Source organism: Adonisia turfae CCMR0081, assembly GCF_011009555.1.
Taxonomy (GTDB): domain Bacteria; phylum Cyanobacteriota; class Cyanobacteriia; order Phormidesmidales; family Phormidesmidaceae; genus Leptothoe; species Leptothoe turfae.
In genome coordinates, this window is sequence record NZ_QXHD01000004.1 from 1,335,581 (window position 1) to 1,393,251 (window position 57,671).

Annotated in this window: 45 protein-coding genes (2 of these 45 running past the window's edge); 15 read left to right on the forward strand and 30 right to left on the reverse strand. The window is 47.4% G+C overall.

The window, feature by feature from the left end:
* Positions 1-460, reverse strand: the 5' end (the start) of a protein-coding gene (locus DXZ20_RS09850) for an NB-ARC domain-containing protein (protein WP_163697876.1). The gene continues 851 nt to the left of window position 1, outside the view; the window shows 460 of its 1,311 coding nt (coding positions 1-460); its start codon is at positions 458-460; its stop codon lies off the left edge, out of view.
* A 216-nt stretch (positions 461-676) separates the two neighbouring features.
* Here DXZ20_RS09850 and DXZ20_RS38195 point away from each other — a divergent pair, with 216 nt between their 5' ends.
* Together DXZ20_RS38195 and DXZ20_RS09860 are read left to right on the forward strand one after the other, a co-directional pair.
* Positions 677-1,723 carry a DUF2207 domain-containing protein gene (locus DXZ20_RS38195; RefSeq protein WP_163697878.1) on the forward strand — a complete coding sequence of 349 codons (1,047 nt, stop codon included), beginning with the start codon at positions 677-679 and terminating at the stop codon, positions 1,721-1,723.
* On the forward strand, positions 1,723-2,322 hold the full coding sequence (locus DXZ20_RS09860) for a glycine-rich domain-containing protein (RefSeq protein WP_163697879.1): 600 nt from the start codon (positions 1,723-1,725) through the stop codon (positions 2,320-2,322). The genes DXZ20_RS38195 and DXZ20_RS09860 overlap by 1 nt, the downstream gene beginning before the upstream one ends.
* A gap of 227 nt (positions 2,323-2,549) precedes the next feature.
* Here DXZ20_RS09860 and DXZ20_RS09865 read toward each other — a convergent pair whose 3' ends face one another.
* Positions 2,550-4,112, reverse strand: a complete 1,563-nt coding sequence (locus DXZ20_RS09865) for a sensor histidine kinase (protein ID WP_163697881.1) — start codon at positions 4,110-4,112, stop codon at positions 2,550-2,552.
* Between the two features lie 208 nt (positions 4,113-4,320).
* On the opposite strand from DXZ20_RS09865, the gene DXZ20_RS09870 reads away from it, so the two are divergent.
* Complete coding sequence (locus tag DXZ20_RS09870) at positions 4,321-4,998, forward strand: response regulator transcription factor (RefSeq protein WP_163697884.1); 678 nt, start codon at positions 4,321-4,323, stop codon at positions 4,996-4,998.
* 109 nt (positions 4,999-5,107) lie between these two features.
* A complete protein-coding gene (locus DXZ20_RS09875) occupies positions 5,108-5,752 on the forward strand; it encodes a hypothetical protein (RefSeq protein WP_163697885.1) in 645 nt (214 codons plus the stop codon).
* A gap of 299 nt (positions 5,753-6,051) precedes the next feature.
* Here DXZ20_RS09875 and DXZ20_RS09880 read toward each other — a convergent pair whose 3' ends face one another.
* The 11 genes from DXZ20_RS09880 to DXZ20_RS09935 form a co-directional block, all read right to left on the reverse strand.
* Positions 6,052-7,551 carry a glycosyltransferase family 39 protein gene (locus tag DXZ20_RS09880; RefSeq protein WP_163697887.1) on the reverse strand — a complete coding sequence of 500 codons (1,500 nt, stop codon included), beginning with the start codon at positions 7,549-7,551 and terminating at the stop codon, positions 6,052-6,054.
* A gap of 133 nt (positions 7,552-7,684) precedes the next feature.
* Positions 7,685-8,707, reverse strand: coding sequence for a glycosyltransferase family 2 protein (locus DXZ20_RS09885; protein WP_163697889.1), 1,023 nt, complete (start codon positions 8,705-8,707; stop codon positions 7,685-7,687).
* Positions 8,708-9,142: 435 nt separating this feature from the next.
* Entirely contained in the window at positions 9,143-10,654 is a 1,512-nt protein-coding gene (locus DXZ20_RS09890; RefSeq protein WP_163697891.1) for an oligosaccharide flippase family protein, read from the reverse strand.
* A 45-nt stretch (positions 10,655-10,699) separates the two neighbouring features.
* Complete coding sequence (locus DXZ20_RS09895; RefSeq protein ID WP_163697893.1) at positions 10,700-11,740, reverse strand: sulfotransferase family protein; 1,041 nt, start codon at positions 11,738-11,740, stop codon at positions 10,700-10,702.
* Positions 11,741-11,790: 50 nt separating this feature from the next.
* Positions 11,791-12,561, reverse strand: a complete 771-nt coding sequence (locus DXZ20_RS09900) for an acyltransferase (RefSeq protein ID WP_163697895.1) — start codon at positions 12,559-12,561, stop codon at positions 11,791-11,793.
* Between the two features lie 45 nt (positions 12,562-12,606).
* On the reverse strand, positions 12,607-13,650 hold the full coding sequence (locus DXZ20_RS09905; RefSeq protein WP_163697896.1) for an NAD-dependent epimerase/dehydratase family protein: 1,044 nt from the start codon (positions 13,648-13,650) through the stop codon (positions 12,607-12,609).
* 49 nt (positions 13,651-13,699) lie between these two features.
* The gene (locus tag DXZ20_RS37365) at positions 13,700-15,340 is read right to left on the reverse strand and encodes a class I SAM-dependent methyltransferase (RefSeq protein WP_250565703.1); all 1,641 of its coding nucleotides are present in this window, start codon (positions 15,338-15,340) and stop codon (positions 13,700-13,702) included.
* Positions 15,341-15,399: 59 nt separating this feature from the next.
* Entirely contained in the window at positions 15,400-15,942 is a 543-nt protein-coding gene (locus DXZ20_RS09920) for a metal-dependent hydrolase (protein WP_163697899.1), read from the reverse strand.
* Between the two features lie 52 nt (positions 15,943-15,994).
* Positions 15,995-17,656, reverse strand: coding sequence for a glycerol-3-phosphate dehydrogenase/oxidase (locus DXZ20_RS09925; protein ID WP_163697900.1), 1,662 nt, complete (start codon positions 17,654-17,656; stop codon positions 15,995-15,997).
* A gap of 112 nt (positions 17,657-17,768) precedes the next feature.
* Positions 17,769-18,395 (reverse strand): glycosyltransferase family 4 protein, encoded by a 627-nt coding sequence (locus DXZ20_RS09930; protein ID WP_163697902.1) that lies wholly within the window; start codon positions 18,393-18,395, stop codon positions 17,769-17,771.
* 66 nt (positions 18,396-18,461) lie between these two features.
* Entirely contained in the window at positions 18,462-19,034 is a 573-nt protein-coding gene (locus tag DXZ20_RS09935; protein ID WP_163663721.1) for a glycosyltransferase, read from the reverse strand.
* A gap of 517 nt (positions 19,035-19,551) precedes the next feature.
* Between DXZ20_RS09935 and dnaG the strand changes: the two genes are divergently transcribed.
* Positions 19,552-21,501, forward strand: a complete 1,950-nt coding sequence (gene dnaG, locus DXZ20_RS09940; RefSeq protein ID WP_163663719.1) for a DNA primase — start codon at positions 19,552-19,554, stop codon at positions 21,499-21,501.
* 33 nt (positions 21,502-21,534) lie between these two features.
* On the opposite strand, the gene DXZ20_RS09945 is transcribed toward dnaG, so the two are convergent.
* Positions 21,535-22,719: a C39 family peptidase gene (locus DXZ20_RS09945; protein WP_163697904.1), complete on the reverse strand. Its 1,185-nt coding sequence runs from the start codon at positions 22,717-22,719 to the stop codon at positions 21,535-21,537.
* A gap of 74 nt (positions 22,720-22,793) precedes the next feature.
* On the opposite strand from DXZ20_RS09945, the gene DXZ20_RS09950 reads away from it, so the two are divergent.
* Positions 22,794-23,240 carry a YraN family protein gene (locus tag DXZ20_RS09950; protein WP_163663715.1) on the forward strand — a complete coding sequence of 149 codons (447 nt, stop codon included), beginning with the start codon at positions 22,794-22,796 and terminating at the stop codon, positions 23,238-23,240.
* A gap of 24 nt (positions 23,241-23,264) precedes the next feature.
* Here DXZ20_RS09950 and DXZ20_RS09955 read toward each other — a convergent pair whose 3' ends face one another.
* Entirely contained in the window at positions 23,265-23,654 is a 390-nt protein-coding gene (locus DXZ20_RS09955) for a hypothetical protein (RefSeq protein WP_006517587.1), read from the reverse strand.
* Positions 23,655-23,897: 243 nt separating this feature from the next.
* On the opposite strand from DXZ20_RS09955, the gene queA reads away from it, so the two are divergent.
* Both queA and DXZ20_RS09965 read left to right on the forward strand, forming a co-directional pair.
* On the forward strand, positions 23,898-24,953 hold the full coding sequence (gene queA, locus DXZ20_RS09960) for a tRNA preQ1(34) S-adenosylmethionine ribosyltransferase-isomerase QueA (RefSeq protein WP_163703454.1): 1,056 nt from the start codon (positions 23,898-23,900) through the stop codon (positions 24,951-24,953).
* Between the two features lie 238 nt (positions 24,954-25,191).
* Complete coding sequence (locus tag DXZ20_RS09965) at positions 25,192-26,889, forward strand: ATP-binding protein (protein ID WP_163697906.1); 1,698 nt, start codon at positions 25,192-25,194, stop codon at positions 26,887-26,889.
* A 363-nt stretch (positions 26,890-27,252) separates the two neighbouring features.
* On the opposite strand, the gene DXZ20_RS09975 is transcribed toward DXZ20_RS09965, so the two are convergent.
* From DXZ20_RS09975 to DXZ20_RS09985, 3 genes are read right to left on the reverse strand one after another with little or no spacing between them, the layout of a single operon-like run.
* Positions 27,253-29,061, reverse strand: a complete 1,809-nt coding sequence (locus tag DXZ20_RS09975; protein WP_163697909.1) for a PAS domain S-box protein — start codon at positions 29,059-29,061, stop codon at positions 27,253-27,255.
* Between the two features lie 7 nt (positions 29,062-29,068).
* A complete protein-coding gene (gene glsA / locus DXZ20_RS09980; protein WP_163663709.1) occupies positions 29,069-30,097 on the reverse strand; it encodes a glutaminase A in 1,029 nt (342 codons plus the stop codon).
* 5 nt (positions 30,098-30,102) lie between these two features.
* A complete protein-coding gene (locus DXZ20_RS09985) occupies positions 30,103-30,861 on the reverse strand; it encodes a MinD/ParA family ATP-binding protein (protein ID WP_163663707.1) in 759 nt (252 codons plus the stop codon).
* 210 nt (positions 30,862-31,071) lie between these two features.
* Here DXZ20_RS09985 and DXZ20_RS09990 point away from each other — a divergent pair, with 210 nt between their 5' ends.
* Positions 31,072-31,542, forward strand: a complete 471-nt coding sequence (locus DXZ20_RS09990) for a PAS domain-containing protein (RefSeq protein WP_348918554.1) — start codon at positions 31,072-31,074, stop codon at positions 31,540-31,542.
* A 32-nt stretch (positions 31,543-31,574) separates the two neighbouring features.
* Here DXZ20_RS09990 and DXZ20_RS09995 read toward each other — a convergent pair whose 3' ends face one another.
* From DXZ20_RS09995 to DXZ20_RS10050, 12 genes are all read right to left on the reverse strand, one after another.
* Positions 31,575-33,173, reverse strand: a complete 1,599-nt coding sequence (locus DXZ20_RS09995; protein ID WP_163697911.1) for a flavin monoamine oxidase family protein — start codon at positions 33,171-33,173, stop codon at positions 31,575-31,577.
* 392 nt (positions 33,174-33,565) lie between these two features.
* Positions 33,566-34,924 (reverse strand): AAA-like domain-containing protein, encoded by a 1,359-nt coding sequence (locus tag DXZ20_RS10000; protein WP_163697913.1) that lies wholly within the window; start codon positions 34,922-34,924, stop codon positions 33,566-33,568.
* A gap of 298 nt (positions 34,925-35,222) precedes the next feature.
* Positions 35,223-37,598 (reverse strand): S8 family peptidase, encoded by a 2,376-nt coding sequence (locus DXZ20_RS10005; RefSeq protein ID WP_163697915.1) that lies wholly within the window; start codon positions 37,596-37,598, stop codon positions 35,223-35,225.
* Between the two features lie 53 nt (positions 37,599-37,651).
* Positions 37,652-39,064 carry a SagB family peptide dehydrogenase gene (locus tag DXZ20_RS10010; RefSeq protein WP_163697917.1) on the reverse strand — a complete coding sequence of 471 codons (1,413 nt, stop codon included), beginning with the start codon at positions 39,062-39,064 and terminating at the stop codon, positions 37,652-37,654.
* Between the two features lies 1 nt (position 39,065).
* The gene (locus tag DXZ20_RS10015) at positions 39,066-41,396 is read right to left on the reverse strand and encodes a TOMM precursor leader peptide-binding protein (protein WP_163697918.1); all 2,331 of its coding nucleotides are present in this window, start codon (positions 41,394-41,396) and stop codon (positions 39,066-39,068) included.
* Positions 41,397-41,452: 56 nt separating this feature from the next.
* The gene (locus tag DXZ20_RS10020; protein ID WP_163697920.1) at positions 41,453-44,896 is read right to left on the reverse strand and encodes a LamG-like jellyroll fold domain-containing protein; all 3,444 of its coding nucleotides are present in this window, start codon (positions 44,894-44,896) and stop codon (positions 41,453-41,455) included.
* A 132-nt stretch (positions 44,897-45,028) separates the two neighbouring features.
* A complete protein-coding gene (locus DXZ20_RS10025) occupies positions 45,029-45,235 on the reverse strand; it encodes a cyanobactin biosynthesis system PatB/AcyB/McaB family protein (protein WP_163697922.1) in 207 nt (68 codons plus the stop codon).
* Between the two features lie 129 nt (positions 45,236-45,364).
* Entirely contained in the window at positions 45,365-45,628 is a 264-nt protein-coding gene (locus tag DXZ20_RS10030) for a DUF5837 family cyanobactin class RiPP (RefSeq protein ID WP_163697924.1), read from the reverse strand.
* Positions 45,629-45,762: 134 nt separating this feature from the next.
* On the reverse strand, positions 45,763-46,014 hold the full coding sequence (locus DXZ20_RS10035; protein ID WP_163697926.1) for a DUF5837 family cyanobactin class RiPP: 252 nt from the start codon (positions 46,012-46,014) through the stop codon (positions 45,763-45,765).
* Between the two features lie 248 nt (positions 46,015-46,262).
* Positions 46,263-46,517 carry a DUF5837 family cyanobactin class RiPP gene (locus tag DXZ20_RS10040; protein ID WP_163697929.1) on the reverse strand — a complete coding sequence of 85 codons (255 nt, stop codon included), beginning with the start codon at positions 46,515-46,517 and terminating at the stop codon, positions 46,263-46,265.
* Between the two features lie 156 nt (positions 46,518-46,673).
* A complete protein-coding gene (locus DXZ20_RS10045; RefSeq protein WP_163697931.1) occupies positions 46,674-48,710 on the reverse strand; it encodes a S8 family peptidase in 2,037 nt (678 codons plus the stop codon).
* Between the two features lie 1,478 nt (positions 48,711-50,188).
* Entirely contained in the window at positions 50,189-51,946 is a 1,758-nt protein-coding gene (locus DXZ20_RS10050) for an HAL/PAL/TAL family ammonia-lyase (protein ID WP_163697933.1), read from the reverse strand.
* Positions 51,947-52,328: 382 nt separating this feature from the next.
* On the opposite strand from DXZ20_RS10050, the gene DXZ20_RS10055 reads away from it, so the two are divergent.
* The 6 genes from DXZ20_RS10055 to DXZ20_RS10080 all read left to right on the forward strand — a co-directional run.
* On the forward strand, positions 52,329-54,071 hold the full coding sequence (locus tag DXZ20_RS10055; RefSeq protein WP_163697935.1) for a choice-of-anchor K domain-containing protein: 1,743 nt from the start codon (positions 52,329-52,331) through the stop codon (positions 54,069-54,071).
* A gap of 29 nt (positions 54,072-54,100) precedes the next feature.
* Positions 54,101-54,907, forward strand: a complete 807-nt coding sequence (locus tag DXZ20_RS10060) for an acetylornithine aminotransferase (protein ID WP_163697937.1) — start codon at positions 54,101-54,103, stop codon at positions 54,905-54,907.
* A 393-nt stretch (positions 54,908-55,300) separates the two neighbouring features.
* Positions 55,301-55,852 (forward strand): choice-of-anchor K domain-containing protein, encoded by a 552-nt coding sequence (locus DXZ20_RS10065; protein ID WP_163697939.1) that lies wholly within the window; start codon positions 55,301-55,303, stop codon positions 55,850-55,852.
* A gap of 146 nt (positions 55,853-55,998) precedes the next feature.
* Positions 55,999-56,472: a hypothetical protein gene (locus DXZ20_RS10070; protein ID WP_163695745.1), complete on the forward strand. Its 474-nt coding sequence runs from the start codon at positions 55,999-56,001 to the stop codon at positions 56,470-56,472.
* Positions 56,472-57,266 carry a hypothetical protein gene (locus DXZ20_RS10075; RefSeq protein ID WP_163695747.1) on the forward strand — a complete coding sequence of 265 codons (795 nt, stop codon included), beginning with the start codon at positions 56,472-56,474 and terminating at the stop codon, positions 57,264-57,266. Before DXZ20_RS10070 ends, DXZ20_RS10075 begins: the two co-directional genes overlap by 1 nt.
* 266 nt (positions 57,267-57,532) lie before the next feature.
* Positions 57,533-57,671, forward strand: partial view of a DUF8692 domain-containing protein gene (locus DXZ20_RS10080; protein WP_163697941.1) — the 5' portion only. 584 nt of this gene lie beyond the right edge of the window; only the first 139 of its 723 coding nucleotides appear in the window; the start codon lies at positions 57,533-57,535; its stop codon lies off the right edge, out of view.

Below are 57,671 nucleotides of genomic sequence, written 5' to 3' on the forward strand. Positions count from 1 at the left end.
CGGGACCAATAATGGATACAAATCGGCAGGCTGATGTGCCTAACATCCATTGTTGGAGCTGATCTAGCTCTACCTGACGACCATAGAGGACCGGAACATCTGGCATTTGGTCCCAGTTAATGGCCACTTGGGTAGTGCGGTAACCTGCTGCTTCGAGCCAATGGGCGACGTCACGCCAGCTTTCTAGGGCATTGCGATCGCGACCCGTCAGTTGCTCCACATAACGATACAACCCCTGGCTTAAGGCAACTTCCACCGTACGCGCTTCAATCCCCTCATGGTCAGAGATTGCCGCTGGGCTATACCTCAGCAGTAGGCCCCGCAGTCGCGTTTTCTCTAAATCCGTCAGCCCGTAGCGCTTATGGGGCATTAGTTCTGACTTAGCTTTTGCCAAATCCCCATAAAGCTGATCTAGATTCCACTGTGCCGCCGCTTGGGCAAAAAGCTGTTCTGTAGCCATCGATAGGACAACGAACTATGAATGATATTACCCGATCGTCTTCAGCGATATGCATCTATACACCATCAGTCCCAACATTCAGGTTGAAACCCCTTTGACAGTCTCAGGGCAAGACCTACTCCCCAACACTTCATAACCTAATCCATAACCAGCAATAGCCTCTAACCAACAATCAACGCTCCTAATCTGAGGTCATGCACCAAGAGGAATGAGCTTATGATTGCCGTTAAACGAAGAGCGGGTTGGCGATTATGCGCCGCCATCTTTACCTGTGTTCTCTGTTTTAGTATCAGCCTGGCCCAGGCAGCCACACCGTTTTTTTGGGATTCCATTGATGTGGATATGGCCCTGGAAGCGGATGGTGACCTATTAGTAACAGAAACTCAAAAGTATGTATTTACCCAACCCCACAGCAACGAACGCTATCGCTATATTCCCTTAGAAGGGATTGATAGCATCACAGATGTGGCGGTTTATGAAAACAATGAACCGTTAACGGTTCAAACGGGTCGCCGCAATAATGATTATTGGATTCGTTGGCAACATTCCTTGAATGCTCCTGCTGCCCATACTTTTGTACTTCAATATCGTGTTGTGGGGGGTATTCAGGTCAAAGGAAACCGTAGCCAGCTTTATTGGAATGCTCTCTTTCCTGAGCGGAGTGCTCCGATTAATCGCGGTAACGTAACGCTGCATGTGCCAGAGGTGTTAGCCGATCAAGTGAATAGTTTTCAGGGTGAAGGGGTGGCGAGTCGCGATCGTAAACTCAATCTCACCACCTATGAGTTTGTGACCAGTGGCCCTCTGGCACCACAACAGTTTTTGAATATTCGGCTCGAATTCCCCACCAGCGCGTTAAATATCCCACAGGCCCAGACAGATTATTGGAGCGTCAAGCAGTCATCTTGGGCTCCATTATTTAGTTGGGCAGTGCCAGGCATCTTTGTGATCGGTGTTTTTGGCAGCATTGTAGCGATTAGAAAACGTTGTCCTAATTGTGGCCAGATGACTCTGAAACGAACTAATCGAGTTGTGCAGAAATCAACCCGATCTAGGCGAGGGACAAGAGAAATTAGACACGTCTGCCAAACTTGCAACTACGATCGCAGGTTTAATCAAACCATTCCTCGTAAGTCGGCTTCGAGGTCCCATACTACTGTGTGGGGTGGCTACTATGGTGGCGATGGCAGTGGTGGCAGCGGTGGCAGTAGTGGTTGCGGCGGCGGTGGTTGCGGCGGCGGCGGCTGTGGAGGAGGTGGTTAATGCATACAACTCAACAGCTACGGATGAATTCTCAACAAGCAGAGCTTTATAACCGGCTTCAGATCTATGCTCTAGATCAACCAGGTGCACAGTTTTCGTTTAGTCAGCGTCTCGCCCAGGAAAATTGTTGGTCATTTAAGTACACGTGCAGAGTAATTGAAGAGTATAAGAGATTTGCGTTTTTGGCGGTCGTTGCTGGACATCCGGTAACACCGTCTGACCAGGTGGATCAGGTGTGGCATTTACATCTCACCTACACGCGCTCATATTGGGAGGATTTTTGTCCCAAGATTTTGCAAACGTCGTTGCACCATAAGCCGACGCAGGGAGGAGGTATGGAGCATGAGAAGTTTGTGGATTGGTATTCGCGTACGTTGGCTAGCTATAGGCAATTGTTTGGTGAGGAGCCGCCTAGGGATATTTGGCCTGAACCGGGGGAGCGATTTGGACAAGAGTTGGAGTTTGTAAGGGTGAATTTGCAGAGGAATTGGCTGTTGCCTAAGTTAGGCATTATTAAGACTTTAAAGTGCTGCTTACAGTGGGTTAGACAACGATGTTGGAGAGTATCGCGTCGTTCTATCAAATTCTTTGCTTCATAGTGATTTTCGTTTGAGCCATCTTGTCAAAATACTGATAAATGGGGTGATGGGGCTGCTCAGGGCTTTCCTCCCTGAAACCCTCCTGTTCGTGGGGGCCTAAACTCCCCCACACCCCCCGACAGGGTAGTCGTTTATGGCAACTATTTTGGGTTGGGAGACGGTTACGGCTAAGTCGATTATTAAGGTTCAGTATCCGTCACTAGATTGGCTTTAAGTATAGACGTCTTTTAACTGTTATACTCTGGCGATGATGGGGCCATGTCAGATAGCTGTTCGCTATCTTCTACCCAGGGCATATCTACAGAAAAGGTTGTGCCAACGCCCACCTGACTTTCTACTTCAATTTTGCCGCCGTGGAGTTCTAAACATTTTTTGACAACGGCTAGTCCTAAGCCACTGCCAGACAATGATTTTACGTTTTGACCACGATGGAAGGAGTCAAATAAGTGTTGCTGGTCGGCGGCTGGAACGCCAATACCTTGGTCGCTGACTTGAAACCGAGTTCGACTGTGTTCACCCCAAATATTAAGTTGAATTTCACTTTCTGGGGGTGAATATTTGATGGCATTAGTCAATAGGCTCATCAACATAGCGCGTAATAATCTCTCATCTAGAAAGGCTTCGTCATAGGTCCCTTTTTGCTGTACTAAAATATGGTGCTGCGACTGGGTATTAAATTTGACTTCCTCGACCAGGTGTTCGCAAAAAGATTGTAAATCAATCGTTTGAGGGTTAAATTCTAGCTTGCCTGCTTCAGCTCGGGTCAGTAGCAAAATATCGGACAACAGCTGTGCCATAGTCTTCGCGGCAGACTGAATGCGTCTAAGATTACGGGAACGTTTCTCTTCAGACCAGGCTACATTGCGGTTATCTAACAATTGTGCAGAGACTAAAATGGCGCTCAAGGGAGTTCTTAGCTCATGGGAGGCCAGGGAGAAGAAATTAAGTTTTAGATCGGTTAATTCCTTGGCTTGTTCAATCTCTTTATAGGTGGTTTCGATTTCCTGGCGACGGTTAAGCTCAGTGGTTAAAATCTCTTCTGTATTTTGTAAGGCATTTGTTTTAGCTTGAAGCTTATGGGTGAGCGCCTCTGTTTCTCGTTGCTGTGTTAACAGGGTTTGCTGGTGCTGCTTTAGGGTTTGCATCAGCCAGCCGTACAAAATGCTCAGGAGAATCACACCAAAGCCAGCTACCAACCCTGTCAACCAAAGATCATTATTGATGCTGACGCTGGTGTCTGCCATTTCCCACTGTAGTGCGGCGCTGCCCTCGTCTAACAATGCCTGCATCGCCAGATGGGCATCAACGCGAACTTCACTGCTTTGCTGGGCAATGTCTAGTTGCGCGGTTAGGTCCAGTTGTCCATTGTCGTATTGTTCAATGCCATCTTCTAAAATTTGAATGTGGGTTTCAGTGGCAACCCGTAACCGTTCTAAGGCTTCTCGATACACTAAATCTTCTTCAAAGGCGGCCTCTGTGTCTTCTAAATTTTCATGCTCTGCATCTAGCTCTTCAACATAACTATTAATCAGTTCAAGCTTGCTCTGATAGCGTTCTAACGCTTCTTCCTCACCTGTATTAAGATAAGAACGATGACTGGCTTCCGCTTCTGCGATCGCAACTAACAAGCCATTCAAATAGGCATATTCATTCCCCTCCACCTCCACCCAGTCAGATGGATTAACTCGACCGACAATTGCATTACGCGCCAGCAAGGCAGTCCCTAGTAGCGTTGCGATCGCAACACCAAACCCTACTGTTAGCCATTGCTGAGTGCGAGAACGATTCATCGGACAGAAGGGGGCAGACCCCTACCTTGAAACTTAAGCTTGCAGGATCCACCATAATCTAGACAGCGCGATTTAACCGTCGTTATAGTCAGAGTAAGGGTCGTTGTTGATTGGGGACATCCCGTCGGAGCTGTGATGACTCTGAACCTCACAGCTTATTCGTACCGAGGATCAGCAACGCTGAGTAATTCACTGGCAACATTTTCCCATGCGCATTCTCTTAGTCGAAGATGACCTACAGCTAGGTGAGGGATTGAATGAAGCACTCACCGATGAAGGGTACGTAGTGGACTGGGTAACGGACGGAGAAATGGGTTGGATTCAGGCAACTGACTTAACCTATGACTTGATGGTACTGGATGTCATGCTACCCAAAATCAACGGCATCCACTTATGTCGACGGCTACGAGAAACGGGCAGACGTTTGCCAATCCTGATGTTGACCGCTCGCGATACCAACACTGATAAAGTTGCTGGCTTAGATGCCGGGGCAGATGACTATGTGGTTAAACCCTTTGACTTACTGGAGTTGCTGGCCCGATTACGGGCGTTATTGCGGCGTGGCACTTTGAATGACACTGGCACAATGCTGGTGTGGGGACAGGCCCAGCTCGACTCAGTCACCCATGAAGTATTCTACGATGGTGCTCCTCTGCAACTAACGCCCAAAGAATTCAGCCTCCTGGAACTCTTTCTACGCAGTGGCCGACGAGTATTAAGTCGATCCGTCTTGATTGATCAGTGCTGGGCAACCAATGCACTGCCTGACGAAGAAACCGTCAAATCCCACCTGAAAAGCCTACGCCAAAAGTTGAAAAAGGCCGGTGCTCCCGCAGATTTCATTGAAACCGTGCATGGAGTGGGCTATCGATTAAAGCAATCATAGGGGTTACAGCCACTAACCGATTTCTACCCGAATTATTCCCTAGATTCTTCCAAACTGTTTTTTAGAGTGGGTGACGTAGCCTCAAGGAAATCTTAATTTCCAAAAGATTATGAAACTTAAAACTTTGTCTGTTTTACTAGGCGCACTCTCACTTGTGGCAATGCCTTTAGTTCGTCAAGTGCAAGCTGAGGAATTGGTCTGTCCAGACGAGTTCGAGGGGATTGAACTGAGCGAGGACCAACAGGTGCAATTGCTAGCATTAGAAGAGCAGTTGGACGATAGAATTGAGTCCATTATGCCTGCCACGCCTGAGTCAGAGGCGCAATTGGAACAACTGGAACAAACTTTCGAACAGCAAGTCTCATCAATGTTGTCACCTGAACAGGAACAGCAAGTGGGTCAGCTCAATGCCTGGGTTGACGAAAGCGTTGCTAGCGTCGCTCCTGAGCTAGAAATAGAAGAGGATCCTGCCCTCTCAGCAGATCAGGAGGCAGCATTAGACATGATCGCAGAAGAATACGATCGCAACTTTCAGAGCATTTTGACACCTGAGCAACAGCAGCAGGTTGAAGTGCTTGAAGAACAGCTAGACGCCGAAGTAGAGGCTACCATGCCAGAGCCCAACGCTGAGCAAGCAGCCAGTATTGAAGCCGCAGAAGCAGAATATGAACAGGCTGTGCTTCAGGTTCTTACCCCAGAACAGCTACAGCAAATCGAAACCAATTTGGCCGCCTGTGCCGTAAACGAGTTCTAAATCACTCGGACACCGATCTTCTAGGCAATCCTGACTGATAGTGCTCGGTATCGCAGGGCATGGCTTCGACGGTGAGCTCAGCCGAACCGCACAAGGGAGTGCCCCTACAGGGTTGTCCATTTTAATTGGGTTTAATGGATTCGGATTTGATATGACAGGACATTCAGGGTGCTTCCTTTAGGATGCTTCCTTGACAAAAGGCGGTAGAGATTATTGGCTTGGATCTCTACCGTTTTTTATGGAAAAATATGTTGTACTTTTTTCTCTTGCCTTTTCAACAGGGCAAGCTCCAAAGTAAGCTAGCGTTGGGTCAGTAATAATACTTTAGAGCCTTGTTCATATGCGAAAGTCTCTTCTACATTGTATTGTGCTTTAATTTGCTGCTCAAAGTTGGGATAGTCTTGCTCCTTCACCTTTAAAACCAGCCATAGTCGAGTCGGCGCATCTGGAAAATTATCCAACCACTGGCCGATTTCAGCCTCACTTTTGACGCCACGACTCTTATTTGAATAGATCTCTAAAGACCCTTGGTAGTAATGGTTCAAGACGAGCTTTCGAGCAAAGAGAGACCACACAACCACATCTTCAGGTTGCTCATATTGTTCAATGGTTTCAACAATAAACTTATAATCAGGTCGATCTTGCACAGTGTAATAGCGCACCAATCCGCCGCTTACGGCGATTAGATAAGCCAGGCTGACAACTATGGCTGCAAGCCGCCACTGTCGCCATAGTCGGCTCAACCCAGCCGCTAACAGGAGAAATAGGTAAGGACTAACAAAAACAAGATAGCGATTGACCCAAATCGGGATCGATATATAAGAAAAGGCTAAAATCGGCAGCAATGGCAAGGCAAACCAGGCAGCTGCCCACAAAACCTGGGGGGACTTATGCTTTTGGAAAAGGGCTAGACCAATCAATCCTGCTAATAGAAAGGTGAAGAACCTATAAAACGAAGATGCGATCGCATCACTCTGCACTGAAAATGGCCACACCGTCCAGAACTTCAGGGTGCGTACCACATTGCTTAACCCTGGAGGATTGCGCCCAGGATGGTGTGATGCATAGGTAGAGTCTGGAGCAATGGCTTGAAAAACAGATAAAACAAAGGGCGACCACAAGACAAGTATCAAGACTAGCCAGCCTGCAAAGCGGATCAATGCAGCCCGCTGCTGGCGGAAGCGCAAACCATAGATGACAACATCGGGCAACAATAGCACCACATTGAGTGGCACAGCCAAAATTGCCAACCAACGAAATATACACCAGGCAGCCAGGGATACATGGCTGGGAGCCCCTGTTTTATCTGTGGGTTCTTCCATCAGGGCTTTAGCCAAATACCATGTGCCCGCTATCCCCAAACAAGCAGATAGCACATACATTCTGACTTCTTGGACGTGGTTAATAAATAAGGGAGAAAAGGCTAAAAAAGCCGCTGCCACCACCCCTTCCACTTTTCCTAGAAGCCGATAACCTAATCGGTAGATTAAAAAGATGGATGCGATCGCAAAAACCACCGACAGACTACGCAACCAGGCATCACTACTGCCAAACTGTTTCCACCCCGTCAGCAATATGTAGTAAAGCGGCCTTAACAAGTTTCTACCAGATTGGATGGCCGGTAGCTGAGAATCTTCGATACTACTGAGCTCATCCAGCCACAGCCCCTCTGCATTAATGCGATAAAAATATAGAACTGTCGCTAGGAGCATCAATAGCGTGATCGGCAACCATTGCTGAATATTAGGCCTAGTATTCTGATAGGTCTTCTCAACAGGGCTGATTTGATCAAGCTTCATCTAAATATCTCCCCTAAACAGAATGATTGAGATGTCTGACACGCTGTTCTTCGAAATCATGCTCAAATTGAACCAATCCCCTAAGTAGAATGTTGGGAAAGTGTTGATTAGTCAACACAATAGCCACAAAAAATTAGAAGCTAACCTTATCGCGAATACGATAAATGGGCTTATTCTGAGACTCATGATATGTTCTCATCAGCAATTCACCCAGTAGCCCAAAACAGAATAGCTGTATACCTGAGAGAAATAAAACCACAGCCAACATCAGCAGAGGACGATCACCAATGGCCTGGTTGAGAATAAATTTAAGAAATACGAGATAGATTGCCAGAAAAGACCCAACTGACAATGATGTCATCCCCAAAACCCCAAATACATGCATGGGACGGGTCAAGAAGGTTTTCATAAAATAGACGGTGAGCAGATCCATCATGACTCGAAATGTTCTGCCTAAGCCATATTTACTCTGCCCGAAACGGCGTGGATGATGCCGTACGGGAATTTCTGTGATTCTGGCACCTTCAATAAATGCTAATGCAGGCAAAAAACGGTGCAATTCTCCATACAGCTTCAGATCTGAAACTAGTTCAGCTCGATAGGCTTTGAGAGAACAACCATAATCATGGAGCTTAACGCCTGTCACCTTCGCAATTAACGAATTAGCAATTTTTGAAGGGAGAAGGCGTGTTAAGGCGGCATCCTGTCTCTGTTTACGCCAACCACTTACGAGGTCATATCCCTCTTTCATCTTCTCTAATAGTCGAGGAATATCTTGTGGATCGTTTTGTAGGTCGCCATCTAAAGTAATAACTATTTGACCTTGGGCATATTCAAACCCAGCCGCCATGGCCGCCGTTTGTCCATAGTTGCGGCGAAAGATAATGGCGCGCAGTTGCCCATGGGTTTGGGAAAGATCTTTTAACCGTTGAGTTGAGCCGTCTTTAGACCCATCATCAATACAAATAATTTCATAGCTATATGCTTCTTGATCTAGGACGGTTGAGACTTGCCCAATGAGCGTAGGCAGGTTGTCAAATTCGTTATAAATGGGAATGACTACAGACAGATATAGGGTCTCCTCAGATACTGCCGGTTGCTCAGACAAAAAATTGTTCGACAGGACATTGGGATGCACAGAAACCGAAGAGATCATAGTGTAAATCCTCAAACTTAGCGAATGATATAACCGCAGTCTAAAAATAAATTGAGAATATCCAGGAAACTAATTGAGTAACGAAAATAGAAAAGCCGAGTAGCTACAGAAATCACAATAAAAGACAGCTCTTTTTGCCCTAGTCCAGAAGCAAAAAGGTCAAATATTGATTTAAATATCACCAGGTCAGTACTTAATAAAACAGAGACACTGTTACTGACTGACCATCATCCTGCTTATAGAATACCTAGGAGATGCGTATCTCTACTGAGAAACATGTACGTTTTACGTAATCTTTACAAGTAATTGAGAGGTTTATGGTTTCTCCACACTTACACATGTACTACAGAGATTCTAACCGTAAACTCAGACAGCTTTACGGCATATATCAGCAGCTAAACTCACTGACTTTTGTCAAGAAAATAACGCTAACAACTATTTACTAAAGCCTAGCTTTTGTTGCAGTTGGTTAAGCATTGTGCGATCGCTACTTTCCAGACCGAACGTCAGCACCAATGCTGTATAAAGGGTCACAATTATGCCTAAAGTGCAGCTCACCCTTGTTAAAGTGGGCCACCCTGCAAGTCCAGCGTTGATGCCAATACCGCATAATAGAGAAATACCTCCCGCAGTAATCACCTTAAGATATCCCCACTGAAACCCGTGTATTTTTAACACAGAATACACTTGCAAGACACGCAACAGGTTAACTCCCAGAATGCTGATGCCTGTAGCTACCGCTGCTCCCATCAGACCCCATCGAGGAATCATAAACATGTTCAGGCCAATATTAGTGATGGCTAATACAATATCTCCCATGAGTTTGAGATTTTGATGGCCTGACATGGATAAAATATGCATAGAAAATCCTCCAGGACCAGCCCTTGCCAATTGGCCAGCAGCAAGAATAATCAGGGGCAGCCAGCCAATTCCAAATTCTTGACCAAATACTTTTAGAATATCTTCGCCAATCACTGCTACGCTCAAAAAGAGAGGCAGTGTCAACGAAAAACTCCACCGAGAAGCCACGCAAAAAAGCTTATCCAACTCCTCTAGTTTGCCGCTGCTGTAAAGGTTGGCAATCATCGGGGTGAAGATAGTTACTAGCGATCGGGTAAACAGCGTCATTAGCAATGCTGTCTGGGATGCGGCTCGATAAATACCAACCTCAGCGGGCGGGCGAAAATATCCCAGCATCAGAATATCCGTCCACAGCATAATCAGCCACAGAAAACTCCCCAATGACAGTGGGATAGAAACAGCTAATAGCTTTTTGCTCTCAAAAATAGGACGAGGCCGTTGTTTGAAAAGAACAGGGCAAAGTCTTTGCAAAACACTGAGAGTGGCTAGCAGCGAAACAATGAGTGCTAACGTCCATGCCATAGCAGCGCCTCGAAGTCCCCAGCCCATATAAAATAAGGCGATCGCCAACACCAAATTTAGTAATGGCAGTAAGACTTCCCAAATAAAAACCTTGTAAGTGGCTGTCTGAAATCCAGTGGTGGCAAAGACACCAGCTGTCATGCTAGCTCCAAATGGAAGCGCTACCGCAAAAGCCTGTAGGGCAGGCACAAGCTCGGGCTGTCCAAAAACAATCTGAGCAACAGGCTCAGCAACCAAAAATAGAGCTGCCCCAAAAACGAGCCCACTGATCAAGGGAAAGCCCAGAGCCTGGAGCAACACACCTTTCAGTCGTCTCTGATCGTGTTGATCGTGATGAATTGAAACGTAGCGAATTGCGCCTGTTTCTAGACCCATCCTGGGAAACAGTTCTCCCAATTGATAGATAATAATACCTAAGGTATACAGTCCAAAGACCTCTGCACCCATTAACCAAGCGAGCAGCACTTGAGTCAGATACTTCAAACCAGTACTGATAACTTGGCCCAGGAAGGATAACCCAGCGCCCTTAATCAGCTTATTAAAAGTGGTATTTATCTGAGCCAAGCCCTATCTCCCGTGGTTAACTAGAAAAAATCTCCTATGATATTGCTATAACCCTAATCTGAGACGGCAATAAATCTGCAGCCTGCGCAGACCATCAATATGACCTTTCTTATTTTTCAACATAGCCAGGATCTTTCGAGGTGGATGCTCCAGAAATCGAAATCGCATGGCTTCTAGAGCTGATACACGCGGCTGGCTTAGTTGTGGTGTATAGCCATACTGTTCAAGGGTAGTCCCAGCCACTGCTTCAAAAATATGGAGCTGTCGCGCTGTCATTTCAAGCCGCCATTTGCCAATGTTACTAACTAGCGGTGGTTTAGACAGATTTTTCTGATTATTACGATCCGTGGGATAAGCGGTCTCTGTTTTATAAAAGGAAAGCATTTCAGGAGAAAACTCTTCATTCAGAAAAGTGCAGATCCTACGCACAACACTTTCGGGTTTTTGCAAGAGTTCTTCGTATTTCACATCCAAAAAAGAGCCATTATCCAGTTCTGTTTTAAGGACAGAAGCAACTTCAAGATGTTGCTTCCATTTTTGGGCCAGTGGATACATATGCTTGGGACCAAAGCGTGCTTTTTCCCAGGACAGAGCTACGTCCCGACCATCCCGCACAATATGTAAAACTTGCATCTTGGGGAACGCACTCAAAATTTCACGCCAATAAAAAAGATGTGCAGGCGTCTTTTCTCCCCAACGCTGTTTACCCTGGGCCTGGGTCCACGTTCGTAGAATGCCGTCCACAATTCCATGAAAGTTATACTGGGATATGGTTGCTAGTACCTCTTGACGGCTAAGACGAGGTGACCAATCTCGCATAACCTCAGTTGCAAGAATGTCATCCACCAAGCGCTCACGATTTTTCAGCTGACCCAGATCTCCGTAATATTTGAGCCAGGGGTAAAAGGTATTATAAAGATGAGATTCAAAAGGGATGGCAATTCTGGGATGACTCCCAATCAGTCGGCTCAGTAGGGATGTTCCTGAGCGAGGACAGCCAAAAATAAAAACAGGAGATTCAACAGTAGTGTGGCTCGGGGCTCCAGATGGGGACAGATTATTGATAATGCTTTGCTTGTTAGTCATTTGGCTAGATCTTGATAAAGCAGTAGCAACAATGAAAACGAAAAACACCATCACTCGGAGCGCTGACGCACAGCTTTAGCAGGTACACCAGTAGCCACGGTATAGTCGGGCAGGTTTTTAGTGACAACAGCACCCGCACCGACAATACAGCCCTTACCAATTTGAACGCCATCTAGCACAATGGCTCCTGCTCCTAACCACACATCATCACCGATCTTGACAGCACCTTTGGTATATACACCTTGTTGCATCATGGGCAAATCCAATCGATCGGTAATGTAGCGTCCTCCACCGATGTAGCAATTACCCGCAATTAAAACAGATGCACCAATGGAGATGCCACCGCTAGAAGAAATAATGGTGTTGCAGCCAATATCTGTATTGTTACCAATGGTGACGGCAGCGGTTTTACTTTGAATCACGCAGTTGCGAGACACAATGACATTATCTCCTAAGGTGATACCTGCTTCCACACCACTAGCATCTAGTAACCCATAGTCGTCAATGGCAACACCTTTCCCCAGGGTAATTCGACCAGGGCAGCGTAGGGCGATCCCTTTCCCAAAAATTGCTCCACTGCCAATGTCTTTAAATAGCACCGGGTAGAGTTTTTTCCTGAGCAAATACCCTAAGGTGCCGGGCAGATCGCTGAGGAAGAATGTGAATACCTCATAGGTAAGAAAAGGTAATAGTTTTGTGTTACCTAGAACCTTAGCCTGATATTTTGCCAATGCAGAACCGTTCCCTTGATTTAATTGTTCACTCAAGGGTGTCTTGTCAATTCGTTTTTGACCTTGATTTTGATGTTGGGAAGATATCATGGCTAACTTTTGGATAAATAGTTCACTATCAAAGCTGCGGTTAGATTACGCTCTTTGTTTTGGATGCCTATGGGTTAGCCAACCGTTATCCAGGTACCATTGAGCCAGTTCGATTAACCCATCTTTATCTTGATGACTGGGGGCAAAATTCAACAGTTTTTGCATTTTGTTGGTATTAAAAGACCGATCTTTGGTGTAGAAAGCTAAACGCCGCCGATAGATTGGTGGCTCTATCCCTAACGGACGAAAGATGAGTTCACACAGATCGGCCAGGACAAATAATGGGCTGGCTGGTAAGCTGAGAAATCTTGCAGAGACTCGATAGTAGTTGCCAATTAAGCCGACCATATCTCGAAAGGTAATAGCTTGTTGACTGCCACAAATAAACACTTCACCAATAGCCTGGGGGTGAGTTGCAGCGTGAATAAAGAAATTAGTTAAATCATCCACATGGACAAAGTGCAACAGATTACTACCGTTGCCAATGGCAGGCACCCAGCCCTGCATCACCATCTTGTAAATCTTTAGTAGTCGCTTCTCTCCAGGTCCATAGATGCCCGCTGGACGCACCACAGTCATGGGCAAGCCTGATTGTTGACCAAAGTCCCTAATCCAGATTTCACCTTCTAGCTTGGTTTCTTGATAAATATCTCCTGGTTTTAGGGGACAGTTCTCGTCACCAGGAGGCTCATCCACATGACCATGGACGCCAATGGTGGACACATGAACAAAGCGACGGAAGTCTGGCTGTTCTAAGGCTGCTTTTGCCAGGAGCTGAGTGCTCAAAACATGGACATTGTGATAGCCAATGTCTGGTGACTTTGCTTCCCGAAAGGGGGTCACCATGTGAAAGGTATAGTTCACATTTTGGGTGGCGGCAGTAACTAAGTCTGGGTCAAAAACATCGCCTTGAAACCATGTGACTGGCAAGCCTTCAAAGGGCTTAAGGTTGGAAGTTTTACGGGCAATGGCAACAACCTCTACCCCCTGTTGTAGGAGTTTTTTTACCAAATTTGAACCGGTAAAACCAGTGGCCCCTGTAACCAGGGCTCGACTCCCAGATGGCAGTTGGTACTGAGTGCTTTCCATATAGGTTTGAATATGCGAGTTTAATCAGTCAAAAGATTATCTGAACCATCTAACGCTTCTGAAATTTAGCAATCACAGGTGAACCCAATAATCGCGTTAACCCTAGCAGTCGGGGTGCTTGCTCTAATAAAGAAGAGACTTTTGGCTTCCCTAACGTACGATGAAGCACCATCGGCCAAAAGAATTGAGCATAGCGTTGACTTGGGTGCCAGCCGATAGACTCGCAGTGGTCAATAATTTCTTGTTCGTGATAACAAACAAAGGGACGGGTATTGCCTTCTAACCCTTTTTTGAATTTGAAGAGGGCGGGTGCGATCGCATTTACACTACGCACCGTCGGATAGTCCACAATAACAGCCTTACCAGCTACTCTGGTAAGCTCCCTGAGAAACTGCTGCCACTGGGTCACATGGGCTAAAAAGCGATAGCTAATCACCACATCAAAGGCATTATCTGAGTAAGGCATATCCAGCACATTACCTACCTGAAAGGCGCACTGCCCCTGGTCAAGATAGGTCTGAATTCGGGCCTTACAGATCTCGGCACTCCCCAGCACAGTCACGTCATATCCTTGCTCTATCAGGACTTTGGTCAACTGACCGTGGCCACCGCCCACATCTAGCACCTTCGCCCCTGGGTAAGCGGCCAACATTTTTAAGGTGGCCGCTTCTTGTACCTGTAATAGCCACTCACCAATGGCCCCAGCAAACCGAGAAGCATAGTCCTCAGAGGATGTTTCGATATCGGCAGTTTCAGGAAAACCGTCAGGAGCTAGCGTGTTTTGAATTGCCATGGGTGGGGGTGGAGATGGCTGGACTCTCCCCCTAAGGGGTACTCCCCTTAGGCCCCCCACCCTGAGAGCAATTTGATTGCGCATAAAGTGCCAGGGTGTCTCTAGGCTACCGTAGGGTTGCCAGCTCACCGCTGGATTGAGCAAACTCGATTTTATATAATGCCCCGGTTTGTGGCCATCAAATTCTCCCAATCGCATGAGACCATATCTACCTGGGCGAGAAACTTCTAAGTTCAAGGGCAACGGATCCGTACCTAGCAAAACGGGGCGTCCTTGCTGCTCTACTTGCGAGAAATACGGAGGCCTTAGCCAAAATTGAGGTCGCCCACTGTTATCTCCCAGAAATAGGGGGGATAGGGATTTCTGTTGGAGCAGATGGGTAATTAAATTTCCTCGTTTACCAACCCATTTGCCCACTCCCCAGGGCAGTACAGCAATGCCTCCAGCCGCTTGAATGGCTTCAATAGTGCCTTGGGTCGATAACCCATCGGGGAAGGTGCGATCGCAAATTAACGCCGCCACTTCTAACTTTTCAGCCGTAACAATTTGTCGACCCGCCACCAGATAAAGGGTTCTACCTTGAGTATCAGTAGCTCGCAAAGACAAGGTTTCTGCGGTCGGATGAAAGGTCCAGCGATGGGAAGATTCACCCACACGTGTCAAAAGGGCCTGAAACCAGTTGTGAGATTTACTCTCTGTCAGCAAGAGCACACCAGTAGACCCAGCTTGATGCCCAGTCTGGCTATGGAAATTTTGCCAGGCTGAGTCTAGAAATGTATCGATATTAAAGCAGTCATAAATATGAACATGGGTGTCAATCAGAATAGGCTGACTGCTGGTTGAGGGGAAAGTTTGAGGGTTGGCTCTATTGACTTCAGCGTTGGTTAGAGAGGTCATAGGATTAATCAGTGCTCAGAAGGATTTGGCTGTTCTAGCTCAATCGCATCATGTAATAGTTACTGTTCAAGGCGTGACGTCTTATGTTTTTGTTGCTGCCTAAATGATTTCCACTGAGATAATCCCCACAATAAAAGAACCGTATAGGTAAGCTCAAACGTCAGAAAGAAGAGGTGGATGGAATTGAATAGACCATGGGAATGGTGCACCGCTGGAAACAAAGGGACGGCGGACTGAAACATCTGATCACTAACAGGCCACAGCAACGGGATACCTGAGCCTCCTTGGGTAAAAAAATCTAGAACCAGGTGAGAACAGTAGATAACCAGGGTGAGGGCAAAGATTCTGAGGTGCTTAATAGCAGTTCTATTGCTGGCTAATTTGCTCACCATCAAGCTAAATATAAGCGCAAAGATCAGACTGTGGGTAAAGCCGCGATGGGTATTGATCCCAGCCACAATTTTGGGCAGAAAATCAAAATCTGCTGCGATCGCAACAAAGACCGCATATAACGCCAGGGGTAAAACGCTATGAACTTTAGGAAACTCCAGCCCTCTGGCGATGGCATAACCAGAGACGGAATGGGCAATAGGAGATGGCATAGGTTAGTTAAATAAAAGATAAATAAAGCAACAGATCAGGTTTTGAACACAGCTACACGGTGACAACATCTCGACTAGACGTTTTATCTCCAGACATTAGACCTTCGATTTCTGCTTGGGTTTGAGCATAGCTCCAACCTAGCTCTTGAGCCATCGTTTCTCCACAAAGGCGAATCATGGCATCACTAGGGACACCAGCCGATCCCAGATCAGTGCGGCGGAAAATCACATCCTTTAATGTTTGAGCCATTTCTGTCTGTACGGCATGACGAACTTGAGCGACAATCGCTTGGGTTGAGTCTGCGCTTTGACCTCTAAAGATATCCGAGTAAACACAACCATAGTTGTAGACAAGATGCCGCACTTCAGAGGGATTTAGCTGACTATGGTCTTGTTCAAGAATCTGTTGAATAAAGTCTTCAATATTTTCAATGGATCCACCTACCAGTGTTGTACTGGCTGAACGTGAGGGTGGGGGTGTCTGCTCCCAGGTACGGAATAAATAATCCACAACCTTTTGGGCTACGTCTCGTGAGGTGGTGTATTTAACACCGGTCACCGATAACAGGCCTCCATAGCCCTCAGCGGCATGGTCCCGAATACAGTAGCGTTTTGCCAGCCGAGGTTCACCACTGCTAGAAAGGCCTATTTGTGGCAGTAACCCACCATGGACAAAGGCCACATCCTCTCTAGTCAGTTGAGCAGGTCGGTAGGCTTGGTTAATCTGTCGCAGCAGGCTTTGGATTTCCGCTTCGTCCACATGCCAACTATCGGGTGACTCGTCACATACACTGTATAGTGTGCCGATCATGGATGTGCCACGCCAAGGTGCTACAAATAGCATCCGAGATTTTTGCTGTGTCTTTTGGGTACCCATGCCTTCAGGTAAACTTTGCAAGGCAATGGCGTAGGGCGTCTTCAACAGCGGTCGACGCAGCACCACATTCCAAGCCTTAGCAAATGCCTGGGTAGATGGAGGCTTAGGCAATCGTGCTAAGACCTGGTTCAGCCAAGGTCCGCTGGTATTGATAACGGCTTTGGCTCGAACATCAAATGATTCATGGGTGAACGCATCTTGAGCAACAATGCCTTGAATCCGATCCCCGGTCTGTAAAAAATCCGTTGCTTTGACATAGTTCGCAACAGTGGCCCCTTGCTGAACGGCTGATTGGATAAAAGCTAATGTCAAGCGTTCAGAATTATAAACTTGGGCATCGTGGAAGGTGGCTGCGCCCGTTAATCCCTGTGTTGTAATCTCGGGTACTTGTTGCTGACACCATTGCCGAGAAAGAACCCGACCCGGAGGGATATGCTTTTGGGGATCGCTCAAGTGTTGGTTGCGATCGCAACTAATTAAATCATTGAGCTTCAATGCAACAACCATGGCCTCTTTCCCCTTCAGACCATGCCCATAGGTAGGCACTAAAATCGGCAAGGGATGAACCAAATGGGGGGCAATACGCATCAACGTCTGCCGTTCTCGAATAGATTGCCGCATGCGTCTAAAATCAGCAGTTTGCAAATAGCGCAATCCACCATGAATGATCTTTAGACTGTTGGCCGATGTGGCTGCCCCAAAATCAGACTTGTCAATTAAAGCAACTGACAAACCCCGCAATGTGGCCTCCCAAGCAACACAGGCACCCTGAATTCCACCCCCGAGAACCAAAAGATCAAACGATTGATTGGATAATGCCTGTAAGTTTCTCTGCATAATTGTGCCCGTGCTGCTGTGAGCCTCAAATCAACCCATTTGAGTCACTAACTAGAGACCTTCTTTACCAGAAAGCCTCTTACCAGAAGAGACCCTCTGATAAGAGGCTTTCTTAGTAGCTATTGGAAAGATTAGAGGGTTGAATTTCACCTAATAATTGAGTCTGCAGCCAGTCATATAGCCCAGTCAATTTATCGGAAAATGCCTCATAGGTATGTTGCTTCGCAATTAGCGCTTGAGCTTCAACTCCCAGCTGCTCCCTCAAATCTTGATCTTGCATCAAGTGCAACATTCCTTGGGAAAAGTCCTGGGCTTCAGGCGCTGCAAGTCTAGCCACCTGATGGTTAAGCACCTGAGTATGGGTGGGTAAATTAGTCGCCAATAAAGCCTTACCGCTATCCAGGTAGGAATATAACTTCATAGGCGTATTATTACCCTGGGTACGGGGAGAAACCAGAATATCAGCCTGAGCTAAGTAGTACGCCAAATCTTCTACGGGGCGCTTACCAATAAAGTGTACGCAAGCGTCAATCCCTAACTGTCGAGCATATTGCTGATAGTGCTCAATGTGCTCAGATACGCCACCAATAACGACCAGATGAACTGCATCCATCTGCGCCATAGCCAGCTTAAAGCTATCTAAAAGTAAATTGATCCCCTGATATCGCTCCAGGTTGCCCACGTACATTAACAGGGGGCCTGTGATTTTATAGGTCTTTCTTAACTGAGTTAACTGCATTGGTAAATCCCCTTTTTTGATAGAAGCAAACACAAGCAAACACAAGCAAACACAAGCAAATCAGCTCTAGCGAGACTGATGTAGCAGTGAAATATCAGGAATTACAACAACTTTCTTGTTCGGGCTGTAGCGCTGCACCTCAGTAGCCAATGCCCGACAAACAGGAATAACAGCCTCTGCATTTTTCACAGCCGTCCCCTCAAATGCACGTAGCAAGGTCTGGAAAAACCGTAACCTAGGGTACTTATCAATTAGCTGACCTACAAGGGAGGAATCCATATCGTAAACGTACGGAATACCAAAGACTTTCTTTATAAATAACGCAATAAAAACAGCTTCTTCACCCGCATGGACAAGGTCATAGCGCCCAGTCCTAGCCAATTTAACTGCCTTAATGAATACAAAAACGTCGCAGAGTAACTTTTTTCCAGAAAATCCAGGACGAATATTTCGAGTGAACCTGAATGATGGGGTGCGATGGATTCTCACATTTGTGTAGTACACATCCTTGCCTTCGGCAAATGTAATAACATCAATGTTTTCACCACGACTTGAGAGAACTCTCAGCACAAGGTCAACTGCGATAGGGGTACCCCTTGCCTGGTAAAAGGGATGTGGAGCAAGCATCAAGATGTTCATCGAAACTCTTCTATGCTCGAATGTTGTTAAAAACGGACAATCACACCGAAAACACAAAACCAAAATAAGCCCTACGAGTTATGACCTCACTAGGGACTAATTTTTAACGTTTCTATTATGCTGTTACGTAAAAATGGATACAGACAATCAAGAGGACTAAGTCCGCTGGATATTGAATCCATTACTTAACAACATTTCCAACAAGAAGCTAGAACCCAATTGGAAAAAGTTGGTACTGCCTACAGCTCCTAAAGTCTAGGATGGTACTCCTACTTTACGGACCCTCGTAAATTTTCGGATATGTAACCACGAATATATCCATATATACGTAGTTTTTTCAATAGCTGGATAGGCTTCATTTATGTAATATCTATATTTTGAAGACCTGATTAAAGATTGTGTGAGCTTGGTTCAATTAAGTGAATAAGCTTGCATACTTCTAACTTGGTTTGCCCTACAGCTTGCTCGCTATGATTGATCCTATGATGGTTAGGCCAACATAGCCACCTGGAGCTCCATGGGTTCTCCCCGCATACACCCAGATACCATCGATGATGTGCGCCAGCGAGTGGACATCGTTGATGTGGTGTCCGAACATGTGGTGCTCAAAAAGCAAGGCAAAGACTTTACGGGCCTCTGTCCGTTTCATGATGATAAGTCCCCTAGTTTCAGTGTCAGTCCTTCGAAACAGTTTTATTACTGTTTTAGCTGTGGCGCTGGGGGAAATGCTTTCAAGTTTTTGATGGAATTGGGGCAGCAATCGTTTGCGGAAGTCGTCTTGGACCTGGCGCGACGGTATCAGGTCCCTGTCAAAACCTTAGAACCTGCCAAACAACAAGAGTATCAACGCAAAGTCACCCTGCGGGAACAGCTGTTTGAAATTCTGACAGTGACCGCTAAATTTTACGAACACGCCCTATATCAGAGTGCTGGGCAGGAGGCATTGGCCTATTTGCGATCGCAACGCCAATTTAGTGATGACATTCTCAAGCACTTCACCTTTGGCTATGCCCCCGATGGCTGGCAACCCCTCTATGGTTATCTGGTGGAACAAAAAAACTATTCAGTCAAACTGGTGGAACAGGCCGGTCTGATTTTACCTAATAAAAAAGGTACGGGTTACTATGACCGTTTTCGCAATCGGGTCATGGTCCCCATCCATGATCCCAACGGACGCATTATTGGTTTTGGGGGGCGCTGTCTTGGGGATGAAAAACCCAAGTACTTAAACTCACCGGAGACCGAGCTGTTTGATAAGAGTAAAACTCTGTACGGGTTGGATAAGGCAAAAGGTGCGATCGCAAAGCAAGACCGCGCCATTGTTGTCGAAGGCTATTTCGATGTGGTTGCCCTCCACGCGGCAGGGATCACGAATACTGTGGCCTCTTTGGGGACTGCCCTTAATGCCGGACAGGTGAGACAGTTACTGCGCTACACCGAATCAAAGCAAATCATTTTTAATTTTGATGCTGATGCTGCCGGGGTTAAGGCAGCACAGCGAGCGATTGGTGAAGTTACTGAAATGGCTCACCGAGGTGACGTGCAGCTACGAATTCTCAACATTCCTGACGGCAAGGACCCCGATGACTACCTGAAAACCCATGTCGCTGATGAATACAATGCCTTAGTTGATGCCGCTCCGCTGTGGCTCGACTGGCAAATCCAACAAACCCTACAAAATGTAAACCTGAAACAGGCCGACCAGTTTCAAAAAGCATCCCAGGATATCGTCAAACTGCTGGCCGACATTGCCAATGCCGATACTCGCACCCACTATATTCGCCACTGCGCCGAAATCTTTAGCCAGGGTGATGCGCGACTAGTGCCCCTGCTGGCCGAAAACTTTTTAGCCCAGGTACGCCGTCAGCGACGCTCCCCAGACGACGCACCTCAAAAGTTTAAAGTCGCCATTAAAAAGAGTGCGCTGGAAGAAGCAGAAGGGTGGCTTTTACGGGTCTACATTCACATGCCGAAAAATCGCCAAGCGGTTAAACAGGCTCTGGAAGAACGGGATTTGCAACTGAGTTTTTCCCATCATCGTGCCCTCTGGCGCATGATGATGCAGTGGCAGACCGCCGATGAGGCGCAACCTGACACATCTCCCATGCGCCTACTGGAGCAGCTCCGCAATTTAGCCTCAGAATCCACCGGCCCCCTTTCCCAGGTCCATCACCTGCTTTATCTCGATGAAAAGACGCAGCGTGATATTCTCCGTGCCCCCCTAATTATTCGAGCATCCGTAGCCTGCATGGAGAAGACCCTATGCGAAAAGCGATATCGTTACTTTCTAAAACTGTGGGAAGAAACTGACTTAGAAACTCAGCCTGATGAATGCGCCTACTATCAAAAGCAAAGCTATGCCGAGAAAAAGCGGATCGCTGAACTAGAGCAAGAGCGGCAGGTCGCTTTTGAAGATTTGGCCAGCTTACCCTGGGTTGGTGAATTTTATGGTCAGTTGGATGGATAAGCGGTGATCGAGCTGCAACGGTAGCCATAATTATTACGCACGGCTCCCTTTGAATAGACGCCCCCAACCACTACCAGGGCCTTCAACCTCAAAACGAGCACCTAAATTTTTATAGCTGTAGTGGCGATAGGACCCATCGGTCGAACCAGGATAGCCACCGTTCACCAAGTCCATCTCTCCATAGGGGTCGTGGATAAACATGCCACTGTCGTCGTAGCCCACTGCCAAAATCATGTGACCACCACCACGGGGGCTACTGACAGGCCCCTTGTGCAACACACCTAAAACGACCGGACGACCTGCATCAAGTTCTTTTTTGACATCATTCATCGAAAGCGTAGTGTGCCATGCCGACTCCACCCCCAGGCTTGACAGTGCTCTAGTCTGAGCGCCATGGTCCGTAGTGTCTCCGTAGGTTTCTACTTTAGGTAAGTAGAAATTGAGGTCTGCATTTTGGTCTTCGCCACATTCTTCCCAGAGGGCCGTTTTCATGTAGAGTGCGCCCATCCAACAGCTGGCGGTATTACACGTCCGATGCGCTTGGGCCGCGTTGTCACGCTGGGAAAAGTACATGACCGGCAGCTTTTTACCTTTCTTGGCAGGCTTAGGGGCGGGTTTTGCGGGTGCAGGCTTTGCGGGTGCTTTGGCGGGGGCAGGCTGGGTACTCTTAGTCGCTGACGCTTTAGCTGCTACTGGAGCCGTTGCATTAACCTTCACTAGCCCCTGTTGCTGCAAGCGCTTCAAAATTCCGGCTGCCCCCATTTCAGGGGTCTTCTTTGCCAGGACATTGGTGCTGCCCCACACCCAAGTGGACTGGTTACCTGAACCATCTTGAAAGCCATTCCAAAGGTCAAATCCCCAGAGATAGGCAGCTACAGTGCGGGTAGTTGCTTGGTGATATTTTTTGTCAATGAGAACTTCTGCCACTTTCTTTTCAAAGAGGGCAGGCTCGCGGAAATTCCATTCTTTGTAATGCAAAATGCCAGCAAACCACCAGGGCACAGTGGTTGATTTTTCCACAGCATCATAGTGCGATCGCAAAGCCACCAATCGATTAGTCACCCCCTGCGCTAACCCTAAAGACTCTGACCGTACTGTGCATCGGTCAAACGCTTGTTGATACTCTGCATAAAGGTCCGCTTTTAGTTTTTGACTCATGATGCGCTGTCTAGCCAGGGGATTTTGTGCCATATTACCCAGTTCTCTGGCGATTTTCATCGGTAGTTAGCAGTACTTGATTTTATGCTGACAGCCCAGGGCAATCTAGCTCGAAGGCTTAAACAAGAACGGCTATGCCTGATCAAGATCTGGGAGTGTATGGCGAGCAACTAGTGGAGACCTGGCTGATGCAGCAAGGCTGGGAAATTCTTTATCGACGATGGCACTGTCGCTGGGGAGAACTAGACCTTGTGGCCCAGGGCTACAACACCCAAGGTGGCCAGCTGAGTAGCGAAATGCTGGCATTTGTAGAAGTGAAAACGCGCAGTCGGGGCAACTGGGATCTGGATGGGCTATTATCCATTACCCGCGCTAAGCAGCGAAAACTTTGGACCACGGCTCGCCTCTTTCTCACCCGCCATCCGCATCTGGCTCAGTTGCCGTGCCGTTTAGATGTGGCATTGGTTAGCTGCCATGGGAAGGCACCACAAACAGCCAGGGCTCAGCTAAAACTGCCGGACGGTGCGCGATACCTGGTGCTACAAGATTATTTGGTCAATGCCATTGAAGGATGGGCTTAACCCCCACCCTCCATGAATAATTAATTACGCCAGGGTTTCAGGGCAATAGCCTAAACCTTGAACAAACTGCTTGCGAAATTCTTCAATTTCGTAGCGGTCAGGTTTGCCATGGGAAACAACAGCGACCTGGTAACGACGCATGACATCTACGGATGTTTGGCCAGTTTCCAAACCCCATAACGCCATCCGCACGCGATAACCGGGTTTGGAACGACCGCCCAATTCATCTAAAAAAGCTTGAAAGTTCGATGCCGTATCCGGAGAGACACTTTCATGCAGCCTAACCCGAATAATCCAGCCATCGATACGATGAATAACACTTAAGAACTCTAACGGGAGCTGAGTGAGGCGATGTAGCCTTTCAACAACTCGCAGAACAAGACTGGCATTGGATAAATAGTAAACGTAATCCATAGGTATAAAGCGGTGCTACAGTCTAGATCGTTTGAATCACTTAGGCAGCCGGTCCCTAGAAATCCATCTAATAGTCTGGCATTAAATCCCTCGGCTTAGTAAGGCCGAAAACACGCCTTTATCAAAAATCAACGGTATTTCATCTGCTGTTCTTTATAAACTATGTCTCCATCTAATAGCCGTCAACCATCCCATAGTCAAGAATTGATCGATCAACAGCAGGCAAACAGCGATTATTCCTTGATGGCTTATCAATATGAACTACCGCCAAGTTTGATTGCACAGGAACCGGTTATACCCCGAGATCACTCTCGCTTAATGGTGATCTCATCAAACACCGATCACCAGCATGCCTATTTTAAAGACTTGCCTAAGTTTTTGTGTGCTGGAGACCTCCTCGTGATTAATAATACGCGAGTCATTCCGGCAAGAATGTATGGATACAAACCAAGTGGGGCGAAGGTTGAAGTTTTATTACTAGAACCCCGTATCCCACCCCATCAATGGTTGGCACTGGTCAAACCAGGACGACGCTTAAAACCAGGGAGTTCAATCTATTTTGGCCCAGATTTAGAGAACCCTCTGCTAACGGCCAGGGTAGAGGATTGCGATCTCGACACCAACGGTCGATTACTCACGTTTGAAACCATAACGGATACCCCCATCGACAAACTTATGGAAGCTTTCGGGGAAGTTCCGTTACCGCCTTACATCACCGACTCCCATGCGGAGCCGGACCAATATCAAACAATCTATGCCCAAAACCCCGGTGCCGTGGCAGCTCCTACAGCTGGTTTGCACTTTACCCCAGAGGTATTTCAAGCGCTGGAAGAAAAAGGTGTGCAGCGAGCTGAAGTTACGCTGCATGTAGGGTTGGGCACCTTTCGCCCGGTAGAATCAGAAGCGATTACTGACCATAAGATGCATGCAGAATGGGTTCATTTACCCCAAAGCACAGTCGATCTGATTAAAGAAACTAAAGCACGAGGTAACCATGTTTTTGCTGTCGGCACTACGACCACTCGCACCTTAGAAGGCGTGGTTAACCAGGAAGGCAGTCTCAAGGCGTACCAAGGTGCGGTTAATTTATTTATCTACCCTGGCTATCAGTGGCAAGTGGTGGATGGATTGATCACTAATTTTCATTTGCCTGGCTCCAGCTTATTGATGTTAGTGAGCGCACTAGTGGGCCGTCAGCGACTGATGGATCTTTATCAAGATGCGATTAAACAGGCCTATCGCTTCTATTCCTTTGGTGATGCCATGGTGATTTTGCCGGATGTTTATCGTTTAACTTAGGGAACTCAAAAATAGCCTGTTCGTCATTCTCCATGTCCCCCATGGAGAACGTGCCGTCGTACGAGCTTCTTTTGAAGTTATGTTTCGAGGCCGTTCTCCCTTTCTTACCATGGCTTGCAGAACATTTCAGGACGGTACTGCATGCATCCCTAAAAGATCAGGTTTCTTTCCAGCAATACAGGTTTACTATGGTGGGTGATATTGGCTTGCAAGCCAGCACTGATGCGATCGCACCGCTATGACTCCAACGGCTCACTCCGATTCAGGTACTGAGAATCCAGTAATTGGCACAGTCAAGGGCCCTGGCGAAGATGGCAACCAATATGTCTTTATTACTGCCGATAACAAGCGAGTCAAAATCGGTGAATTTGTCTTTTATGCCATCGAAGCACCCGATAGTAATGGCTCCTGGGAAATTTTAGGGAAGATTTCTGACCGTCGACTCATTGATCATCTACCGGATCGGATTTTTGCTGACACACAAATTAGCCCAGATACCATTGCCTCACTGATTGGGTTTGCGTATCCCAACCCAGAAATTTATGAGGTCACGGTGGATGTCATTGGCTACTTCCATCCGGCCCTTGGGTTTATTAACCCTCGCATAACCCCAGATCCAGGGGCCAAAGTCCATATTGCAGCAGATAGCCGCCTACAACAGGTCGTCAATAAAAAGCAGCCAGGCGAGGTGGGATCTGCCCAAATTGGTTCTCTACTACTGCGTCCTGGCGGCAGTGTCCCCGTCGCCCTGGACGTGAAAGAAATTGTCAGTACCCACATGGCTATCCTGGCGGGGACGGGCTCAGGCAAAAGCTACACAGCCGGTGTCCTCATCGAAGAATTTTTGCAGCCCTATAATCGAGCAGCGGTACTCATCTTCGATCCCCATGGAGAATACAGTACCCTAGCAGAAATGCGAGGTCATTCAGCCTTTCATGACAGCGATGGCTATGCCCCTAAAGTCCAAATTCTCACACCTGAAGATATTCAGATTCGGATGTCGTCCCTGGACTATTACGATATTCTGACCCTACTGCCCGAGATGAGTGACCGTCAACAGTCCATACTCAACAAAGCGTTTACCATTTTGGGTAAACATAAACGGGGAGACTACCGGTGGAATGTAAATGATCTCATTGCAGCAGTTTACGAGGCTGACACCACAGCTGATGATGAGGGCAATGACAAGGTGGGCTCGTCTGCTCCTGCGTTGGAGTGGAAGCTGGACCGTCTAGCTCGATCTCCTTACTTTCATCAGATGAACCACATGGCCCCCCGCGATTTATTTGAGCCGGGGCAGGTGACCGTCTTGCAGATGAACGAAATCAGCCAGGAAGAACAGCAGGTTATCTGTGCAGCGGTGCTACGTCAGAGCTACCATGCGCGCATCAACACGGCCCGCGATAAAATCGAAGAAGGTGATGAAAACTATTTACCTTTTCCTGTATTCGTCTTGATCGAAGAAGCCCATCGCTTTGCCCCAGCCAAGGAACCATCTCGTTGCAAAGCAGTGCTCCGTACAATCCTCAGCGAAGGTCGTAAGTTTGGCTTGGGTGTGGGATTAATCACCCAACGGCCCGGCAAGCTTGATTCTGATGTGCTCTCCCAGTGCATGAGCCAGTTTCTTATGCGCATTGTGAATCCAGTGGATCAAGAAAGTCTGAAGTATGGTGTAGAAGCTGCTGGGCGCGATTTACTTAAGGAGTTACCAGCCCTCACTAAGGGGCAGGTGATTATTTCTGGAGCCTGTGTTAACACTCCTGTCCTTTGTCAGGTACGTAAACGCCTTACTCAACATGGTGGTGAGACTCTCAACGCTCCCCAAGAATGGCAGGGATATTTTCAAAAGCATCGACTACGCACGCAACAAATTAAGTCTGCACCTGTGGCAACTAAGCCTAAGGCAACTACCTTTAAAGGGGTGAGTATTGAGTAAGAGTGGGTTCATAAACAAATACTCAGCAGCCTGAGGAGTCTTTGACGCTCACCATCGTCGATTATCGGTTAACCGACGCAGCCTTAAGCGAATCATGATCCCATAGACCGCTCCTTCATGGTTTTCAGGTAACATCTCATAGTCTCGGTACAGACGTCTGGCCTTATCTAACCAAGATAATGTTCGCTCAATTACCCACCGATAATGCGCAAGAATAAAACTCTCTCCTAGTTTTGTTGTAAGTTCTAAAATACAGTGATAAACCTGTTCTATAATCTCTCCTAAGACTCCCAGAATTAATATCCATAGACTCTTGCAAGGGTGAGTATTGAGTGAGCTTGGCCATAGGCCTTTCTGGGTTCTTCAGCTCCAAAATTCGTCTAAATCGACTTCGGCTATTTCCTGCTGTACTTCCTGAAAGTAGCTGCTGGCAGTTAGGGTGGCGACTTCCTCTTGCCGCTGCTGCTGATCGATTTCAATTTTTAGCTCGGCCAGCTGGCGTTTTAGCTCGTCTTCGCGCCGCTTGCGTTCCGTAATGTCTTGGACAATGCCCTCATAGTAGAGCACTTGACCTTGGGAGGTGCGAACGGCTCGGGCGTGGATTTGGGCCCAAATAATACTGCCGTTTTTGCAGTAGCACTGATATTGAAACCCGGTAATGCTGTCTTGCTGGTCGATTTTTGCTTGAAAGTCTGCCCGTTTTTCTGGATCAACATACAGCTGCGTACCAATGTTGGTAATGCTATCGATCATCTCTTGGGGAGAGTCATAGCCATAGATGTTGGCTAGGGCTGGGTTGACATTGATAAAACGGCCTTCAGGGCTAGATTGAAAGATCCCCTCCAGGGCGTTTTCAAAGATGCTGCGGTAGTTTTCCTCGGCAATGCGGATAGTCTCAAAGGACTGCTTCAGCTGCCGAGTCATTTTGTTAAATGAGTTGGCCAGGGTATCAATTTCGGCAATAAAACTGGACTTCACCTGCGGGTCTAGATGGCCTTGGGCCAAGCGATCGGAGGCTTGAGATAGCCGTAGAAGCGAACGGGTGATTCGACGGGCCGTCAGCACGCTTAAGGCAATGGCAACCAGCAGCGCTAGCCCACATAGCAGGATGGTATTGCGGGTGTTGGCATTAATCTGGCCCATAAAATCGGCTTCGGGCACAACGACCACAATCAGCCAATCGAGACCAAACCCATCTTGGAACGGCAGCACTTCTAAAAATTGGCGTTTACCGTTGAGCTGTAGCTGTAGCTGCTGAACTTCGGTCACGTTAGTAAACCCATTGAATCGCTGGGCGAGGTAACGGGCCGTATCTCGGACTAACTGATCGCTGCTATTGATAGCTAGCAGGGGGGTGGCAGTATCCCCATCGTTGACCATCAGGGGTTCATCGGTTGAGTTGGAAATCAGCTGCCCCTGGCGATCGATCACAAAGGCTTGCCCGGTTTGCCCGATTTGTAGGCTTTGTAAAAAGGTTCTAAATTCCTCTGGGAGCACCACATCCGTTGCACATACTCCCAGCACATCTTTGCCGGAGCGATCATACACAGGGAGGCTGGCAGTAATATTGGGTAGCCCAGTGGTAAAGGCAATGTAGATATCTGTCCACTGGGGCCGCTCGGCCAAGGCTGCCGCTTTATACCAGGGACGTTGGCGAGAATCATAGGGTGTATCTGCCTGCCATAGAAAGTTAGTGCGTTCTCCCCGGACATCTAAGCTGTAATATCGGCGCAGTTTTTGGGTGGCGGGATTACTATAAGTTAGCTGCAGTGCACCATTCTCAGGCGATCGCAACACTCCAAAAAATTCGCCACTGCGGGCGCTACCGCAGTAGGCCAGGGCAATGGTGGGGGCAATCCGCATCTGTTGATAGAGCTGGGTTTCACCAAAGCCTGCTCCGTCTACATCCAGTATGCCTCTGGCAAAGGCGCTGGCGTTGAGTCGATTGATCTCGTGGGGGGTTTCAAAATAGCTCTGTAGTTCTTGTTCAATCCGGGCTGTGACCTCATGGCGTAGTTGGATAGCCAGCCCATTCACGGCCTTTTGACCATTGCGAAAGGACAGATAGCCCACTAGACCGACGGCTCCGACAATTTGGCCAACAAACAGCACAATCAAGACCACTCGTAGGGGCAGATTGTTGGGCGACTGCAGGCGAGCTGGTAGTTTCATGGGGTATCTACCAGCTATCCACATCGTTGCCATCAATCCAGGCTTGTAGCTCTCGCTCAGGTTTAGCCGCATTAAATAGATGTAGCCCAAAATCGGTGGCCAGAGTCTCACACACCTTGATACCCCGAACGCTATTACCCTTGGCATCAAGTGGTGGGGAAAAGGTACCAATACCCAACTTGCCAGGAACTACGGCTAAAATGCCGCCGCCCACGCCACTTTTGGCCGGCATCCCCACTCGATAAGCCCATTCGCCGGAGGCATCGTACATGCCGCAGGTAAGCATCACGCTCACCACATCCTGCACATAGCGCTCATCAAGGGCGCGTTCTTGGGTGATGGGGTTGACGCCACCATTGGCCAAGGTGGCGGACATCATGGCTAAATCACGGGCGTTGACCATGATCGAGCACTGCTGAAAGTACAGGTCCAGGGTTTCGTCAATTTTGTCGCCCACCATGCCAAAGTTGAGCATCAGGTAAGACATGGCTCGGTTACGATAACCAGTGGCCTTTTCTGACAAAAAGACAGGCACATTGATGTCGTGTTCTCGACCGGTGTAGCGCTGAAACATGGCCAGCATGCGCTTGAGTCGTTCGGTGCTGCTGCTGCCTTTGATCAGGTCTGTGGTTGCGATCGCACCTGCATTCACCATCGGGTTATAGGGGCGATTCGTTGCCTCATCCAGCACAATGGCATTAAACGCCTCCCCTGTCGGCTCTACACTCACCTTGCTATTCACATACTCACGACCATGATCTTCTAGGGCTAAACCAAACACAAACGCCTTAGAAATCGACTGAATCGTAAACAGCTGGTCACACTCCCCCACTTCAAACACCTGACCATTTTGGGTGACCACACAAATCCCAAACCACTCCGGCTTGGCCAGCGCCAGTTCAGGAATATAGTCAGCTACAGCACCGTCGTTAATGGCTTGAAACTTTTCGTGTAGCTCGGTCAAATAATTGCGAAACGGGGAGGTGACCGCCGTGATTGAGCTGGCCAGGGACTGCAAATCTCCGATGTCTGACATCCTGGCTAATCCCCTACGATTTGCTGGGCGACTTTACGAAATTCTTGACTGACTGGATGCTCCGGGTAGTTCACACAAAATACCCCTTCACTCGCCAGCTGTACGATGTCCTCAGATAGAGGAAACAGACCTGCTACGGTTTCACCGTAGGTTTCCTCCACTTTTTGCTTGAGGGCGTCCATATTTAAGCTGCTATAAACCTTATTGATCGCCAAGAGCATTTTACGAACCTTGAGCTGTCGGGCCACATCGACAGTCACTGCCGTGCCCTGATAGTCCTGTTTATCGGGACGCAAGATCAAGATCAGCACGTGGGAAATGGCAATGGATAAAAAGGTTTCTTTGGATAGCCCTGGGTGGGTATCGATGAATAGATAGTCAAGTTTTAGCGTCTTGACTAAGCTACGAAAGCCATCGTTCATCAGCCTGACATCGTAGCCATCCTTGAGAATGCGGGCAATATCATCGGCCCTGACACTAGAAGGAACCAAGTAAAGCTTGCCATCGCCAGCCACACCCAACTTTTCACCCACATCATAGGCGGCATCTTCAATAGAAGTTTCCCCCCAAAGATAATTATTTAGGGTTTTGTGGGTGTGCTCAGGCTCTAGACCAAATAGGTTATGAATACCAGGGGAAGGCACATCAGTATCCACAATACCGACGCGATTACCCTGGAGGGCGATAGTGGTCGCTAAATTAGCAGTAAAGTTGGATTTACCAGTACCGCCTCGATAAGAATGTACCGAAACAACTTTGGGCATACCTGGGAAATTATGTTGGAAGCTTCTCAAAAAAATACCAGATATAAATCTGCTATCAAAGAAAATGCCAAATTCCTTAGTAAAGCACCTCCTGACCCTGTGTTAGATCTTCATGACATCAGACGGAGCTACCCCTGTTAGCAGAGCCTGGACCAGGGGTAGCTCCGTCTGCTTCAAGATGGCAGGCATATTCCCAAGGCGCGCAGAGGAGTGCAATCCTCTCCCCAAGGACGATTCCTGAGCGTCAACCCAGCCCTGGCCAAAATTTATGGCTATGACTCTCCCCAGGAAATGATTGAACAAATCACTAATATCGGTAAACCGCTATACGTTGATCTAGAGCGGCGAGCCGAATTTAGAGAACTGCTAGACCAACAAGGCTTTGCCAAAGACTTTGAATATCGCTGCTATTGCAAAGATGGCGATATTATCTGGACTCAAATCGATGCTCGTTCTGTAAAAGATAACAACGGTAATGTGCTGTATTACGCAGGCATTGTGCAAGACATTACCGAGCGCAAGCGGCGCGAAGATGAACTCAAACGGCAATTAGAAGAGTTGCAAATCGAGATTGATCACAAAAAACGGGAAGAAGAAGTTAAAAGCCTGACTTCAAGCACCTACTTTCAGGAAGTACAGGAGGAGATATCAGATGTCAACCTAGATGAATTCTGGAGCTAGAGGTAGAATTTAAGGGGAAAATACTTCAGTAGTCAACTTAAGAGTCGAAAGAGCCGATATAAGACAGCACGGGCTGCCAAACGTCCTGACTGTGCCGCACCATTCATATAGCCCTGGTATTCATCACTGGTATGTTCTCCAGCAAAGATTAAGTTCCCCACAGCAAACTCTTGCTCCTCTTCCCCTTCAATATAAACATAGTCTTGCATAAACCCGGTGTACTGCCCTGGTTGCCAGCAGGCATAACTTCCCAGGGCATAATTATGGGTTGGCCAGTGTAGGCGAGTTGCTTTGCCATTCCAGGCTGCTGCTAAACCAGGAATTAGATCATTGAGCATTTGTGTATAGATTCGAGCATTTTCGCGAACGCTATAACGCTTGCTCTCAAATCCAACATTTCCCCCTAAGTAAAAGGTGAGAGATCCTATTTCTGTTTCTTGAAGTTGCGTGGTTTCAAAAAAGGTTTGGTAAGGAAGATTGGTATGCCCCACCCCACTTAATTTTTGTTCTCGCCAAATAGATTTGCTGTACCCCGTAGCGACTTTGACATTATTGGCATAACCTACTTGATGAATGAATTGACGTAGGGATCGAGGTAGGTCCAACTGTAGCGGAATGCGGCGAAGAACGCTAAAGGGAATAGCAAGAATAACAATATCCGCATCGACATCCCTGTAGTTAAATGTGAGTCGGAATCGTTCACCCTGGCTGCGAATAGAAGTCAAGGTCATTCCTGTTTCAATTTGGCCTTGCACCTGTTGGGCAATCGCGTCAGTGATGGCCTGAGTCCCATTTTGGACAAGGTATCGTTCGTCGGACTCCCCCGTTGGTTCAACGCTCCCGTCTTCACCGACGCTGGGAATCAACCAAACTAGATTGAGAGCGGTAATCTCGTCAGTTTCAAGTCCCATTTCTGCAACCATAACAGTCTCGATAAGCTCTCGCACCCATCCTGAAATGCCAAGGCGATCGCAATAGTCAGAAACCGAGAGGGCATCCAGTTCAACGCTAACCGTATCCCAATCTTCATCCAGCCGCTTGGCATCAACGGCAATTCGTTCGGCAATGGGGATCAGTGCTTCTCCCAGTTCGGCCTCAGAAATTGTGCGCCCGTCGAAATAATACAGATTCTTCAATGCCAGCTCATCGGGAGTAAAGCGATCGATCAGGGGAATATTCAGTTCTTCAGCCAGGGCGATCATATCCTCATGATCGCTATTGATATACTCGGCTCCGAGGTTCACCCAGGCATTTTCTCCAATGGCATCGTGTACTGTATACATCCTGCCACCGACACGGTTCGAGGCTTCGTAAATTGTGGCGCGATGGCCTGCTTTTTTTAATTGGTAAGCGGCATTAAGTCCGGCAAGGCCTGCCCCCACAATCACAATTTTCGGAGGATTAACGGCCTGGGCAAGCACGACATTTCGAAGCCCTTGACTCCCAGTGGCCAGCATTGTCCCACCTCCAAAGGCAGCAGCTGTTTTCAAGAATTTGCGTCGTCCCAGTCTGCCTTTCTTTTGATTTTTTTGGAGTTCATACAGTTCATCAATAGGCATTCGGTAAAGCTTCGCAAGAGTTGCAGACCTCAGAGCGCGAGAAAACAAGCTAAATAGAGGAGTCCGTGCCATATCCTGTAGATTTCTCCAGTAGATTTGGTTTAAAGAAAAGCTAGATGTGAGAAAGATAAACTAATTTCAGCCAAGTCAAGAGATAGTTGAGTTAGTATTTAATTACATAAGAAAATGCGGACCAATAAAATGATCCGCATTGGCAAACATCAAAGAGTCTTTTCAAACTTTTTAAGTTGCCTTTTAATTTACTGTATTCTCAGTTGTGAATACATTACATATATAGCAAAAGACAAAAGTAAGTAAAGTCGGAAAAGACGGCTGAAGAGCGACTTTACGCATTCTTTTTATTTCATATGAAATGATACTTTTAAAGTTTGAATCTTCATGGTGAGCGAATCAAAAAACAGACTAAAAACAAGGAAATGTTAATGTTTGCTAATTCTGTATCTCTAAACACTAAGTTGTTGTTGAAAGTATGAACGATAGATATTGCAGCTAGGGATGGCCTGATATCCGTTGATGGTAATAAGACCAAGGCTTTCTAAACGATACATAGCAACAGCATCTAGTTCCACACCTGTTGTGGAAGAGACCACTTGTTTGAAAGAAATAGCTAACTCTGGCTCTTTTTTTAGGAGCGCTAGATAATTCCGCAGATGAGTCCCATAAATACCGGATGGCATGGATACTGTTTTGAGTAATGTATCGATCGATAGGGACTCCGTAGCCAGATAATATAGAAAGATATTTACCAGATAAGGATGTCCGCCGACCAAATCTACAAGGATTTTTCCTAATGTGTCATTGCTTTTTGCCACACCATAGCGGGCTGCTAATTCTGCCACCTGGGTAGCAGTGAATTTAGGTAATTTGATGGCTTGACCAATGTTCAAGGGTGATTGATGGATTTTTAATGGAGCATAGATTTCGGTAGCGTGTGCAATGACAATACGGAGGTTACGCCAAAGAAAGTTCCATCGAGCTTTTTCATGCCAGGAACGCAGCAGCGGAAAAAAATCTTGGGCGATCTTAGGATGTTCAATCAGTCGTTCAGCTGCATCAATAATCAATATCGTAGGCGTTTTCCTATTTTCCAGCAGATATTCCTGGTAATAGAGTTCACTGCTGACCTTGTGCCCCATGGAGGCATCCCAAAAATCAAGGAGTTTTGGCGCTAACTTTAATGATTGGCTGCTGCGTACACAAAACCATTTTAGAAACGTGTCAATATTGCTAAAGACATCTTGATCCACGGTTTGTAAATCGAGATGGACCGTTTGATAATTGTTTTGATGGGCAATTTCAATCAATCGAAACATCAGGGAGGTTTTCCCCATCTTTTGAGGTGCCTTGATCCGCACAAAACCTCCGGGGCGCTGAATTTCTGAGTACGCTAATTCTTCGCCTGGAGAACGCTGGATATAGAACGGAGAATCAGGCGGTAGGGGGCCAGATAGGTACGGTCGTCGTGCTGATAGTGCCTCTGTATGTAAAGGCACAAAAGTCTTGGTTAGATTCGACGATGATGGGAGCGGTTGTAGGTGTGATGATGAGAGCGGTTGTAGGTGTTCTTGTAACACGAAGAGTAAACTCTTCTTAGTGACGCGCTGTCCAAGAGCTTGAGAGATGGCTCGCCACAGCTTGTAGCCTGTGTCTTTGAGGTGAGCATCTCCGTAGCCTGAATGCTTGGCCATTTGATCATAGGTTTGTTTGTTCCAGGTTTGTCCTAGAACGATCCGCTCTGCTGGAGTTAGCTTCCGTTTAAGAAATCGCTCTTCAATGGCCAGAAGAACTTCATCAGAATTCATAGGCGATTACAGGAACTAGAGATTCTACAGGAAATCACCTAAACATTCTCACATAAATATTAAACTCAGGTAAGTTATTAGAGGTCTTCCGACTTTTCCGACTTTTCTTACCTTTGTTTGTTTATATTTTGAAATATACTACATCTATATGTCTATTGGTCTAGTAGTCTTTGCAGAGGATGCGATAGATGATTCCTTGCAAGGAATCATCGCCTATCTATATTTTTGAATTTTCTCTAAATTTATTGGGTAAAAGAGATTTGTTTTATAGTAATCTTCCAATACTCCTGAGGGATTACTATCGGAGTACTGACCATGATCGCACGTCCCCTAACGTCACTGGAACGGTATCTTTTACATCAATGGTGAAGCGGAATACCTTTTTTGCTCGATGATTGTTTTCTGGATCTAAAAACATCAGTATCACGTCCCAGCAGTCGCTATTAATGCGGCAGAAAGGGCTTTTTTCAACCTCAATGCTATCAAGTTGCATCCCTAGGGCAATTGCTTCAGCAAAAGTAGATGCAGCTTGGAAGGCATTAGTGGCGGCAAAGTTAAGGGCGCGCTCCCGAGCAAGTTGTCCCAAATTTCCCAATTCAAAGTAGATGCGCTGCAAAAAACTGTCTAATGAACGCTGCATGGCGACATCGGTAGCTGTGGGGATGCGATCGCGAACCATTGTCAAGGCCGAACGGACTAATTCATTGACTTGCCAACCATACATTCCCCGCGAATTTTCAATTTCGACCACAGGCAGAACCTGTCCCGAAAACAGGTCTACCGTTTTATGTTGCAAGCGCCCAGGTATGCTCACCCGCTCAATGTAATCTTCGCTGTTTTCCGCTTCCAACTGCCCCGCTAGCATTTGGATTAGAGTCTCGTAAATATCATTAGCAAACGCATTCTTAGGCTCAACCACATAGATGGGATTTAAGTCTAAGTTCAGTGTCCAGATGAGCGATTTTGCTGCCGTTGGGTTCTGATCCAGATAGTTCACCATCTGACGAGCATCATAGGGATTGGCCGGCACGATCGTGCCATCACTGGCAACAGCTGGCATCTTTTGCTTGAAGGTGTCGCGTCGCGCTTCAGTGCCAAAGTCATAGCCGATGGTTCCCAAGGCATACACTTTGTTGGAGACTGCACTGGGTGTCACAGTCGCTGAAGAAAGGGTCGTCGCTGGCGGGGCGACTGGAGCAGAGGCGGCAGCAGGGAGAACAGTGGGGAGAGAAACGGGTTGTGAGATTGGTTCAGGGCTAGGTGCTGCTTTGAGGGGTGCAACTGGGGCGTGGATCGGTGCCGGTTCAACCAGGCCGAGGGCCAGAAGATTGGCCGTGGGCCGCGTTATAGTTGACGGCATGACCGTAGCCGGCTGCACCCCAGGCAACGATTGTCCAGTCAGGCAGTGATAAGCACCCGCAAGATTTAACCGACCCGCCAAACAGCGCTCGGGTTCTTCAACCGTTTCAGGATCGCAAGGCAGGGCACTATTCAGCCAAGCCAACCGCACAGCTTCTGCATTCGGTTGCTCACCGCGTTGCAGTTGCAAACTCATTAATAACGCAGAGAGACCGGTCATCAGGGGAGCGGATAAACTCGTACCTTCTTGACGAGCAGGTTCATCAGTGCCAGGTTGAGCCGCTACAATGTTTTCGCCCGGAGCGAGAATGCCTTGATGCTGATATTGTCCCCCCCAATTGCTATAGCTGGCAGGTTGCCCATCATCTTTCATCATGCCGACGGACAGAACATTGGGAAGCACGGCAGGAACACAAAAGCATTCCCCCTTGTCGTTGCCTGCCGGAGCCACAATTAGGATATTGTTTTCCTGGCATTGCTGGACGGCTTTCTGAATCATTTCGTGGGCAAATCCGGTTTGGGTAGGGTGGCAAGCCGCACAATGAATGATATGTACCCCCAGGTCCCGTGCCAGGTTAAAGGCATGGGCTAGACTCAGGGGGGATAGAGCTTCACCGGTTGTTGCCGTCTCAAACAGGGGAATGTTGATTGCTGTGCAGTGGGGGGCTATCCCTTCGACTGGAGAGCCCGGTTGCCCAAACATTGTGCCAAAAATACCTGTGGCGTGGAAAACCCCATTCAAACGTATTTTCACTGATTCAGGAATCGCTTCTACCAGCTCTTTTATTTCTGCTTCTAAGGCGTCAATGGCAGCGGTATGGTCAATGTTTTGGAGGGTTTTGGGCGATGGCGATGATAGTTGCTTGGCATCCCTTAACTGACGATAGTGCTCCCGCAAAGGGGCATCCATGTCTTCTAGCAAAGCATGAAAAATGGTTTTCAGTGGGCCAGTCGTGCACCCTAACTCAGAGGGTGTCACCTGAGCATTTAATTGCGATCGCGGCTCATCGTTGCCATCGGTTGGAGTCGAAGGGATAATCTCTGCATCCTGCTTTTCGCATTCCTTCATGGACTTTTTCAGCGCTTTTCGTTGCTCCGTCAGTGCTCTGATTTTGAGTTCCTGCTGAATATAGACCGGATCAATGGGCTCCAGCTCTTCTTGCCAATAGGGGTTGACTCGGCTCAAATTGGCACCTTTGAAACAGGTGCGATCAAGATCGGCAGGCCCGTCCAAAACCGCGATTTTGATGCGAGAATCTCCAAGGGTCAGCGATTGGAGGGCAGCAAATCCAGGAATAGCAGCAAAGTCAGGCATGGTAGCTTCAGGTTAAATGAGAGGTGAATGGCGTTATCAGACAGGTGAAACGTTTAGGGCAGCTCGTGATTATTTCGCTTTAATGAACCGAGACTAAACTCTCCGACAGATGCTTCTTCAATCTCATCCAGGGCGGCCACTTTACAAAATTGCTCTGAGTTCCCTGATCCGATCGCACAGGGGGCTAATTGCATCGCTGTGGCCACCAAATAAAAGGTCTGATATAGCACGCCAATATGTTTCAAAATTAAGCCGTAACCAAAACTGGGGTATTTCCAGAACAAGCGACCAAATCGGGCTGTAATGATTAACAGAACCTGGGGAATATCTTGTTGTCCCGTTGCCTTCCAGGCATCGTAAAGCAAATTTTCTACGGGAGATTGTCCATCAACAAGTAGGTGTAATGTGTGGGCGAGGGGTTGGTAATGATAGAGCCCTGCCGTCAACCCCTCACACTCATTGATGACGGGATAAATTTCTAATTCATATAAGGCTCCGCCACAAGGGTAGGGGCGCTGAGTGAATTCTTTAATATTGAGCCAATCTTCTTCCAGGGTAGAGAGTTCTTTCACCCTGGCACAGCGATATAAGAACTCTCCCAATTGATCAATCGAAATGGGCTGATCGTCATATTCTCGAAGGGACTGACGCGCCTCGATCGCCTGGGTTAGTGACATATCGTTGGCTGTCACATGGGCCAGATCAGGTTTGACTAATGAAATCACCTGATCGCCCATGGGGGGTTTGAGGGTGGGATAGCGATCGCGATCTTCAAAGAAAGGCAATTCCGCTTGGTGTGGGTCGTCTAATCGTTGCAATCGAGTTTGACGATGAAACAATAGGCTATGAAATTCCCAGTGGGTCAACGCCTTAGGTTCAGGTTCAACAATTGCCATGCCAGTGGCGATTAATAACTGTATAAAGCGTTGGGCAGTATCTAGATCAATCAGTGTCTCTGTAATCTCCTCTAAGGTCAGAGATTTATTAGGGGTAGCCAACTTTGCCACCATCGCAGCAGCTCGATAATCCCACAGAACAATCTTGGCTTTGGATAAGGGAGACTCTAGAACGAATTGCTGGTTGTCCTGATGCAAAAAAGCAAAGCGAGAAAGCGTTGGTAGTTGCCATGGCCCATCTGCACTACCATCTTCGAACTGGTAATTATCCGTAATTGGAATAGCCGTTACCAGGGGAAGAACAGAATGGCAGATCCAGCCCAGGCGAATCAGTTTTTGTAATTCAGGCTCAAAGGTGAGACCCGCTTCAGGCCCATCCAGTTCTACCACCTTAGCCACCAACTGGGTGAGGGTGAGTGCTGAATATTTTAGGTGCTCTAAGGCGGCCTTTAAACCCGGTTGAGGATGATCCAATGTCAGGGTCTGTTGGGGCGATCGCAAGGCAATCTGCTCGGCTTCCACCTCAAGGGTAATATCGGATCTAAAGGAGAGAGTGAAAAGATCAGCCATCTTAAAACACCATGGGCATGGGATTCATCTGCTCTTCTGCCAGCGATGCCGACAGCCAACCTAGTTTTACCGGCACATCGTATAGGCGTCCGGCCCCAAAGCGTGACCAGAAGTGGCGCAGTCCCGGCACAATAACTTTAACCACAGGTAAGCCAATGTCAGGACGAGTCTGGTTCAACACCAACATCTCTAGTCCTGCTCGTCTGACGACTTCAACACACTGCAAGACATCTTGATGAATGTCATCACTCCACTCCTGCTGATAGTCAGTGTATTGTTTGAACGGGACTTGGGGGGCAGGAGCCAGATAGGGCTGGTTGGCGATTGTTGCCTGGGTGAACCAATAGTTCAGGGCCGAATCTGCTTCGGTGGGAGGATGCTTTTCTGGCAGGTGGCCTCCCATCTGGTTCACCTCTGTGACCGCGCGTGAGATGGCAATTTTAGGGTCGAAGTGCGCGCCATAGCCAGCAACAATGTATTCTTGATCGTCACCGGTATACCGAGAAACCGCAGCAAAGGCTGGAATGTTTAAGTCTGTTGTTAAGTCTAAGACCCACAGTTCTCGCTGGTGAGTTTTGTACCAGGCTTGCAAATCTAGTAAATAGGGGTCGTTGAAACTGGCTAAATCTACCCCCGGACGCGGTAAGCGGTTGTACCACCAGAGAGCCACGCTATCCCGTTCCGCCAATTCTAAAAAGCCCTGAAGAATGGCATCCTCTAATGTTCCACCGGCTGCATTGCCGTTGGAGTCTGCCGAACAGAAGCGCTGCCCTTTGGGTAATTTGTAGTTGTAATAACAAAATGCGGTGGGGAGATATTTATGGGTTTGTTCGGTGAGTGACCAAACAGGCGTCCAATCAATGGTTTGAGTGTTATCAAAGGGTTGAGCAATCCAATCATGCTCGACCCGTGCTGCCTGATTCAACTGCTCTCGATTTTGATATTGTCGCTCACTAAATAGCAAACATTGGTAGGGATGAATGGCGGCCCCGTCCAACTCCATAAAGGTGGCGCTCACTTTGGGTTCGTCGCCCTGATAGATGCCCGAATAGCGTTCAATCGCTTCACAGAATCCACTGGCTTTTGACTGGTGATCGGTTTTGCCTTTGCCACCACTTTTGTGCCGCAGCGATTGCCGCAGTTGATTCAGGCTAGCCGCCGACCCAAAGGCATGCACAGCACTGTAAGTATGCACAAAAGAATTATCCGGGGCGGACGAGCGCACCAGACTGCTGACCACGCCGGTAATCGGGCTAATCAAATGCTCATGACGGCTGACAATTTGTTCTGGGGTAAAAGCCCGATGTCCCCCATCTTGGGTGAACAACTTTTTGCGACTTTCGAGGGCAAGCGGCTGATTAACTTGTTGACTGATGCAGTCAGCATCGCCACAAGCAGGACATTGCGGACGATGGGGTGATTGATGGGTCTTTAATGTCAGGGTGGCCTGATCCAGTGTGATCACTTTTCCGGCTAACGTCTGGATCGGTGAGTCTGTGATGCTCTGCTGCACTAGCCACTTTGCGATCTCAGTTGTCGTCAGCCCAATGGCTGTCTGCACCATCGCCGGAAACTCAGCAAATGCTACGGGTAAACACGCCTGATGATCGCTTGCGTTCCCGCGCTGACCCAGCTTCCCTTTTTGCCGTAACACCGACGATTCCACCTCGCGATTGCCCCACAAGCGCTGCGCTAAGCAGGCCCAACACCCCGTTTGACCGGGATGAAAGATGGGGCCGAACCAAAGCATATTCCCCATGGGCTTGATCAACAGCCAGGGTTGCTGAGTGCTCAAGGCGTTTTGATTAATCTGTCTGAGCTCAGGCTGAAGATAATCATCCGTCAGCACAACCCATAAAGAATTCTTGGCTTCTGTTTTCCTAGCTGCCCCCGCTCCTAGGCAGTCCTTTAACTGTCGTTGTTGCACTGGAATGCCAATCGCCTGGAGAGCATCGAGCAACGGCTGAGGATTCGTTGCTCCAATCGCCGTCACCGTTACCTGGCTCTGCGGTAAGTACTCTGCCACCTGCTGAGGTTCCACACCCAACCCGCTCCAAAATGCCGCCATCTCTGGGGTTAGTTCATGGGCCGCATCCGTTAGAAAGCCTCTGTCTTGCAAGCGATCGAGCACGTAATGTATATGCTCAGGTGGCACTTGACCATCCAGTTTTTGAATCAGCTCTTCACGGGTGTGCTGTCCATTCAACAGGGGCAAAATTTGGCAGTAAAGCCCTCCCGTGAGTGCTTGGGTGGAATATTCACTCAACAGATAAACGTGTTTGGGCTCAATGATTTCTAGACGGAAATGGGGCTTGATTTGGGGGTTTTTCATGCTTCATTCAGATAGACTGAGGTGCTTGCGGCAAGAAGAAGAGTTTCCAAGGGCACTCATCGCCAGATCCGGCCCCGCAGGAAAGGGGGATCTGCCTCTGTCTTTGCTTTCTGTTGTTTTGCCATTTCTCTATACCAGTAGCCATAATCTTCCAATCCGGTGGATCGGGTTAATCGCTCCTGGGGTTCGAGCTGTAGTTTTAGGGGAACGTCTACTTCTTCATAGGTGATTTCACCCATCAGATCTCCGGGTGCTCGGTAGGTTGTTTTGTCGGAAATCTTGGCTCCAGAACCCTCATTCAATGGCCAGTAGCGGATCAATCCCAGTTCTTGACCGGTGAGGCGGTAGGACATATTGGCTTTGATTTCTGCTTGCGATCGCACCAATCGCCAGACCCGAACCTCGGTTAAATAGCCCTGGAATTTCGCATCAGCCAGGTTGGGATGGCCCCCCAGGTAGGTGCTGCCACCTGATGCGATCGCGCCACTCGCCAGCTGATTATCATTTCGTTCACCACTGAAATAGAGCTTGGTGCCATCAGCCTGGGAACCGCTGCAAACCACCGCAACGTGATACCAATTGCCCGCCGTCAGGCCAGCATTTTTGGAGGCAAGGGGCTCAGCATTGGCATTAGCTCGAAACTTAAGGTCGCCCCCTTCCAGATACAACAGAGCTTCTCCATCTGCCAGAATCACTTGCTGTCCAGTGATGCCGCTGGGGCAAATCCAAGCTTCTAGGGTGAATTGTCCCTGGGGCGACAGGGCACCGCTACCAACGGCAATTCCCTGATGATTTTGCCCCAGCTTTAAGACAGGCTGACAACTTTCGATAATAGAGAGTTGAGCGGGAGAAGTTGTGATTGGAGTGACTGGGTTAGGTGGCATAGGGGTAGGTCTTGGTGGACTGACAGGAACAGGGGCGATCGACAGACCAGCGTTAGACATCCACATGGCCCCCTGCATGGTGCCGTCGTAGGTGTCGCCAATTTTGTTGAGAATCGTGTTGCCTGCACCTCGCTGCATGGGGTAGTAGCTGATTAATCCAGCTTCAGTTCCCGTTAGTGCAGAGTTCATAGACTGCCGAATTTCGGCTTGGGAACGGGCGTAATTCCAAAACTGAACTTCCGCCAACATTCCTTGATAGTGATAAGAACCAGCCGCATAGCTGCCAAATTGGGCTCTGATGGCCTTGGGAATAGGGCGGGTCTTGCCCGATCCACTGTGCCACAAATCACCATTCAAATAGATTTTCATTTCGCCCGTTGCACAGTTTTTAGTAAACGCCCAATGGGACCATTTACCCTTGAACTCAGCTGGACTACTCTGCTTATTTATGCGGTCATAGGTGCTATTAACACAGCCACAATCAAAATAGATAGATCCATTCCCCCAAGGTAAATGGATGTTTAGAAGGCGAGTTCCCGCCGCATCAAATGCAGCAAATAGTGAATTATTATTGGGTAAGGCATCTCCGCCGAAAGCCCAAAAGCTACAGGTGATTTCCTTACCAGAAGGAATGCTTGCCGGTGGCAATTCAACATAATCATCTATCCCATCAAACTGTAAAACCCATCTCAAAGTAGACGTTGTTGTATCAGGTTGTGTTGTCATGGCTGGTGGACTCGTGGTCTCTGGTGGATTCGTGGTCTCTGGAGAAGTCGTGGTCTCTGGCTGACGAATTGTCTCCGGTTGAGTTGTTGTGGCATCTAGCTGATGAGGTGTTCCAGCTGCGATTGGTAAGCCAGACGAAGTTGTCCAAGTGGCACCATAAATGTTGCCTTGCTTGGCATCCGTTGTCTTATCATTTGTGGTGTTGCCAACCCCTTCACTGATTGGGAAATAGGCGACTAACCCCGGTTCATTACCGGTCAGGCGGCAGGTTCCATCTGCCTGAATCTCAGCTTGAGTTCTAGCTCGATTCCAGATGCGAATCTCACTCAATTCCCCCTTAAATAGACATCCGCGATTACGATTGCGACCAAAAATATAGTCTTTAAAGCTAATGGTTAAGGCTTTCTTCCGTTGGTTAGCAATCTCACCATTAACGTAGGTAACCAAGGTCGAGCCATCATAGGTCACAGCTAAGTGCAGCCATTCTTCACTCACCTGTGTGAACAAAAGCTGAGTATTGCTGTGGAGAAACCGATAAGAGCCATTCAAGATATCTAGTTGGAAAGACCCCTTTGGCGTCGCTCCATCCCAACTATTAAACAAGGAAGAGTAGTTTCTCTGGGAGATAGTTGCAGCCTTAGCCCACAGTTCGATGGAAAAGGTTGATGTTTCCCAGGGGGCAATCGCAACGGCTACATAATCATCCTGGCCATCAAACTGTAATACTTGGGGAGACTCTGATGTTGGGGTGTTGATTGTTTCCAGCACCCACTCATTACCAACGCCCGTACTCCAGCTGGTCACGCCTTGGATCGAATCAGGGCGATGCAGGTAATCCCCTTTCCACGACTTCAGCTTGATTTTGTTGTTATCGATCGCTTCAACCGTCCACTCGTTCCCAACGCCTGTATGCCAGGTCGTCACCCCTTGAGCCGAATCAGGGCGATGCAGGTAATCTCCTTTCCACGACTTCAGCTTGATTTTGTTGTTATCGATCGCTTCAACGATCCATTCGTTCCCAACGCCCGTACTCCAGCTGGTAACGCCTTGAGCCGAGTCAGGGCGATGCAGGTAATCCCCTTTCCACGACTTCAGCTTGATTGTGCTATTGTTAGGCAGCGTTACTGTCGCGATCTGTGCAGAACTTTCAGCGGCCTCAGTGGGATTGAGGATAGGTAAGGCTGACTCGCTCCAGCTCGCTCCACTAATGGCTCCATGGCTTGCATTTGTAGTGTGGTCATTAGTAGTAGTACCAGTCCCTTCAGCCATGGGCCAATAACCTATTAAACCCGCTTCTGTACCGGTGAGACGACGACCCATTGCTCCCTGAATCTCAGCTTGGGTGCGGGCGACCTCCCACAAGCGCACATCGGCAATGCTGCCGTGAAAGGCGTAAGTCTCATTATCATCCCGGTACATCCCAAGTCGCAAATTGTTATCGGGGACGTAATCAATGCTGGAATCAGCCAGGGTTTGAAGCGCTTTTTCCACACCATCCACATACACGCGCAAGCACTTGCCATCATACGTTGCAGCGATGTGATGCCATTCTTTCAAGGGCACAGTACCGGCACCACTACTCAGGTATTCCATCTGGTGACGAGGAACTTTTACACCAAAGTAGACGCCGCTATTACCATCTAGCAATAGCCCGTACCCACTTTCCGTAGACCCCGTATCAAAAATCTTAGAGATTAGGCCGGCCCATTGTCGTTGGCTTTCGATCCAGACCCAAAGTTCTAGCGTCAAATGTTTCTGGACTTTAAAGTGTGGTTGTACCCCTAAATCAACACAATCACCCTGGCCATTAAAGGAAAGAACCGATAAAAGAGCAGGAGAGTTCGAGGCTGGGGTGTTATCTGGTTGCTGGGATGAATTTACTTGAGCCATAGCGCCAAATCTCTATACTGATGAACCGCTGCTTGAGTAATAAGATAGCCACAAGGCGATCATCCTCCACTGAGGGAAAACAACGATTCGGGACTCAATTACTTTTATGACTTAAAAAGTAGAGGAGGGTATCTATCTTCTATGGCCCCAACTAGAGCCTTTGAGTTGTTGATAAGTACGGTGTTGAAAAGCGGGTGGATCGTTATAGTTAGCGCCATGCAGCAAGTCTATCCGAATGGAGACCAGTTCCTCAATGCTGCCGTGAACAACATCCACGGTTTCGTGGGGTTGGATTAGGTCAGGACGCTTGACTGGTGATGATTGTTTGGGAAGTCTCATGGATTTAGTGTCCTTTGACTAAATTGAGATAAATCAATAATGAGAAATTAGGAAAAAAGGAGGATATGAGTTGCTCTCTTTGTACTTTTCCTAATCTTTTCAAACAGAATATGTTATTAGAAGCAGACCCTATTCAACGCCATCTCCGGCATAGGAGCAAGTGCCGAAATTCGCGTTATTAAAGCCACCCCCAGCTGCCCCAAAGAAACCAAGGGCATTGCAAATAACGATCCTGAAACAGAGAAGACCGGCACTACTAGACGGTACGATGTTTCCTTCGTTATAAGTGCATAAGGTCTCTTCAGACAATTCTGCCAGTTCTGGAGGCAGTTGACCGGTAGTGATGCGACTAATTGGGTGAGCCTGGTTGGGCATCAGGTTTTTCTTATCCATGGGTGTCTTATTCTATATTCAGGATTCGTTTGAGTCTTGAATGGCATTTGAAGAAGCTTGACGTAAAAAGGTAAAAGCTAAATGCTATTTCTAACTTCTACCTTTTCACGTCTGCCTCATGATGTTATTAGGCTCTATTCAGCATCATCTCCGTCATGAGAACAAAAACAGAACTCGGCTCTATTAAAACCACCAATGCCGAAACCAAAAACACCACCAGCAGCACAGGCGATAGAAGCACTACCGGCATTAGACGGTGCAATATCTCCTCCGTCATGGCTACATAGGGTTTCTTCAGCTAGTTCCGCCAATTCTGGAGGCAGTTGCCCTGACGTCAACCGACTGATCGGATGGGCTTGGTTAGGCATCAGATTCTTCTTGTCCATGGGAATTTCTCCTAATATTTTGCTTGATTCTAGACCCGTCTTTGAAGCAGTAAATAAACTGAACCGTTAAAAGTCAGCTATTCATTTTCTGTTTCCTTTTGCCTGCTTCGAACGGTGGGTCAGGCCGCTTCTTTGAGTAAAAGAAGACTGTTGGTATGCAAACTTTTTTTGCGAAAAGCTGTGGATTAACCCACGCTGCCAAGCATCTCTTAAAATGCTAAGCAAAAATGAGAAAATGGCAGTAGAAACTACTCGGTGTCATCTCCCTCATAAGAGCAAAGGCCAGCACAAAACTTAGCATCATTAAAACCACCAATACCGAAACCAAAAACACCACCAGCAGCACAGCTGATATTAGAGAAACAGGAACCAGATGGTGTGATCGCTTCGTCGTGGCTGCACAAGGTCTCTTCGGCTAGTTCTGCTAGTTCTGGAGGCAATTGCCCTGTAGTCATCCGATTGATCGGGCTGGCCTGGTTAGGCATCAAGTTCTTCTTGTCCATAAGACATTTCTCCTATCATGAGTTCATTTGAGTTTCGACCCGTCTTTGAAGCAGTAAATAGACTTAATCGTTCAAAGTCTCGACTGTCAGTCTACTGTGGCCTTTACCTACTTCAATCGGTGGGTCAGGCCGCTTCTTTGGGTGAAAGAAGACTGTTTAATAGGGTGACGACCAGGTTCTAACTTCGCCCAGTGTCACAGGAATCAAATCACTCACATCGATTGTGAAGCGGAAGATCTTCTTAGCGCGGAGGCTATTTTCAGGATCAAAGAATTTCAACTTCACATCCCAACAATCGCTATCCTGTCGACAGAAGGGACTTTTCTCCACATTGATGCTGTCCAATTCCATCCCGGTGGCCACCGCTTCAGCAAACGCAGAGGCGGCTTGAAACGCATTAGTCGCCGCAAAGTTAATGGCCCGATCCTGGGATGTGGTGCCCAGGTTACGCAGATCGTAGTAAATCCGGTTGAGGAAGCTGCCCAGGGTACGCCGCATCGCCTCTTCACTGGCACCTTCAGCCGTTGTTTGCACCGTTTCCATGGCCGCATTGACGAGGGTGTTAACTTTCCAGCCATAGATTCCCCGTGGGCTTTGGGGCACAATCAGCGGCACGACCTGGCCCGAAAATAGCTTAACGGTACGCCCCGTTAAAATACCAGGGATGCTGACCCGTTCCACATAGGATTCACTGCTTTCAGATTGTACCTGCCCTGCCAGTAATTCCTGCAAAGCAGCATAAACATCACGACCGTAGGCCCCTTCAGGTTCGATCGCATAGACCGGTGTTAATTCAATATTCAACGTCCAGATCAGCGATCGCGCCTCCGACGGGCTCGCACCTAAGTAATCCACCATTTGCCGAGCATCGTGGGGATTCGCAGGAACCGTCACGTCTCCCGTAGTATAGGCGGGCATCAGTTGCTTAAATGAATCGCGTCTGGCTTCAGAGCCAAAGTCGTATCCGAGGGTGCCAAGGGCATAAACAAGTTGGCTATCGACCAAATCGCTCGGCGCTTGGCTGGCAGTCACAAATTTAGACATGGAGGATTTGCGATTAGATGATTGATGAGTGGATATTTGATCAAGCGATGGCTGGGCCACCGCAACAGCGGGAATTGACGGAGCAACTGAGGTGCCAACGGGCGGAGCACTGCCCGCTGGCACCAGGTCGCGCGGTGCCTCAGGGTGAGCATTTTCTCCCACTTCAGACTGAGCCCTAACTGCCATCTGTTCGTCCGGTGTACCTGATGAGCTAATCTCTTCCATTTCACCTTCTCCAGGATTGCCTATATCTGCCCCATTGCCACAGCCACAGCCTGCTGCCACAATAGCTTCGGATGGTTCTGACATTATTCCTCCTGTAAACAATTCAAATAAGCCTGCAGTGTTTAACATTCCTGCCAAACATTGATGTCCCTGTTCTGGATTGGTATGACAGGGCAATGCCGTCTGCAAAATAGCCGTCCGCACCTTTTGAGGATCAGGCGTTTCTCCTCGCTCCATCTGCAAACTGAGCAACAGCGCGGTCACACCAGCTACGATCGGTGTGGCAAAACTCGTGCCGCTCAGCTGAACGGTACCCCCGTCAGGTCTGGCTCCCAAGATATTTTCCCCAGAAGCCAAAATGCCTTGTTTCTGATAGATTTCTCCCCAGTTGCTAAACGCCATCGGTTGACCTTCGCCATCCATGGCCCCTACCGCTAAGACAGCGGGTAAGGCAGCAGGAACATGTAAACAATCGCAGCCATCATTTCCGGCGGCGGCAACAATTAAGACATTGTTGTCTTGACAAAGCTGCACCGCACGCTCTAACCAACCTTCCGCTTCTCCTTCATCCGTTAGTTGTCCTCCACTGATATTAATGATGTGTGCGCCAGCGTTGACCGCCTGTTCAATTGCCCGAGCCAAATCAAGCTGGGACGGGGATCGTCCGCCATCAGAAAAGACTGGAATAATTAGCCCTTTACAGCGAGGAGAAATTCCAACAACCGGACTTCCTGGTTGACCAAAAAGTATGCTAGTAACATGAGTACCATGGAGTGACATTCGACCATCGGAGACCACTCCATCACTTACGAGAGAAGGAAGCAACGTCAAGTCTGCTCCTTGAAAGCAGGGATGATTCAAGTCAACTTGACCATCCAAAATAGCAATACAGACTTCTGATGAGCCGAGTACTTTGTTTGACATTACTGAAGAGCCGAAGGGTATTCGACCTTTGGATGACAATTTATAATGTTTCTCTATCTGATGAGGGACAGGGATTAAGCGTAAAGACCTGACAGCTACTGAGTTTGATGCACCTTGCGTGAGTGAAAGTTGCTATAATACACAAATGCTAGAGAATCACTCACACCATTATCTTAGCCTCAGATATTAGCGAAGTAAAGTCGGATTGTTCGGTAATTTAATCTTAGGCCAAAGAGAAAACAACACAGTGATAATGAATAGTTCGGAATTGACGGAATTGTCGCTCATAAGTTAGCTCCAACTCAGACGATCGGCAAACTAAAGTCAGCTTGTTTGGTAAATTCACCTTAAATGAGATCATCCTGATCTCATCTCTAACAGAATAATTAATAGCATGAATTATGGATGATGCTACAAGTTTAGTCCACATCAAATGACTGCATCCTTCAATGTTTGAATGCTTTATGGCATTGGGCTACCACACTGATTAGAATCTTTACCAGAAAGTCTCCCATTGATGATAAATTCTTTACCCATTAACGCTTGATTCCATTTCACAATCTTATCAGCCTATAAGTAGTAAATCTTGAAAATCGCCTGAGTTTCAATTTATAGCCGACAATTCCGACTTATTTATTTTTCTTTATATTTAATCTGACTCAAACAGGCTAAATGATCGAATAATCAGGCTTTACGCTGACTGCCTTCTTAGCCTTCAATAATGTGCAGACACCTTTCCTGTGAACATGGTTTTGATGTGATACATCATGGTTTCATTCAGGGAACGCCGATGATAATGGCTGTCTTCTATACTCCCATCAGCTCGAAGATAGACCCCGCAAAGCCAATCGTTGGCCGTCAAGCCAGGTCATAGCCCACTTTGAAGGTCAATGCTGATTACTCTCCCTGAGACACAGACACAATAAACAACGTACATGAAAGAGGATGTGTGTTTTTTCTTTTGAAATGTCGATTTTTTCCACAACCTTAAACCCATAGTCGTTTAAATCGTATTCCAGCTCCATTGCTGAAAACAAACGAAACTCAAAATAATTTTCTCTCTCTGTATCTTCTAAACTCGAAATAGCCTAGATGCGTTTACCAATTAATCGTTGTTCAAGGTCGACAAAATCAAATGTTGCTTTAGATATTCCGGCATATTTGCCCGATGGAATATCATATGTAACATGGGTCTTGAAATTGCCTACACACAAAAAAGCATTGTAAACTCCAAGAATCAATAAAGTTCCTTCGCGGGCATGTTTGGCAAATGTTTTAAAAGCTTTTTAGATCCTTCCCAATGAAAAATTCCTGCGATTACATCAATTAAAATCCTGAGCATGGTCAGCGTATGTTTGAGCTTGCCTATGGGTAAGTCAGCCTGTGTCTGTTGTATCCCACACATACGACCATAGCGATGCAAGTTCAAACCTCACCAATATCCACTTGCGATCGCTATATCAAGTTATCGAGAAAGATTAGTTCAATGGATATTCTCTGAGAAATAAATAAGAACCTTCAATGTCAGGGGTAAGAACGCGGTCAACATCTAAAAACGGAACCACCTGTCGATAATCATTGAAGAAAGATCGAGTTGTTCCCGATAATCTCAAATCTGGGTAGGCTTGCTGTCTCAAGTCAATCGCTTGAGCAACATGCATCATTTCAATTCCCAGAATGTAATAGTGGTTGTCAATCATTTGGTGAAAGCGCCGAACCACGCGAGGGGCATTCGTTGATGTATCCTCAATGTTCCCTGCGATTGATACCAAATCCATAGATACGGGAAGCGCTAACGATTGATTCTCTGCGGCCAAAGATGCGAAGACTTTTTGGATGGCACCATAGGCATGAAAGGTATTTTCAGTGCCTAAAAATCGACTGAGATAGGTAAAGTGCGGATCTGCCAGTTTAATGGTGCGCTGAGCCGAGGCATTGGACAAATGGCTGAGGGCGATTGCCGCCTCCTGAAACGAAATCACCCAGGGTAACGGCGAAAAGTTTCCCGTTGGAATCAAAGCTCCTGTCAGCCCGTCTTTATCCACATAATGGGACACTTCTTCAGGCCAATCCGAAGGGGCCACCACATCTAGCACCACAGCAGGGTTATCATCTGAAGAATTGAGTTGAATCTGCACCTGGGTTGCCAACGCTGCTAGCGATCGCTCCACCGCACCCAAGGTGTAGGCTCCCGTGCGGAAACTTAGGGGATCCTGGAGGGCTCGATTTTCGGATGGCTCCCATAAATAACTATCTGCTAACAGTGTGCGAATATCCATCGCCACTGAATTGACATAGGGAAAGGGGCGGATGACATGGGTATCTTGCAGAAACGGTTCAATATTGCCATCCAAGGCTTCCAAACTCAGGACAAACAAAAGCTTATTGACTTCCAGCAACTGCCTTAAGTCTTCAATCGCCAGTGCTCCAAGGGCGGCTGAATAGGCATTGGAACTAAGAATGGAAAGCGCATCTTTACCAAAGGGGACTAGCGGTTCTAGCCCAACGGCATCCAAGGCTTGACGTGCTGGGACTTTTTGACCTCGAAAATACACATCTCCCTCGCCTATCATGGCGAGCCCGATATGGGTAATTAAGGTAATATCAGCCTCACCAACGGACCCTCGCGAAGGCGTGACAGGGGTAATATCATTGTTCAAGAAGTCTCGGTAGAGTTCTGCAACTCTAGGCTGGACACCCGTTGAGCCAAAGAGAATAGAATTGAGCCGAGTGGCCATAATGGCTCGCACCACCTCCTCGGACATTTCAGGCCCTGCACCCGCGCTGTGGGCGTAGATCAATTTACGGTTAAATTCTCTAGAGAGCTGAATCACTTCTTCACTTAAGCCACCGCTAGCATCGACAAATGCCTGATCTTTATTCAGCCCTACTCCGGCAGTCAGTCCGTAAATCTGGTGTCCACTTTCAGCCGCCAATAAGAGGATGTCATGGGAACGCTGAACGCGCGCGAATATCTCATCACTAATGGTGACCCTAGCTCCATGTCTAGCAACCTGAACCACATCCGCTGTGGTTAAATCTTGACCTGTAAGAGAGATTGTTTGGCTGCTCTGACTGAGTAGTGCGATCGCTTGTGATGTTTCTAAATTCGTTAAAGCAGGTGTATTTTCTAGATAATTTTCCAGATTCTCATTAGCACGCACACTTACTGCTGTTGAATTAAGACATAGGATTGTTAATACAGATAGACTCAGAGATTGGACTTTGATTTTCATGGTTTACCTCTGGCAATCCTTATATCAGTAGTATTGACCCTGTTCACCTGATTTGAGCTGACGAATACCGTTTTTGAGGGGTTGCTTGCTTATACAGCAGTAGCATTGAATAATCAATAGCTAAAATCGTCTATAACTTCAGTGCCCAAATTTTCTCGCTCTGCTGGCCAGTGTCAATAAAACCAGCATAAAGGGAATGATGCAGATCCTAACAGATTGGAGATATATATTTTTACAAATCAATTGTTATGAGGAATGTCAATCCTTTTAAAATACAGCACTCAATGAGTCGAAAAAACAAATGTTTGACCGACCTTTCCGTCTTTACTTTTCCTAATTACCTTGACTACGATGGGGTCAGGTAATTTCAGGAGAAATTGATATGCCTCCATCCATTATTGCCAGTACGTCACCCCCGATCATCCCCCCTCCCTTAATTCCAACTTCTGCAAGCGTAACAGCAAGTACTTCAGGGGTTTGGACTTCGGTTAAACATAAGGGAGATACGGCAAAAAGTAGACTGAGTGGAATTGCTACAAGCCAGGTCAATTGGGGGGTGCCTTATACTACAGACAATCCACAAAATCGACAAAGTGCCTATCGATTTGACGGTTTAACTCAATCAGTTCTCACCCTAGATGGGGAAGACTGTTTATTAGGGACATTTACTCATTTCAATTATACGATTACAGGGGATTATAGTATCTCCGGGGCAGTTCTTAAACTGTCTATTAATATTCAGGGCGCAGGCATAAAAGAGTTTGACGTCGTATTTCAGCACAATGAAACTCCCAATGTTCCTGGGCCTGTCCCAGATATTGTTTCCATTCCAGAAATTACGTCCCAAGAAAAAGTCACCATTCAGGGAAAAGTTTACGCACTGACCATCACTGGTTTTTTGCAGGGTGGAAAAGTCACTAGAAACTTCAAAACGGCTGAGAGTCGAGATAACAAGGCTGAAATTTATGGCAAGTTGGTATTGATTGAGGATCCATCACCAGAGATTGTGGAGCCAGTTACAGTCCCGCCCTGCTACGTCATTGTTTGTCCGCCCTGTCCCTGCCCAACACCCGTGCAGCCAATTTACATAACCGGGCAACCAACCAGTGTCATCCCAGGGAACCTAGCCCCAACGGTGATTAGTGGCGGTAAGCTAGGCCCAACAGTCATTGGCGGTGGCAACCCCAACCCAACAGTCATTGGTGGTGTTACCTCTGGTTCAACGATTATTAATGGTGGTAAAACAAACCCGACAGTAGTTGGTGGCGGTATTTCTGGTTCAACGATTATTAATGGTGGTAAAACAAACCCGACAGTAGTTGGTGGCGGTATTTCTGGTTCAACGATTATTAATGGTGGTAGCAGGACAGGCCCAACGGTCATTGGTGGCGGTACAACAGTCATTGGTGGCGGTACTACAACTGGGACAACAATAACCGGGAGTGGTGGACGTCCTGGAACAGGTTTTCCGGGTGGAGTAGTAACAGGGCCAACGGTCATTGGTGGTGGCACAGGAACGGTCACACAACAAATATCGTCTACCGTATTCTCTATCAGCAGCCTTGGGATTTGGTTAAATGTCCTAGAATCTGCACCTGGCTACACCTATTTGAACGGGCTTGGGACTAATCAGATTAGCTGGGGAAATCCTGGTTCTCAAGGTAACCAAAGCGCTTATACCTTTGAAGGTATCGCAGCGATGTCCATTGCTTTAGATGGTACTTACTTTACCTTAGGAACATTTAGCCACTACAACTATCCTATCTATGGTTATGGTATTCGCTCTGCCATCTTGAAGTTGATAGTTAAAATCAACGGTGTTGATGTCAATTTCAATTTCCAATTCAACCACAATGAGGTGCCTAATAATGGCATCAATGGAACCTGCCCTCTAACGCCTAACTTTTCTCCACCTTGTCCTGATGTTGTTTCAATTAGCAATAATTACTCTCAAGAGACAGTGACCATCAATGGTAGACAATACGCTTTATGTATTGTTGGCTTTTTCCAAAACAACCAAATTGAGAGCAAATTTATCACTTTGGAGAATCAGGTGAATGTTGCTCAACTTCTGTGCCAGTTTGTGGAAGTGAATACCCCTTCTGCTGCTGTTAGCGCTAACTAATACTGCTGCTGTATTTTTTTATTGCCATCATGTCTAAAACAATGCTTATTTCTGAGAGTAAGCAGATCTTAACTGCGAGCTTAAAACTATACGTCGCCCCTACTGGCTCTGACGAAACGGGGCAAGGGACCGACACTAACCCGTTTGCAACCATTGATTATGCTGTTGTTTGGGCCAATAGAAATTATGACTTTAGCCAAAACTTTGATCTCATCATTGTGGTTGAACCAGGAACCTATGATGCGGTTCAAATCTATGGTCATGATGCACGACAGGTAGAAATTATTGGCTCTCCTACTAATCCTGGTGTCGTGAAAATCATGCCCATACGGGAAGATGCTGACTTCGGGCTGGCGATAAGCTATGCTTCTTCTGTGATTGTTAAAGGGTTAGATTTAGCTTCTGTTAATGTCACAGGTTTTTCAGATCTTGAGATAGAAAATTGCCACCTATCTCCATCATCATCATCATCGCCTTCGCTCGTCTTTTGTAGTAACCATAGCTCAATCAGTATTGAAACGGCCTTGGTTAAAGCAGGACGCATCGGCAATGAACAAAAAAGCTCATGTTATGAATGTGAACTGCATTCTCATATTGAAGTCGCTGAAGTTGACTATGAAACGACTGTTGACTGTGGGATTTTTTGTGATGCGCGATTTTTTGCCTCTATTAGCCTAGAGGCAGATATGGACACAAAGAATAATGTCAAGGCCGCGCGCCTGGGTCGTGCCATTGCTCAAAGTGTCATCTGTGATTCAGATTTCTTCCCTGAGCGATCAGAGCAACAAAACCTGGTTAAATTGGGAGGTCAAGTTGGACAGTTTCAAGATATTTGAATCTAGAATTTTCCAACTCTGACATCTGAGAAATATAGTTGAACACCTTTGTTATTCGTTGAGGAGAAAATTATTCCTATGGGTTGTCGTAGAAGAAGTCCTCGTTGCCGCCCCAAATGTCCTAAGCCTTGTGGGCCTTGTGGGGGTGGAGGAACCGTATGTCCCCCGACCAAACCTACCATAGACCCACCTGTCCAGCCGCCTCCCGGATCAAGTAAGCCTCCCCAAGTACCACCAATTTTTGTGGTTTGTTGTTGCCCACCAGGTTCTGGGAGCTCAGGGCAAACAGGTTACGTTATTCCTGGCCAAACGGGTTACGTTATTCCTGGTCAATCTGGAAATATCATTCCTGGTCAATTTGGAAATATCACTCAACAGATATCATCTCTCGCCTTGTTTGTAAGTACTGTTGGGGTTTGGTCAAATATCGTTGAAGCGGTTCCTGGCTCAACGTCTTTAACTGGTGTTGGGACGAACCAGATTTGTTGGGGACAGGGAAATTATACAAGCCAGCAAAGTTCCTATTACTTTGAAGGCATTAGTTCAGCATCAGTTTCTCTGGATGGTTCTTATTTTGTTTTAGGAACCTTTGTTCATCACAACTATCCTGTTTATGGTTACAGCATCCGTTCTGCTACTTTGCAGTTAACGGTAACCATTAATGGAGTTGAAGTGAGTTTCAATTTCCAGTTTGACCATAATGAAACACCGAATGATGGTGTCAATGGAACCTGTCCTCAAACACCTGGGTTTGGCCCACCTTGCCCTGATACGGTTTCTATCAATAATAGTCGATCTCAAGAAACTGTAATCGTTGATGGGAAGCAATATGCTTTATGCCTTGCAGGGTTTTCTCAAAATAATCAAGTAGGGGGGCAGTTTGTTACTTTGGAAAATCAAGCAAATGCCGTCCAGTTGCTAGGACAATTTGTCGAGGTCAAATAGGGCTCTTCGCTGTTTATTGCTCGTGTGCATCTACCCAAGACTATTTCACTCTAAAAAGATGTTTTAGTCTTTCTAATGCTAGATTACCCCTAGTTCCAACTAAGTTTGTTTGGATATCATAAGGTCATCGAGTTTGGAGGCCAAGTATGATGGCCAAACGCAAGCAACGAGGGACAGCAGGGGATAAAACGATCTGCCTGCCCATCGCCGATAGCATTGATTATGACCAGTTGGTTGAGGACCGTGAGGCCTACCGAGAGTACCTGAACGAGCAAATAGCCAGCTATCCGGAGCTGTTCCCCAAGGGAATTGAGGAGGGATATCGGTTTCATGGGTGGGTGACCTCAGCTCGTCAGCACCTGAAAACACGTCGTATATATCTTCCCAAACAAAAAACAGCCTATCAACTGCGTCCCGATTTCGTCACGCCTTATATGAGTGAAACGTCTGAGCTAGCAGGCAAAGCAATGTATTTGAGAAAGCATGGCCTCTCTTATGATGGGATTGCTTACGTATTGGGCCGCTCGGAGATGCATTGGTATCGGTTGTGTCAATCTCTTGGCCGAGCATCCATTGTCGGAACAACGTTGAAAACAGAAGAGTCGCTCCCCCCCATCTAGTGGCCGATGAAAAGCATGGTAGCCATCAAGGAGAGCGTATCTATTGGGTGGTGACAGCGGCTAAGGGGTGTATTGTGGGCAGTGGTCTGAGCCCAACGGCTGGATACGAGGACTTGCAAGCGGCGTATGGGGACTTTGAGCAAGAGATGAGCGAGCATGCCCCTGACTATCGACCTGAGACAGTCACCACCGATGGATGGGACGCGACTCGTCGAGCCTGGGAAACCCTATTTCCTGGCATCACCTGGATTCTATGCTTTCTACATGAGGTGATTAAAGTGCGTGATTGGTGTCGCTCTAAGCCTGAGTTACGCACCTGCTTAACCGACAAGCTTTGGCATATCTATCACGCCACCAGCAAACGTCAATTTGCTCAGCGATTGCGTCGTTTTCTCGAATGGACACAATCGGTGGAGCTTCCCGACGCCATCCATGACCGGTTACAACGACTCAGAGAAAAATCTCTATTTTTCCAGAGAGCCTTCGACTTTCCTAATGCCTATCGCACCAGTAATCAGGTGGATCGCCCCATGAACTATCTCGACCGGGCACTCTATGCCATGCAAGATTTTCATGGGGCTTGGGAGGCTGCTGAGTTATCCGTTCGCTCCATGGCGATGCTGTGGAACTTTCATCCATTCTGTCGTAAAACTCAGCAGCAAAATGGAGGCTGTTTGTGTCCCTTTGAGAAACTCAATGGCTTCCGATATCATGACGACTGGATGCGTAATTTGTTAATTGCCTCTTCTCTCAATGGACGGAGACCGTTGATTACATCCCCTCACACAAACTGAGGTGGAATCAGGATTAATCCAGGCAGCGTTCAAAGCATTGAACAGGTATGCGACAGCTTGGGTTAACGCTCTAGTTATAAGTATTAAGCTCTGACAGCTTGGGTTACCTAAATCTAACCACACCGATTGTTAACCTCACATTAAACTGGTTAACCTTGCGTTAAACTAATCTTTACCAAAGCAGACAAACGCAGCGGCTATGTGATCTTGCTTCACTGTTTGCTGCCGTTTGTCAGTGCTGACAGATGTAGGAGCGCAAGCTTAACGTGAAACTTTCTGTATCCTCGATCACGTCCGACTTGTCTAAGGACAAATCCCATACTGGGTGGCTGTTAAAAATTCTCTTAACAATCAACACCCTGGTGGTCGTGCTGGCGGTATGGACCGGTATCAATGAAGGCAATG

Excerpts from the sequence above, each read along its gene's own strand:
- DXZ20_RS10070 (WP_163695745.1), top strand. The coding sequence starts at position 55,999 with ATGATGGCCAAACGCAAGCAACGAGGGACAGCAGGGGATAAAACGATC.
- DXZ20_RS09875 (WP_163697885.1), top strand. The coding sequence starts at position 5,108 with ATGAAACTTAAAACTTTGTCTGTTTTACTAGGCGCACTCTCACTTGTG.
- DXZ20_RS09945 (WP_163697904.1), bottom strand. The coding sequence starts at position 22,719 with ATGAAAATCGCCAGAGAACTGGGTAATATGGCACAAAATCCCCTGGCT.
- DXZ20_RS09885 (WP_163697889.1), bottom strand. The coding sequence starts at position 8,707 with ATGATCTCTTCGGTTTCTGTGCATCCCAATGTCCTGTCGAACAATTTT.
- DXZ20_RS10050 (WP_163697933.1), bottom strand. The coding sequence starts at position 51,946 with ATGAAAATCAAAGTCCAATCTCTGAGTCTATCTGTATTAACAATCCTA.
- DXZ20_RS09930 (WP_163697902.1), bottom strand. The coding sequence starts at position 18,395 with ATGCAGTTAACTCAGTTAAGAAAGACCTATAAAATCACAGGCCCCCTG.
- DXZ20_RS09865 (WP_163697881.1), bottom strand. The coding sequence starts at position 4,112 with ATGAATCGTTCTCGCACTCAGCAATGGCTAACAGTAGGGTTTGGTGTT.
- DXZ20_RS10045 (WP_163697931.1), bottom strand. The coding sequence starts at position 48,710 with ATGTCAAACAAAGTACTCGGCTCATCAGAAGTCTGTATTGCTATTTTG.
- DXZ20_RS09880 (WP_163697887.1), bottom strand. The coding sequence starts at position 7,551 with ATGAAGCTTGATCAAATCAGCCCTGTTGAGAAGACCTATCAGAATACT.
- DXZ20_RS09920 (WP_163697899.1), bottom strand. The coding sequence starts at position 15,942 with ATGCCATCTCCTATTGCCCATTCCGTCTCTGGTTATGCCATCGCCAGA.
- DXZ20_RS10055 (WP_163697935.1), top strand. The coding sequence starts at position 52,329 with ATGCCTCCATCCATTATTGCCAGTACGTCACCCCCGATCATCCCCCCT.
- DXZ20_RS10035 (WP_163697926.1), bottom strand. The coding sequence starts at position 46,014 with ATGGACAAGAAGAATCTGATGCCTAACCAAGCCCATCCGATCAGTCGG.
- DXZ20_RS10010 (WP_163697917.1), bottom strand. The coding sequence starts at position 39,064 with ATGGCTGATCTTTTCACTCTCTCCTTTAGATCCGATATTACCCTTGAG.
- DXZ20_RS09975 (WP_163697909.1), bottom strand. The coding sequence starts at position 29,061 with ATGAAACTACCAGCTCGCCTGCAGTCGCCCAACAATCTGCCCCTACGA.
- glsA (WP_163663709.1), bottom strand. The coding sequence starts at position 30,097 with ATGTCAGACATCGGAGATTTGCAGTCCCTGGCCAGCTCAATCACGGCG.
- queA (WP_163703454.1), top strand. The coding sequence starts at position 23,898 with ATGGCTTATCAATATGAACTACCGCCAAGTTTGATTGCACAGGAACCG.
- DXZ20_RS10015 (WP_163697918.1), bottom strand. The coding sequence starts at position 41,396 with ATGAAAAACCCCCAAATCAAGCCCCATTTCCGTCTAGAAATCATTGAG.
- DXZ20_RS38195 (WP_163697878.1), top strand. The coding sequence starts at position 677 with ATGATTGCCGTTAAACGAAGAGCGGGTTGGCGATTATGCGCCGCCATC.
- DXZ20_RS10060 (WP_163697937.1), top strand. The coding sequence starts at position 54,101 with ATGTCTAAAACAATGCTTATTTCTGAGAGTAAGCAGATCTTAACTGCG.
- DXZ20_RS37365 (WP_250565703.1), bottom strand. The coding sequence starts at position 15,340 with ATGACCTCTCTAACCAACGCTGAAGTCAATAGAGCCAACCCTCAAACT.
- DXZ20_RS09995 (WP_163697911.1), bottom strand. The coding sequence starts at position 33,173 with ATGGCACGGACTCCTCTATTTAGCTTGTTTTCTCGCGCTCTGAGGTCT.
- DXZ20_RS09985 (WP_163663707.1), bottom strand. The coding sequence starts at position 30,861 with ATGCCCAAAGTTGTTTCGGTACATTCTTATCGAGGCGGTACTGGTAAA.
- DXZ20_RS10030 (WP_163697924.1), bottom strand. The coding sequence starts at position 45,628 with ATGGATAAGAAAAACCTGATGCCCAACCAGGCTCACCCAATTAGTCGC.
- DXZ20_RS10020 (WP_163697920.1), bottom strand. The coding sequence starts at position 44,896 with ATGGCTCAAGTAAATTCATCCCAGCAACCAGATAACACCCCAGCCTCG.
- DXZ20_RS09935 (WP_163663721.1), bottom strand. The coding sequence starts at position 19,034 with ATGAACATCTTGATGCTTGCTCCACATCCCTTTTACCAGGCAAGGGGT.
- DXZ20_RS09895 (WP_163697893.1), bottom strand. The coding sequence starts at position 11,740 with ATGACTAACAAGCAAAGCATTATCAATAATCTGTCCCCATCTGGAGCC.
- DXZ20_RS09860 (WP_163697879.1), top strand. The coding sequence starts at position 1,723 with ATGCATACAACTCAACAGCTACGGATGAATTCTCAACAAGCAGAGCTT.
- DXZ20_RS09900 (WP_163697895.1), bottom strand. The coding sequence starts at position 12,561 with ATGATATCTTCCCAACATCAAAATCAAGGTCAAAAACGAATTGACAAG.
- DXZ20_RS10040 (WP_163697929.1), bottom strand. The coding sequence starts at position 46,517 with ATGGACAAGAAGAACTTGATGCCTAACCAGGCCAGCCCGATCAATCGG.
- DXZ20_RS10025 (WP_163697922.1), bottom strand. The coding sequence starts at position 45,235 with ATGAGACTTCCCAAACAATCATCACCAGTCAAGCGTCCTGACCTAATC.
- DXZ20_RS09925 (WP_163697900.1), bottom strand. The coding sequence starts at position 17,656 with ATGCAGAGAAACTTACAGGCATTATCCAATCAATCGTTTGATCTTTTG.
- DXZ20_RS09870 (WP_163697884.1), top strand. The coding sequence starts at position 4,321 with ATGCGCATTCTCTTAGTCGAAGATGACCTACAGCTAGGTGAGGGATTG.
- DXZ20_RS09905 (WP_163697896.1), bottom strand. The coding sequence starts at position 13,650 with ATGGAAAGCACTCAGTACCAACTGCCATCTGGGAGTCGAGCCCTGGTT.
- DXZ20_RS10000 (WP_163697913.1), bottom strand. The coding sequence starts at position 34,924 with ATGAATTCTGATGAAGTTCTTCTGGCCATTGAAGAGCGATTTCTTAAA.
- DXZ20_RS09955 (WP_006517587.1), bottom strand. The coding sequence starts at position 23,654 with ATGGATTACGTTTACTATTTATCCAATGCCAGTCTTGTTCTGCGAGTT.
- DXZ20_RS09950 (WP_163663715.1), top strand. The coding sequence starts at position 22,794 with ATGCCTGATCAAGATCTGGGAGTGTATGGCGAGCAACTAGTGGAGACC.
- DXZ20_RS10005 (WP_163697915.1), bottom strand. The coding sequence starts at position 37,598 with ATGCCTGACTTTGCTGCTATTCCTGGATTTGCTGCCCTCCAATCGCTG.
- dnaG (WP_163663719.1), top strand. The coding sequence starts at position 19,552 with ATGGGTTCTCCCCGCATACACCCAGATACCATCGATGATGTGCGCCAG.
- DXZ20_RS09965 (WP_163697906.1), top strand. The coding sequence starts at position 25,192 with ATGACTCCAACGGCTCACTCCGATTCAGGTACTGAGAATCCAGTAATT.